This window comes from Bacillus sp. 2D03 (genome assembly GCF_003946765.1).
Taxonomy (GTDB): Bacteria; Bacillota; Bacilli; order Bacillales; family Bacillaceae_G; genus Bacillus_A; species Bacillus_A cereus.
In genome coordinates, this window is the sequence record NZ_RPSJ01000009.1 from 57,672 (window position 1) to 115,342 (window position 57,671).

Here is a 57,671-nt window from a genome sequence, read left to right on the forward strand (position 1 = left end):
AGAAGGAATTCTATGTGCAAAGAAAAAGTTTTGTTATTAACAAGGAATAACAATTAGTTCCCGATTTGATTTTGTAATAACTTCATATCCGTCTTTCGTGATAACGATATCATCTTCAATTCTACAGCCGCCCCAGTTTGGTATGTAAATACCAGGTTCAACGGTAACGACCATACCTTCTTCTAAAGTAGCTTTACTTTCTTGGGATAAGCGAAGAGGTTCATGTATTTCTAACCCAAGACCATGACCAGTAGAGTGTCCAAAATATTGACCATATCCATGCTCAGTAATGTAATCTCTCGTTATATCATCGATACTTTTCGCAGTTTCTCCAGGCTTAATCGCTTCAGTCCCACGTTTTAACGCTTCTCGTACAACATTGTATATTTTTTTGAATTCTTCCGATGGTTCCCCGATTGCTACAGTACGTGTTATATCGGAACAATATCCGTCGTAAAGTGCACCGAAGTCTAATGTAACGATATCGCCTCGTTCGATTATTTTATTTGATGCAACTCCATGGGGAAGTGAAGAACGAACGCCTGAAGCTACAATGATTTGGAAGGAAGAAGATGTAGCCCCTTTTTTTCGCATGAAAAATTCTAATTCATCTCGAACGTCAGTCTCGCTTATTCCAGGCTTTAGAAATGTAACAATATGGTGAAATGCTTGATCAGCGATCGTAGCTGCGATTTTCATTGTTTCTATTTCAGATGTGTCTTTAATAAGGCGAATATTTTCAATGATCTCACATACTGGAACCATTTCTGTATGTATATATTTTTGTAGTTTCTTAAATTGTTGCAAAGTCATATTATTGTCTTCTATACCAAGTTTTTGAATGTTTAATTTTGATACTTGATTTGCAACTTCTTCTTCTAAATTTCCTTTATGCATAATAATTTCTGCTGCTTTTATTTCCGTTTTTGCTTGATCTACGTAACGGAAATCGGTAATAAAAATAGCTTTATGCGCAGAAATTAAGACAACGCCTGCGCTACCTGTAAAGCTTGTTGCGTATTGACGGTTTTCTTTCTTTGTAATAAGTAACCCGTCGATTCCGTAATTATGTAGTTGTTTTTGGATGTTAGTTATTCTTATATTCATTTTAATTCCTCCTTTTTACATTAATAAAGCAAGAATTGTGCCAATATATTTATTTAGAATAAAAGAGAAGAGGGTAGCTGTGTGTCAAAAAAACTAGACGGATGTAAAATAAATATATATAAAATTTTTACAGTAAGTTTTTATGTGAATGAACAATAATGTAAACTTGCAAACAAAATCTTTTTAATTTAAATATTATATTTTTTGTATAAATAAATTAAAAAAATTGGTATAATAAGGGATTGTTACGTTTTTTTGTAGGTAAAGAGATGTAACGAAAAAATTGGGTTAAGGAATGTGAATGTATGAAGAAATTAAGTAAAGTAATGTCATTTTGTTTGGCCGCTAGTATGCTTGTTATAACGGGGTGTGAAACAAGTGAAAACAAAGTTCAAGTGAATAAAATGATTGACCAGCTTGATGAAGCGCCAGAAGTGACAGAAAAAGAAGCAAAAAAGATTGTAAGAAAGAATGTAGATGGAATAGCAAACGCGTTTAGTGAGATGGAAAAAGAAAATGGATGGAGCCGAAATAATCCTGGGGATTTAGAGACAGTTAAAAAAGGAGTTAAGGGATTAGTTTCAGAAAAGTTTGTAGAGAATCAGCTTCCTGAATTGCTTAATAACTTTAATAGATCGAGAGAGACTGATATGTTACCATTCCCAAATTATTTTCAATCTGAAATAAGATTTTCTTCTTCACAAGATAAAGAAAATTTAACGGTACATACATTAAGTTTAGAAGATGAAATAGGTCATGCGGCCCAAGAATGGGAATTTCATTTGGTGTATAAAGAAGGGGAATGGTTAATGGATAAATGGTCATTCGTTTTTCCTGAAGATTTAAAACTTACAAAAGAAGAAGCAAATAGAATTTTACAAATGCCAGACGATAAGAATGTGTCATTTGTAAGTGAAGAAAATAGTGGCGATAAGAAATATATATTCAAAGATAGTAACGGATTAATTACTGTAAATGCGAAAACATCTCTTATTTCATACAATGTAGATGAAAATAGGTATGAAAAAGTAACGAAAGAAAGAAATATTCAAGAAACAGAACAAGTACAGAGAAAGGATTCCAGTGCGTATACAGGCTCAAAAGACGAGAAACAATCGCAAAAAGAATCTTCTTCAAAGATAGATAGAGCAAATGTTTTAAGCGAATTAGCTGCTATAGATAAACAAGAAAAACATACGAATGCTATGTCAACCAATGATATAGTAAATGAAATAGAAGGAAATTATGAACTGTGGGATAATAAACTAAATGAAATTTACAGTACATTAAAAAGTACGATGTCAGCTGATGCGTTCCAGTCGTTAAAAACGAAACAAATTGCGTGGGTTAAAGAAAAAGAAAGTAAAGTTAAAGCAATTGGTACTGATACAAATAACGGAACGATGAGGCGTATCGAAGCCTCAGAAGAGAAATATAAGATGACAAAAGCAAGGTGTTATGAATTAGTAAATGGGTATATGAATTAGTGTGAACGAATATAAAAAAATGCGTTGCTTATAAGCAACGCATTTTTTTATTTACGCTTTTAATTTCATTACAATATCAACATCTGGTGTTACATATACGGTTTGCTGATTGTCGTACGTAACAAAACCAAGTTTTGCACCACTCGGTTTTTTGACATGGCGTATTTTGGTGAAATCAACAGGTACAGAGCTAGACTCTTTCGCTTTACTGTAATAGGCAGCAATTTTGGCAGCTTCTAGTAAAGTTTCTTCAGCAGGCTCTAAAGAACGAATGACAACGTGAGAGCCAGGTATGTCTTTCGTATGTAACCAAATTTCATCACGGCGGGCAAACTTCGTTGTTAAATAATCATTTTGTTTATTGTTTTTACCAACGAAAATCTCTGTGCCATCACTTGCTACATATTTATCTAATACTGGTTTAGTAGGCTTTTTCTTTGCGTTTTTCGTTTTACGATTGCGCACATAACCTTCTTCAGCTAATTCCTCACGAATTTCTTCAATATCTTTTGAAGAAGCAGCTTCCATTTGTTGAAGTAAGCTATCAAAATAAAGAATTTCTTCATTTGTTTTTTCGATTTGTTCTTCTACAACAACAACTGAATTTTTTGCTTTTTGATACTTTTGGAAATAGCGTTGTGCATTTTCAGATGGTGTTTTTAAAGGATCTAATGTAATTTTTACAGTTCCACCATTCTCATCGTAATAATTAACGACCTCAATATCTTTATCGCCCTTTTTTAAAGCGTACATATTGGCTGTAAGTAGCTCTCCAAATAGTTGATATTTATCTGCTTTTCCAGCATCTTGCAGTGTTTTTTCGAGTTTAATGAGTTTTTTCTCGTTTTTATTTTTTTCGTTTTGCATAAAGCGTTCTAAATCATGAGCTTGTTGTTTTACACGATCACGTTCTGCTTTGCCAAAGAAGAAACGATCTAACAATTCGCTCACTGATGAGAATGTTTTTTCCCCTCCTTGCAAGTGTGTAAGAGGGAAAAGATAAAAGAATTCTTTTCCCTTTGCAGTAATCATTGTAGGTGTATATGCATGAGATAGTAATGGTGTTTGTATAGAGAAAAATGCTTCTGATAATGCTTTCTCGTTTACCATACCGGCTTTCTTTACTACTTCTTTTGCAAATAATGGGGATATTCCCATGAAAGCACCGACGAGTTGTTTATCCATATTTCCAGATAGAAAGTCTAGCGGTCTAATAAAATCATCTGCAGTTTCAATTTGCAGAGGATTGATTTTATGTTGGGCTGGTGGCGCGACGTACTCAGCACCAGCATATACAGTTCGGTGACGGTTTACGGCTAATGAAACGTGTTTTAAGCTATCTAAAATCACGTTTGTTTTCGTATCTAATAAGATAATGTTACTATGTCGTCCCATTATTTCAATTACTAATGTTTTTAATGATTCGTCTCCGATTTCATTACGACTGCGAACTGTAATTTGAATAATGCGTTCTAAGTCGATTTGTTCAATTTTTTCAATAAATCCACCTTCTAAATGTTTGCGAAGAAGCATACAGAACATCGGCGGTATTGCTGGCGAATCGTAGTTTTGATTCGTTAAGTGCATACGCGCATATGTAGGATGAGATGAAAGAATTAGTTTTTGGTTCTTTCCATTCGCTCGAATATGTAATAAAATCTCGTATTTTGAAGGTTGATATATTTTGGAAATTCTTCCTGTGTAAAGAGAATTTTCAATTTCATGTGTAATCGCTCTTGTAAATAATCCATCGAATGCCATAAATGAACACTCCTTTCTAACTAAATGTTAATTATAGCATTTTTTTGGACGAGGCTGAATAAGCTTTCAATAGAGTATGTCTGGAATCAGGAGGTCGATAGCAGGATGAACTGGTATGGAATGCGAGCACATGAAGTGGAAGAAAGAACGAATACGAATGTAAAGGTTGGACTTACAGAGAAAGAAGCAGAAGGGCGAGTAAAGAAATTTGGTACTAATGAATTAGAAGAAGCAAAAAGGCCTTCTGCACTAATGGTATTTTTAGCACAGTTTAAAGATTTCATGGTACTCGTTTTGTTTGGAGCAACAATTGTTTCTGCGTTTTTAGGTGAATACATTGATTCTATTGCTATTGTTGCCATTGTTATTATCAATGGTATTCTCGGCTTTTTTCAAGAAAGAAAAGCTGAAAAATCATTGGAAGCTTTAAAGGAACTAGCCGCTCCGCAAGTTACTGTAATGCGGAATGGAAAGTGGGTAAAAGCACCATCTAAAGCACTTGTTTTAGGGGATATTATTAAGTTTTCCAGTGGTGATCGTATTGGGGCTGATGTGCGTCTTGTTGAGGCATCAAGTTTATATATTGAAGAGTCTGCTTTGACAGGGGAGTCCGTACCTGTACAAAAGAAGGTAGAAGCATTGCAAGGGCAAGATGTTGCAATTGGGGATCAAAAAAATATGGCTTTTATGGGGACAATGATTACGCGAGGATCTGGTACAGGAGTTGTTGTAGCAACTGGTATGAATACAGCGATGGGGCAAATTGCAAATATGTTGCAAAATGCAGAGCAAATGGAAACGCCACTGCAAAGAAGGTTAGAACAGCTCGGAAAAATATTAATTATTGTAGCTCTTATTTTGACAGCGCTCGTTGTATTGGCTGGTGTGTATCAAGGGAATGAAGTATATCATATGTTTTTAGCTGGCGTATCGCTAGCTGTTGCGGCTATTCCAGAAGGATTGCCAGCAATTGTTACAGTAGCTTTATCACTTGGTGTACAGCGTATGATAAAAAAGAGAGCAATTGTAAGGAAGTTACCGGCCGTAGAAACGTTAGGCTGCGCTTCTGTTATATGCTCTGATAAAACGGGAACAATGACGCAAAACAAAATGATGGTAACACATATGTGGTCAGGCGGAGAATTGTGGAAAGTGACAGGGCAAGGATATGAACCTAATGGCTCTTTTATGAAAGGTGAAAAAGAAGTGAATCCAGCTAAGACAAAATCACTTTATCAGCTACTTACATTTGGTTCACTATGTAACAATGCAAATATTATTCAAAAGAAAAAGGCGTACGTATTAGATGGAGATCCGACAGAGGGAGCGCTTGTAGCTGCAGCAATGAAAGCCGGGATAACACGTGAGGCATTAAAAGGGAAATTTGAAATTATTCGTGAATTCCCCTTTGATTCAACTCGAAAAATGATGAGTGTTATTGTACGAGATCGAGAGGGGAAAAAGTTTATTGTTACGAAAGGAGCACCGGATGTTCTTTTGCAACTGAGTCAAACAATCTTATGGGGGGATAAGCAGCAGCCGTTAAGTGAGCTATATAGAAAAGAAGTACAGGCGGCTATTCATAGCTTAGGTAGTCAAGCGCTTCGAACAATTGCAGTTGCGTTTAAACCTTTAAAAGTCACGGATTCTATTGAACATGAAAGAGACGTTGAAAAAGATTTTATGTTGGTTGGAATACAAGGTATGATTGACCCGCCAAGGCCAGAAGTGGCGCAGGCGGTAAAAGAGTGTAAAGAAGCTGGTATTCGAACAGTAATGATTACAGGTGATCATAAAGTGACAGCAATGGCGATTGCTGAACAATTAGGAGTTTTACCACCAGATGGACGCGTTGTTGAAGGAGTAGAACTCGCGAATATGGATGTGGAGGAATTAGAAAATGTTGTAGAAGATACGTATGTATTCGCTCGTGTATCACCTGAGCATAAATTGAAAATTGTTAAGGCACTGCAAAATCAAGGACATATAGTAGCGATGACAGGTGATGGAGTGAACGATGCTCCAGCGATAAAAACAGCGGATATTGGGATAGCGATGGGAATTACAGGGACAGATGTTGCGAAAGAAGCCTCTTCACTTGTTTTACTAGACGATAATTTTGCTACAATTAAATCAGCAATTAAAGAAGGAAGAAATATATATGAGAACATACGTAAGTTCATTCGCTACTTATTGGCGTCAAATGTTGGAGAAATTTTAGTTATGTTATTTGCGATGTTACTTGCATTACCACTGCCGATGGTTCCTATTCAAATTTTATGGGTGAACTTAGTTACTGATGGTTTACCAGCGATGGCATTAGGTTTGGATAAGGCTGAAGGAGATGTGATGAAGAGAACACCGCGTCACCCGAAAGAAGGGGTATTCGCTAGAGGGCTTGCGTGGAAAATAATAAGTCGAGGGTTTTTAATTGGGGCAGTGACGTTAGTGGCGTTTATTATTGCGTATAACCAACATCCAAATGAACTGAAATATGCACAAACTGTAGCGTTCGCGACGTTGGTACTTGCTCAGCTTATTCATGTATTTGATTGTCGTAGTGAGCATTCTGTCTTTCACCGTAATCCATTTGGGAACGTGTATTTAGTAGGGGCGGTTATTATTTCGTTACTACTCATGCTAGTGGTTATATATTATCCACCGTTACAACCAATCTTTAGCACAATGCCGATACAAGCAAGAGATTGGTTATTAATTGGAGGTTTGTCATCAATTCCGACTTTCTTACTAGTAGGTTCTTTATTAACAGGGAAAAAGGCTAAGAAGAAAAAGCCGATATTATATAAGAAGGGATTAAACTTGAAATAGTCAATGTTATGAAAATGTGATATAATTTACAGAAGGTAGTAGAGCCTTGTCTCTATTACCTTTTTCATTGAGTTATTTTATGGCTTGGATGTGATAAAAATGATTTCTAGTATGACAGGGTTTGGAAGATCGAAAGTAGAAAGTGATACTTTTCAAATTACAGTAGAAATGAAATCGGTGAACCACCGTTTTTTAGAGATGAGTATTCGACTTCCTAAGCAAATGATGGTATTTGAGGACAAAATTCGTAAAATAATTGCACAGCAAGTTCGACGTGGACGCATTGAAGTGTCTATTAGTATAGCGGGTGAAGGACTTGTTGAAAGAAAATTAAGTGTGAATTGGTCACTTCTTGAGCAGTACCAATCGATGATGGAAGATATAAAAGGGAAATTTCAATTACAAGATTCTATTACACTTCAGCAATTAATGGCAATGCCAGAAGTAACAGCAATTGAAGAAATAGAAAATGTAAATGAACATTTTGAGAACAGTTTATATGAGGCTGTTCGTCAAGCTGCTCATATGTTGAAAACGATGAGAGATGGCGAAGGAGAACGATTACATAAAGATATAGCGTATCGTTTACAAGAGATTAGCAATTGTGTAAATGCAATTATTCCACATGCACCAATTGTTACACAAAAATATCGTGAACGATTAGAAAATCGCTTAAAAGAATTACATAATCAAGATCTAGATGAACAAAGATTGCTAACAGAAGTCGCAATCTTTGCAGAGCGTTGTGATATTCATGAAGAGTTAGTTCGTTTGCAAAGTCATTTAGAGCAATTTCGTGAAACATTGCAGATTGAAGAGCCTGTTGGAAGGAAAATGGATTTCATCGTGCAAGAGATGCATAGAGAAATTAATACGATTGGTTCTAAGGCAAATGACTTAACAATTTCAAAATATGTTGTAGAAATGAAAAATAACCTTGAAAAAATTCGTGAACAAGTACAAAATATTGAGTAGCTTTCAAAAAATATATAAAGTTATACGTGGTGGAGAAATCGGATAGACTTACTAGGAGGCGCAAACTATGGCCATGCGGTTTTTAAATATTGGATACGGAAATATTGTATCTGCTCATCGAATTATTGCTATTGTAAGTCCGGAGTCAGCTCCTATTAAACGAACAGTACAAGAAGCACGCGAACATAATGCTTTGCTTGATGCTACGTATGGGAGAAAAACAAGGGCGGTTATTGTTATGGATGATGGGCATGTTGTATTAAGTCCAATTCAACCAGAGACGATTGCACATCGTTTGAATAATAAAGAAGATTTAAGTGAGGAAGGGTAGGTTTTACATATTTATGAGAAGTAGAAGAGGATTGCTCATCGTTCTTTCAGGGCCTTCTGGGGTTGGAAAAGGGACGGTTCGTAAAGAGCTGTTTAGCCATGAGGATACACGTTTTCAGTACTCTATTTCAGTAACGACACGTAAGCCGCGTGAAGGTGAAGTAGATGGTGTGGATTATTTCTTTAAAGAAAGAGAAGAATTCGAGGAAATGATTCGTAATGAAAAATTACTTGAGTGGGCTGAGTTCGTAGGTAATTATTACGGAACACCGATTGACTATGTTGAAAAAACATTACAAGAAGGAAAAGATGTATTCTTAGAAATTGAAGTGCAAGGAGCAATTCAAGTTAAGAAAGCTTTCCCAGAAGGTGTATTTATTTTCTTAGCACCTCCAAGTTTATCTGAACTAAAAAGCCGTATTGTCGGACGTGGTACAGAGACTGAAGATGTTATTGAAAATCGTTTAACTGTAGCGAAAGAAGAAATCGAGATGATGGACGCTTACGACTATGTAGTAGAAAACGATCAAGTTGAATTAGCTTGTGATAGAATTAAAGCAATTGTGGTTGGCGAACATTGCCGCCGCGAAAGGGTAGCAAAATATTATAAAGAAATGACGGAGGGTCTATAATTATGTTAAATCCATCAATTGACTCATTACTACAAAAAATCGATTCTAAGTACACATTAGTAACAGTAGCTGCAAAACGCGCGCGTGAAATGCAACTTGCTAATAACTGTGTTGTAGAAAAACCTGTTTCTCATAAATGTGTAGGTAAAGCATTAGAAGAAATCGATGCAGAAGCATTAAGCTACGTACCAAGTGAAGATAAAGTAGCTGAATAAGCCTTTGCCTTCGACAAAATAAAACATAGACTTTATAATTTTCTATGTAACGGTAACAACCTATTTACAAGTAGGTTGTTATTTTTTTACGAAAGGAATGAAATATTGGTACTGACGAGCTGAGAATTCTATTTCAGTATTATAAGTTTGAAAAAGAAAGAGGACGAGTCATATGCTAAAAGGGAAAAAGATACTTCTATGTGTAACAGGAGGCATTGCGGTTTTTAAAGCAGCTGCGTTAACGAGTAAATTGACACAATCTGGCGCGATTGTAAAAGTAATGATGAGTGAGTCGGCAATGAAGTTTGTTACGCCTCTTACATTCCAAGCGCTTTCTCGCCATGATGTATATACGGATACATTTGATGAGAAAGACTCAGCTGTTATTGCTCATATTGATGTAGCAGATTGGGCGGATGTTGTACTTGTCGCACCTGCTACTGCCAATTGTATTGGAAAGTTAGCTGGTGGTATTGCAGATGATATGATTACAACTACTTTGTTAGCTACTACAGCTCCGGTATGGATTGCGCCTGCTATGAATGTGCATATGTATGAAAATAAAATAGTTCAAAAAAATATGATGACATTGAAAACGCTAGGATATACATTTATTGAGCCTGGGGAAGGCTTTTTAGCATGTGGATATGTAGCGAAGGGACGACTAGAAGAACCTGAAGCAATTATCGCACGGTTAGAGGAAGCTTTCTCAGAACACAAACCATTGCAGGGCAAAAGAATATTAATAACTGCTGGCCCAACACGTGAAAAGGTTGATCCAGTTCGTTTTATGACAAATTTTTCTTCTGGAAAAATGGGGTATGCGATTGCGGAAGTGGCAGCGAATTTAGGCGCTGATGTTATACTCGTTTCAGGACCGACAGCATTAAATCCACCGTTACATGTAACGACAGTGCAAGTGGAATCTGCACAAGATATGTTAGAAGTGGTTCTTCAACATTATCAAAACGTAGACGTTGTCATTAAAACAGCAGCAGTTGCAGATTATCGTCCGAAATATGTTCATGAGAATAAAATGAAAAAGCAAAATGGTGATGCTGTCATTGAACTTGAAAGAACGGTGGATATTTTAAAAACGTTAGGTCAGAAAAAGGATAAACAGTTACTTATCGGTTTTGCTGCTGAAACGACAAATGTAGAGGAATATGCAACGAAAAAACTACGTGAGAAAAATGCAGATATGATTGTCGCGAATGATGTAAAAGCGCAAGGAGCTGGATTTGGCACGGATACGAATATTGTAACAATGTATAGAAAAGATGGAAAAGTTATTGAGTTGCCACTTTTAATGAAAAAAGAGGTAGCTCGTGAAATATTGAAGCAAATTGAAATGATGTTAGAAGATGATCGTTTATGAAATTTGCAAGTGTCATTGTTGATGTACCTGCCCGTCAGACAGATCGACCATTTGATTACATTATCCCTAAAAAATGGGAAGATATTGTACAGACAGGAATGCGTGTAGTAGTTCCGTTTGGCCCAAGAAAATTGCAAGGTTTTATTATTGGGATTAAAGATTCGGTGGATGTAGAAAGTAAGAAGTTAAAGACAATCCATGAAATATTAGATGTAACACCGGTTTTAAATGATGAATTATTAAAGCTTGGATATTGGCTTACAAGTGAAACGTTATGCTACATGATTTCAGCTTTTCAAGTGATGCTTCCAACTGCGATAAAAGCAACGTATAAAAAACGTCTACAACTTTGTAAACAGGAAGAAATAGCACCTGAAATACTATATTTATTTCAGGATAAAGAAGCAATTGATTTTGAAGTAATCGAGCAACAGCCACATTTATACCGAGCTATTCAACAAGAAATTAAAAATGGTACGGTTGAAGTCGTTTATCAAGTGAAAGATAAAGTACAAAAGAAGAAGCAAAGAGTGGTTCAGCCGGAGTTGCCAGAAGATAAATTGGAATTAGCGGCATTTGAACTGAAAAGTAAAAAACAACAAGATGTACTTTATTATTTTGTGGAAAATTATAAAAGTGCACCGTTGAAAGTAATTACAGAAGAGTTACAAATAACAGATGCTCCAATAAAAGCACTTGTTAAAAAGGGATTCATTTCAGAAAAGTATGTGGAAGTATACCGAAATCCGTATGACGATGATGATTTTGAACAAACAAAACCATTTCCACTTACGGAGGAACAAAAACAAGTTATTACACCGATTTTATCATCAATTACAAATGAAACTTATAATCCATTTTTACTATATGGTGTTACAGGAAGTGGAAAGACAGAAGTATATTTACAATCTATAGCAGCAGTGCTCAAGAAAGGAAAAGAAGCTATCGTTCTTGTTCCTGAAATTGCACTAACGCCCCAAATGGTGGATCGTTTTAAAGGTAGGTTTGGCTCACAAGTTGCAGTTCTTCATAGTGCGTTGTCTGTTGGAGAAAAGTATGACGAGTGGCGTAAGATTTTAAGAAAAGAAGTGAAAGTTGTAGTTGGTGCGCGTTCAGCTGTTTTTGCGCCTTTTGAGAATTTAGGGATTATTATTATTGATGAAGAGCATGAATCAAGTTACAAACAAGAAGATAATCCGAGGTATCATGCAAGAGATGTAGCTGTCTGGAGAGGACAATATCATAAATGTCCTATCGTTCTTGGTAGTGCGACACCAACACTTGAATCGTTTGCAAGGGCGAAAAAAGGTGTTTATGAACTATTAACAATGGAAAAACGTATGAATGAACAAGCTTTACCAACGGTAGAGATTGTTGACATGCGAGAAGAACTTCGTGACGGGAATCGATCAATGTTTTCTAAGGCGCTGCATGAAAAAATAGCAGATCGATTAGAAAAGAAAGAACAAATGGTACTCTTTTTAAATAGAAGAGGTCATTCTACATTTGTTATGTGCCGTGATTGTGGGTATGTTGTTCAATGTCCGCATTGTGATATTTCATTGACATATCATAAAATGAATCATCGTTTAAAATGTCATTATTGTAGTTACGAAGAGAATATGCCAACTGAGTGTCCAGCTTGTCAAAGTACATACATTCGTTTCTTTGGTACAGGTACACAAAAGGTAGAAGAAGAAATTACAAAACTATTTCCAGAGGCACGAGTCATTCGAATGGATGTAGATACGACAAGTCGAAAAGGAATGCATGAAAAATTATTAAAGGCGTTCGGGGAAGAAAAAGCAGATATATTACTCGGAACACAAATGATTGCTAAAGGATTAGATTTTCCGAAAGTAACGCTCGTTGGGGTTTTAACTGCAGATACGATGCTTCACTTACCTGATTTTCGGGCGAGTGAAAAGACATATCAGCTATTGACGCAAGTAAGTGGACGAGCAGGTAGACATGAATTGCCAGGGGAAGTTGTGATTCAAACGTATACGCCAGAACATTACAGTATAGAGTTAGCGAAGAACCAACAATATGATGTGTTTTTTGACCAAGAAATGCAAATGAGACGAACAAGACAATATCCCCCATATTACTATGTTGTACTCGTAACTGTATCTCATCCTGAATTATTAAAAGCGGTACAAGTGACGGAAAAAATTGCCTCGTATTTACGAACGCATTGCTCACAGCAAACAATGGTGCTAGGACCAGTTGTTTCAGCGATTCCAAGGATAAAAGATAGATATCGTTATCAATGCATGATAAAATACAAACGGGAACCAAACTTAAAGAACGTGCTCAAAATGGTAAATGAACATTATCAAGCAGAAATGCAAAAAGAGCTACAAATCTCAATTGATTTTAATCCAACAATGTTAATGTAGCGGAGGGAAATATGGCAGTTTTAGAAATAATAAAGCATCCAAATGAAGTGTTAGAAACACCATGCGAAAGAGTAATTAACTTTGATAAAAAGTTAGTGAAATTGTTGAAAGATATGCATGAAACAATGTTAATTGCGGACGGAGTCGGTTTAGCTGCGCCTCAAGTAGGTGTAAGCTTGCAAGTAGCGGTTGTTGATGTCGATGATGATACTGGGAAAATCGAGTTAATCAATCCATCAATATTAGAAAAACGTGGTGAACAAGTAGGTCCCGAAGGCTGTTTAAGCTTCCCGGGACTTTATGGTGAAGTAGAACGTGCCGATTATATTAAAGTAAGAGCACAAAATCGCCGTGGGAAAGTATTCTTATTAGAAGCGGAAGGATTTTTAGCGCGTGCAATTCAACATGAAATCGATCATTTACACGGTGTTTTATTTACATCGAAAGTGACAAGATATTATGAAGAAAACGAACTAGAATAGGTGTTAAAAGGAGCGGTTTTTAAATGATAAAAGTAGTGTTTATGGGAACACCGGACTTTTCAGTGCCGGTGCTTCGTCGTCTTATTGAAGATGGCTATGAGGTAGTAGGTGTTGTGACGCAACCTGATCGTCCAGTAGGTAGAAAAAAAGTATTAACACCTACACCTGTTAAAGTTGAAGCGGAAAAACATGGTATCCCTGTGTTACAGCCGTTAAAAATTCGTGAAAAAGATGAATATGAAAAAGTATTGGCATTAGAGCCAGATTTAATTGTAACAGCTGCATTTGGGCAGATTGTACCAAATGAAATTTTAGAAGCACCGAAGTATGGATGTATTAATGTTCACGCTTCTTTACTTCCTGAACTTCGTGGTGGTGCACCAATTCATTATGCAATTATGGAAGGTAAAGAAAAAACAGGTATTACAATTATGTATATGGTAGAAAAATTGGATGCTGGTGATATCTTAACGCAAGTGGAAGTTGAAATTGAAGAGCGTGAAACGACAGGCTCATTATTTGATAAATTAAGTGAAGCAGGAGCACACCTTCTATCTAAAACAGTACCTTTATTAATCCAAGGTAAGTTAGAACCGATTAAACAAAACGAAGAAGAAGTAACGTTTGCGTACAATATAAAACGTGAGCAAGAGAAAATTGATTGGACAAAAACAGGTGAAGAAGTATACAATCACATTCGCGGATTGAATCCATGGCCAGTTGCTTATACAACTTTAGCAGGACAAGTTGTTAAAGTATGGTGGGGAGAAAAAGTGCCTATAACTGAACCGGCTGAAGCAGGTACAATTGTTGCAATCGAAGAAGATGGTTTTGTTGTAGCAACGAGTAATGAAACAGGTGTTAAAATTACTGAATTGCAACCTTCTGGTAAAAAGCGTATGAGTTGTTCACAATTTTTACGTGGAACAAAACCTGAAATTGGAACGAAGTTAGGAGAAAATGCATGAGACAAAATGTTCGTGAATTAGCTCTTGATGGTTTAATTCAAGTGGAAAAAAGTGGTGCATATAGCAACTTACTTTTAAATAATCTAATTGAAAAAAGTGCAATTGATAGAAAAGATATTGGTTTATTAACTGAAATTGTATATGGAACGATTCAACGTCGTGACACATTAGATTATTATTTACAGCCTTTTCTAAAAAAGAAGGTTGAGGCGTGGGTAAGAGTATTGCTTCGCTTATCTTTATATCAAATGATTTATTTAGACCGAGTGCCAGAAAGAGCGGCTATTCATGAAGCGGTTGAGATTGCAAAGCGTCGCGGGCATAAAGGAATTGCTGGTATGGTGAACGGTGTATTACGTTCGATTCAGAGAGAAGGTGTACCTTCTGTAGATGAAATCAAGGATCCAGTAGAACGTCTTGCAATTACAACAAGTCATCCAGTTTGGCTTGTCCAAGAGTGGACTTCAGAATACGGTTTAGAAACTGCAGAAAAAATGTGCGAAGTAAACATGTTACCACCTGTACCAACAGCGCGTGTGAATGTTGATAAGGTAACGGTAGAAGAAGCGATTGAGTTGTTGGCAAGTGAAGGTATAGAAGCAAAACGTGGTGACTTATCAGATGATGCAATTCAGATTGAAAGAGGAAATGTAGCGCATACAGAAGCGTTTAAAAAAGGATTTCTTTCTATTCAAGATGAAAGTTCTATGCTTGTAGCACGCGCTTTAGAACCGAATACGGGAGATGCAGTTCTTGATAGTTGTGCTGCTCCAGGCGGAAAAACAACGCATATCGCGGAACGATTAAAGGGAACTGGTAAGGTCATGTCCCTTGATTTACATGCACACAAAGTACGTTTAATTAAACAGCAAGCAGAGCGACTTGGTCTAGAAAATGTCGAAACTAAAGCGCTAGATGCTAGAAAAGTGCAAGAACACTTTGCGAATGAAACGTTTGATAAAATATTGGTAGATGCACCGTGTTCTGGATTTGGTGTAATTAGACGTAAACCTGATATTAAGTTAGGAAAAGATAAAGGCGATAGTGAAAGATTATCGACGATTCAAATTGCAATACTAGAAAAAATAGCACCATTATTAAAACAAGGTGGTCGTCTTGTTTATAGTACGTGCACAATTGAGAAAATAGAAAATGAACAAGTAATAGAGAAATTTTTACAAGAACATCCTGAATTTGAATGGGATACTACGCTTAAAGAGCGTATGCCAGAAAAATTAACTCCGTATATTGATGAAGGTCAAGTACAAATTTTACCGCATTATTTTGCGACGGATGGCTTTTATATTGCTTGTTTAAGGAAGAAGGTGTAGCATCATGGAAACGACTGTAAGAAAACAAAAGAAAAATTTAGAAACGAAGAAACCATCAATTTACTCTTTACAACTTCATGAAATGCAAGATTGGTTAAAGGAACAAGGAGAACCGAAGTTCCGTGCTGGACAAATTTTTGATTGGTTATATAAAAAACGTGTAAAAAATTATGAGGATATGTCAAACCTTTCTAAAGGATTGCGTGATAAATTGTCGAATTCCTTTGATATTACTACTTTAAACACGTTAGTAAAACAAACGTCTTCGGATGGAACAATTAAATTCTTATTCCAATTATATGACGGATATTCTATTGAAACGGTATTAATGCGACACGAATATGGAAATTCCATTTGTGTAACAACGCAAGTTGGTTGTCGTATTGGGTGTACGTTCTGTGCTTCGACACTTGGTGGATTAAAGCGAAACCTAGAAGCTGGAGAAATCGTAGCGCAAGTAGTAGAAGTTCAGCGCGCGCTTGATGAAACAGAAGAACGTGTAAGTTCTCTTGTTGTTATGGGGATTGGAGAACCATTTGATAACTATGATAATTTAATGGGATTCTTACGCATCATTAACCATGAAAAAGGACTTCATATTGGTGCGAGACATATGACTGTTTCGACGAGTGGAATTATCCCGAAAATTTATAAGTTTGCTGAAGAAGATCTACAAATTAATTTTGCGATTTCATTGCATGCTCCAAACTCAGAATTACGTTCAAAATTAATGCCGATTAACCGTGCTTATAAATTACCAGATTTAATGGAAGCTATTAAATACTATGTAAATAGAACAGGGCGTCGTATTACTTTTGAATATGGATTATTTGGAGGAGAAAATGACCAAGTAGAGCATGCTGAAGAGCTTGCTGCGCTCTTAAAAGGTGTAAAATGTCATGTGAACTTGATTCCGGTAAACTACGTACCTGAACGTGATTATGTACGTACGCCACGTGAACAAATTTTCTTGTTCGAGAAAACGTTAAAAGATCGTGGAGTAAATGTAACGATTCGCCGTGAACAAGGTCATGATATTGATGCAGCCTGCGGTCAGTTGCGTGCGAAGGAGCGCAAAGAAGAGACGAGGTGACGAGATGAAAGCCGTATTTCTATCGGATAAAGGAAAAGTTCGTCAACATAATGAAGATAGTGCAGGAGTTTTTCACAATTTAGATGGAAATGTATTAGCGGTAGTAGCAGATGGAATGGGAGGTCATCGAGCTGGTGATGTAGCTAGCTCGATGGCCATTCAATTATTCCATGATTATTGGAAGCAAACACATAATATGAATGAGCCGAAAAAAGTAGAACAATGGTTACATACTAGTGTTGGGATTATTAATGAGCGTATATATGAATACGCTCAGCAAAATGCAGAATGTAATGGTATGGGAACAACGCTTATAATAGCTGTTTGTACACCAAGCTTTGTGACAATAGGGCATATAGGAGATAGTCGTTGCTATATGGTATCAGAAGGAGAAATGACGCTAGTAACGGAAGATCATTCGCTTGTAAATGAGCTTGTGAAACATGGTGAAATTTCAAAGGAAGACGCAGAGTATCATCCGAAAAAGAATGTGTTATTAAGAGCATTAGGAACAGAAGAAAAAGTTGGGTTAGATGTTAAAACGTTGGTGATTGAGGAAGATGATCAATTACTTCTTTGCTCTGATGGGTTATCAAACAAAGTTTCTATTGATGATATGCGACAAATTTTACAGTTAAATGAACAGCTTGAAGGTAAAGGGCAGTGTCTCATTCAATTGGCAAATGATCGCGGTGGAGAAGATAATATCACACTTGTTCTTATTGATTATGCGGGTTCGACAAACGAAAGTAGGTGAAGTGCAACGTGCTGATTGGAAAACGCTTAAATGACCGTTATAAGCTGCTGAAAATGATTGGTGGTGGCGGAATGGCCAATGTATATTTAGCTCATGATGATATACTTGGCCGAGATGTAGCGGTAAAAATATTAAGACTCGACTACTCAAATAACGAAGAGTTTATTAAACGTTTCCATCGAGAAGCGCAGTCTGTTACAACGTTGTCGCATCCAAATATTGTGAATATGTATGATGTCGGAGAAGAAGATGGTATATACTATCTTGTTATGGAATATGTACCAGGGCAAACATTGAAGCAATACATAATTGAGCGAGGGATGTTACCTATAGGAGAAGCTCTTGATATTATGGAGCAGTTAACATCCGCTATGGCACATGCCCATCATTTTGAAATTGTGCATCGTGATATAAAGCCGCACAATATTTTAATTCGAGCTGATGGAATAATAAAAGTAACAGATTTTGGAATTGCGACAGCTACAAGTGCAACAACAATTACACATACAAATTCAGTGCTCGGTTCAGTCCATTATTTATCACCAGAACAGGCACGTGGCGGGATAGCAAATAAACAATCAGATATCTATTCTCTTGGGATAGTTATGTTTGAATTGTTAACAGGAAGACAACCGTTTTCTGGCGAATCTGCTGTTGCCATAGCTTTAAAACATTTACAAAGTGAAATCCCATCACCAAAAAGATGGAATGAAAATATTCCGCAAAGTGTTGAAAATATTATATTAAAGGCAACTGCAAAAGATCCGTTTCACCGATATCAATCTGCCAATGCGATGAAGCGAGATATTGAAACTGCGCTATATCCAGAGAGGATAAATGAGCAACCATTTTACATACCGGAAGATATGGAAGCGACGAAAGCGATTCCGATTATTCAACAAGAACAATTATTTGAAAATGTAAGTGATGAAACGATTGTTTTAAAAGGGAGTAAGGTGGAAGAACCGATAAGAGCAGAAGCAGCTGAGTTAGATAAGAAGAAAAAACGGAGTAACAAGTGGCTTAAAGTTTTAATTTCAACATTTTTATTTTTAGCAATAGGAATAACATTAGCACTTACGGTTATTCCAGGATTATTTATTCCGAAAGATGTGAAAGTTCCTGATGTGGCTGGTATGAAATACACGACAGCTGTAAATACATTAGTAGAAAAGGGCTTTGAGGTGACGGAGCCTAATATTGTATATACAGATGATGTTGAAGTTGGGGATGTAATAAAAACGGACCCTGTAGCAGGAAGAGTCGTAAAAGAAAACGCTAAAATTACTATCTATCAATCAGGTGGAAAAAAGAAAAGTAAGATGGCAAATTTCACAGGTCAAAACTTTGAGAGTGTAAAAGCTGAGTTAGAAGAAAAATATAAACAAGTTACGGTAAATTATATTGAAAATGATAAGCCGAAAGGTGAAATTGTAGAACAAATTCCGACGCCTGATCAGATGGTTATAGAAGCGGAGCAAGAACTGAAAATCTGGGTAAGTAAAGGGCCTTATCAAATTAGACCAGGTGACTTTTCGGGGTGGACTGAAAATAGTGTAACTGGTTATTTGAATGAGAGAAAACTAACGTCAGATATAAAACGAGAGTATTCAGATACAGTCGAAAAAGGACTTGTAATTTCGCAATTTCCAAAACCAGGTACACCATTAAAAGAGGGAGATAAAGTAACTATTATTATCTCTGATGGTCAAAAGCCTAAAGTGACTAAAACGGTAAAAGTGGACAATATCTCTATCCCATATGAGCCTGCTGTAACAGGTGAAAAAAAGCCGCAAACAATAGAAATTTATAAAGAAGACATGCAGCAAAAAATGGATAGACCGGTTGAAACGAGAACAATTACTGAATCAGCGACTATTTCTTTAGAATTTGTAATTCAAGAAGGTTCAAAGGGACACTATAAAATTGTACGGGATGGAGTAACGATTATTGATAAAGAAGTACCATATCCAACTCAATAATAGTGAAAGTCTACTTATTATTATTATTATTGCCTGTTATGCTGTCTACAAAGTGGACGGTATAGCAGGCAAAAATATATGATTCAAAAAGCTAGTAAAGTGATGCAGCTGTAAATATTTTTTTGCATTTAATGGGAAATTCAATGTATATTAGCGAAAGTATATATGGTAGGTTTTGAAATCGTTATTTGGAAAATTTAAATCCATTCATTTTTAAATTCAGCATCACCTTATACAAAAAAGGAGAATTCTATGCCAGAAGGAAAAATTATAAAAGCTTTAAGTGGGTTTTATTACGTGCAGCATGAAGAAGGGGTTACGCAATGTCGTGGGCGAGGTGTATTTAGAAAAAATAAAATTACACCACTTGTAGGAGACCAAGTTGTTTTTCAGGCAGATAATCCAACTGAAGGTTATGTGCTTGAAGTGTTTGATCGAAAAAATGAACTTGTTAGACCTCCTATTGCTAATGTCGATCAAGCGATCCTTGTGTTCTCTGCAGTAGAACCAGATTTTAATCCTGGACTGTTAGATCGATTTTTAGTGCTGATTGAATATCATAACATTAAGCCAATTATTTGTATTAGCAAGATGGATTTAGTAGATGAAAAGATGAAAGCAACTGTTGAAGCTTATGCGAATGATTATCGTGAGATGGGTTATGATGTTTTATTTACTTCTATTAATACGTCAGAAAGTATTGATATATTAAAACCATACTTAGAAAATTGTGTTTCTGTCGTTGCGGGTCAATCTGGTGTTGGGAAATCTTCAATGCTTAATGTGCTACGTCCAGAATTAGAGCTGAAAACAAATGATATTTCCTCCCATTTAGGACGCGGGAAGCATACGACAAGACACGTAGAATTAATTGCAATTGGGAGTGGGCTAGTAGCAGATACACCGGGTTTTAGTTCACTAGATTTCATTGATATAGAAGTAGAAGATCTTACATATTGTTTTCCAGAGTTGAAAGAAGCGAGCCAATACTGTAAATTTAGAGGGTGTACACATCTTTCTGAACCGAAATGTGCGGTGAAAGCTGCGGTTGAAGAAGGGAAGATTACAGAATATCGCTATAAGAACTATAAACAATTCGTAGAAGAAATTAGAGAGAGAAAGCCGAGGTATTAGTTATGATTAAAATTGCACCATCGATTTTATCAGCAGATTTTTCAAAATTAGGGGAAGAGATTAAAGATGTAGAAAAGGGCGGAGCGCATTACATTCACGTTGACGTAATGGATGGACATTTCGTACCAAATATTACGATTGGACCGTTAATTGTAGAAGCAATCCGTCCGATTACATCATTACCATTAGATGTACATTTAATGATTGAAAATCCTGATAACTATATCCCGACTTTCGCACAAGCGGGAGCGGATATTATTACTGTTCACGTAGAGGCGTGTCCGCATCTACATCGTACAATTCAGTTAATTAAATCTCATGGTATTAAAGCGGGCGTTGTATTAAATCCACATACGCCAGTTTCAGTGATTGAGCATGTATTAGAAGATATAGATATGGTATTACTTATGACAGTAAACCCTGGATTTGGTGGACAGAAGTTTATCCATTCTGTATTACCGAAAATTAAACAAGTTGCAGACATGGTGAAAGAGCGCAATCTAGAAGTAGAAATTGAAGTTGATGGTGGTGTAAATGCTGAAACAGCAAGACTTTGTGTGGAAGCAGGAGCAAATGTACTTGTAGCTGGGTCAGCAGTATACAATCAAAAAGACCGCGGTGAAGCAATTCGCGTAATTCGTGGGTAGTGATGAACTTTTATCCTAGTAAGGTATTTATAGGATAGGATAAAAATATGTAAAAAGGCAATCTACCGAATGGCAGATTGCCTTTTTACAATGGAAGGAGAAGAAAAAATGATTATTCATATTTTGGCAGGAGGACCTTCGGAATATTGCGCAGATTTTGCTCGATACGAGAATGAGGAAGTAGTGTGGGCAGCGGTTGATAGGGGAGTATACCGTCTATTAAAGAAAGGGATTATCCCGGCTGTTGCGTTTGGAGATTACGATTCAGTTACTGAAGAAGAATTAGTATGGATGGGACAGCAAACGAACGAATTACATATTGTTCCGCGGGAAAAAGATCAAACGGATTTAGAAATTGCAATCAACTGGGCATTAGAACAGAAGCCGGCACTAATTCGTATTTTTGGTGCTACTGGTGGAAGGCTTGATCACGGTTTGGCAAATATACAGATGCTTTTAAAAGGGTTAGAAGTAGAGATAGAAATGTGTATTGTGGACAATAAAAATGAAATAACAGTTAAAAAAATGGGTACACATATAATTGAAGAAAATAAAAATTTTCCTTATGTATCTTTTGTACCAGTTACTGAAATAGTGGAAGGGATTACATTGTTTGGTTTTAAGTACCCTCTTACTAATAAAACAATAGAGTGGGGATCAACACTTTGTATTAGTAACGAACTCGTTGAGGAAAAAGGTACTTTTTCATTTACTTCTGGCATATTAATGTTGATAAGAAGCACTGATTGAAGAAACAATTTTGCTCCTTACATCATATAGTGACCAAGTGGAGTAATGGGGATTAGGAGGGAAACCATGAGATTTTATACAATTAAGTTACCTAAATTTCTTGGTGGAATAGTTCGTGCAATGTTAAATACCTTCAAAAAAGATTAAAAAAAGCACCTATCACCGGTGCTTTTTCCATTGTTATAGTAAAAAAAGAGCCTATCGGCTCTTTTTTTTATTATTAAACACGTTCGATTTTGCCAGATTTTAATGCTCTAGCAGAAACGTAAACACGTTGAACTTTTCCGTCGATGCGTACGCGAACTTTTTGAAGGTTAGCGCCCCACTTACGTTTTGTAGCGTTCATTGCGTGAGAACGAGAGTTACCAGAACGAGCTTTTCTTCCAGTAATAGCACAAACACGAGCCATTTATATTTCCCTCCCTTGATACCTTACCATACGTAATTTTTCAATGTTAGTCTTTTATGCGATGCTAAAAACACTACTATAATTTAACACAACTAAAAAGAGAATGCAACACCGTAGAAAAAAGAAATCAAGAAAATTTACTTGACACTATATGTCAATGAAGAAAAGTTGAAATCCATAAAAATTGCTTGACATATTATAGTGGTACATGTTGTATAATAACAATGGACTATTTTGCTCATCATAAAAAAGTGTAATTTAAAACATAAAATATGAGAGTGAAAAGAAAGAACGATGGAATTTTCTTTAAAAAGATTATATGATAGTAACTAAAGTAGTCTAGCTCACTTTCACCATTTATGAAGGGGGAAACGAGATGTCAATTGAAATTAAAACGAAGTACGGTCAAATTGATATTAGTACAGATGTAATTGCAACAATTGCTGGAGGTGCCGCGGTAGATTGCTACGGTATCGTAGGTATGGCATCAAAAAATCAGTTAAAAGATGGATTAACAGACATTTTACGAAAAGAAAACTTCACTAGAGGTGTTATTGTTCGTAAAGATGAAGATGAAGTACATATTGATATGTATATTATTGTGAGCTATGGTACGAAAATTTCAGAAGTGGCACATAATGTGCAGACGAAAGTGAAATATACATTAGATCAAACTGTAGGACTAGCAGTAGATTCTGTAAACATCTACGTACAAGGAGTTAAAGTAATAAACTTGTAATGTGCATTAAGGAGGAAAATCTGTGTCAATTCAAAAAATTGATGGAAAACGTTTATCACAAATGATCATGCAAGGAGCGAATAATTTAACAAACAATGTTCAGCTTGTTGATGCATTAAACGTATTTCCAGTTCCAGATGGCGATACCGGTACAAACATGAACTTATCTATGACTTCAGGTGCGCGTGAAGTGAAAGCAAACCCTTCACAGCATGCTGGTAAAGTCGGCGTAAGTTTAGCCAAAGGATTATTAATGGGAGCTCGTGGTAACTCTGGAGTTATTTTATCTCAGTTGTTCCGTGGTTTCTCTAAATCCATTGAACAAAAAGAAGAATTAACAACAGTTGATTTTGCTGCAGCACTAGAAGCTGGAGTAGAGGCGGCTTATAAAGCGGTTATGAAACCGATTGAAGGAACGATTTTAACGGTTGCAAGAGAAACGGGTAAATATGCAGTAACAGTTGCGAAAAAACAGCGCGACTTTGTTTTGTTTATGGAAGACGTTGTGAAAGAAGCAAACGCATCGTTAAATCGTACGCCAGATTTATTACCTGTATTAAAACAAGTTGGCGTTGTAGATAGCGGTGGTAAAGGTCTTGTAGTGGTATACGAAGGATTTTTAGCTGACTTAAAAGGAGAAACGATTTCTTCTGATGCACCGACGCAACCATCTATGAATGAAATGGTACGCGCAGAACATCACCGTAGTGTACAAAGCCAATTGAGTACAGAAGATATTAAGTATGGATATTGTACGGAGTTCATGGTGAAATTAGAGGCTGAAAAGGTGAAAGAGCATAATTTCTCTGAACAAAAATTCCGTGAAGATATTAGTGTATATGGTGATTCTCTACTAGTTGTGTCTGATGATGAAATTGTAAAAGTTCATATCCATGCAGAACATCCTGGAGACGCTATGAACTACGGGCAAAAATACGGTAGTTTAATTAAGATTAAAGTAGAAAATATGCGTGAACAGCATACTGCTTTATTAGATGAACCTACTATGGTTCCTGAACAACCAGCTCAATCGAAAGAAAAACAACCATATGGTATCGTAACTGTAGCTATGGGGTCTGGTATTAAAACTTTATTTGAGAGCATCGGCGCAACGAAAGTTATCGAAGGTGGTCAAACGATGAATCCAAGTACGGAGGATATCGTGAAGGCAATTGAAGAAGCAAATGCTGAAAAAATCATTATTTTACCGAATAACGGAAATATTGTAATGGCAGCAGAACAAGCGGCATCAGTTGTAGATCAAGAAGTTATTGTTGTTCGTTCGAAAACAGTTCCTCAAGGTATGGCAGCAATGTTAGCATTTAACCCAGTTGGAACGTTAGAAGAGAATGAAGAAAACATGCAAGAAGCTTTATCTCATGTGAAAACAGGTCAAATTACGTATGCTGTACGTGATACGGAAATTGATGGTGTAGCAATTCAAAAAGATGACTTCATGTGTATTGCAGATGGGAAAATTGTATCTACAAATGCTGAAAAAGTAGGAGCTGCGAAGCAATTACTAGAAGCGCTTATTGATGAAGATTCTGAAATCGTAACGATTCTACAAGGTGAGGATGCAACTGACGAAGAAGTAGCGGAGTTAGTTGAATTTGTAGAAGAGAAATTTGAAGATGCAGAAGTAGAAGTGCATGCTGGAAACCAACCAGTGTATTCTTTCATCTTCTCTGTAGAATAAGATAAGATTCGTTTTGAAAATAAATGGATTACTTACTTGCTAATGGATAAGAAGTAGTAATATGAAGTTTATTACTAGTTTTTATTCAAAAGGCTAGCATATTGAAGAGAGAAAAGAGCCTTGCTGCTAATAGTGAGGCTCTTTTTTACTTGTTTTATATAAGGGATTTGAGTAGTTTCTCTTAGAATGCCTATGATAGAATATATAAGGTGAAAGAGAGCGATTACAGATGCTAATTGGTACTCAAATAAAATGCAATAAAGAAAATAATGTGACGGGGTGTGAGAATCTTGAATGATGTTGTACAAGTTCCTGTTACGGATGTAAAGGGGATCGGAGGAGAAACATCTGAGTTACTACATGAGATGGGTATTTACACAGTTTCTCATCTATTAGAACATTTTCCATACCGTTATGAAGATTATGCGATGAAAGATCTTGCTGAAGTAAAGCATGATGAACGTGTAACGGTTGAAGGGAAGATTCATAGTGCTCCTTTGCTGCAATATTATGGTAAGAAGAAATCGCGTTTAACAGTTCGTGTTCTCGTCGGTCGTTATTTAATTACGGCGGTATGTTTTAATAGGCCTTACTATAAGCAAAAATTAAAGTTAGATGAAACGGTAACGATTACTGGTAAATGGGATCAACATCGTCAAACAATTGCTGTATCAGAACTTCATTTTGGGCCGGTTGTACGTCAACAAGAAGTGGAACCTGTTTATTCAGTAAAGGGGAAACTTACAGTAAAACAGATGCGTCGTTTTATTGCTCAAGCGTTAAAGGAATATGGAGATTCTATAGTCGAAGTGTTACCGGATGGTTTGTTAGGGCGATATAAATTATTACCAAGATATGAAGCGCTTAGGGCATTGCATTTTCCGGTAGGACAGGAAGATTTGAAGCAAGCGCGTCGCCGTTTTGTATATGAAGAATTTTTCTTATTTCAGCTGAAAATGCAAACGCTCCGGAAAATGGAGAGGGAAAATTCAAAAGGGACGAAGAAAGAGATTCCCTCAGTAGAATTACAAGAATTTATCGATGCACTGCCGTTTCCATTAACGGGTGCGCAGCGCCGAGTTGTAGATGAAATTTTGAAAGATATGACATCTCCTTATCGGATGAACCGACTATTGCAAGGTGACGTTGGTTCTGGGAAAACAGTTGTTGCTGCGATTGGCCTTTATGCATCGAAATTAGCTCATTATCAAGGTGCTTTAATGGTTCCTACAGAAATTTTAGCTGAGCAACATTATCAGTCGCTTGCTGAAACGTTTTCGCATTTTGGTATGAAGGTGGAACTGTTAACAAGTTCTGTTAAAGGTGCGAGACGTCGAGAAATTTTAGCGAAGTTAGAACAAGGAGAAATAGATATTCTTGTTGGAACGCATGCCTTAATTCAAGATGAAGTTATATTTCATAGGTTGGGTCTCGTTATTACAGATGAACAGCATCGATTTGGTGTAGCGCAGCGCCGAGTTTTACGGGAGAAAGGTGAAAGTCCAGATGTATTATTTATGACAGCGACACCAATTCCGCGTACGCTTGCAATTACTGCATTTGGAGAGATGGATGTTTCGATAATCGATGAGATGCCAGCAGGTAGAAAGGTGATTGAAACATATTGGGCAAAACATGATATGTTAGATCGCGTTCTCGGTTTTGTTGAAAAGGAGATAAAAAAAGGAAGACAGGCATACGTTATTTGTCCTCTAATTGAAGAATCTGAGAAACTTGATGTGCAAAATGCTATCGACTTACATAGTATGCTGACGCATCATTACCAAGGGAAATGCCAAGTTGGATTGATGCATGGGAGATTATCGTCTCAGGAAAAAGAAGAGATAATGGGACAGTTTAGTGAAAATAAAGTGCAAATTCTTGTATCGACAACAGTTGTTGAAGTAGGTGTGAACGTACCGAATGCGACTGTAATGGTTATTTATGATGCAGAACGTTTCGGTTTATCGCAGCTTCATCAGCTTAGAGGGCGTGTCGGCCGTGGTAGTGAACAATCATATTGTTTATTAATAGCAGACCCTAAATCAGAAACAGGGAAAGAAAGAATGCGCATAATGACTGAAACAAATGATGGATTTGTATTGTCAGAAAAAGATTTAGAATTACGAGGTCCTGGAGATTTCTTTGGGAGTAAGCAAAGTGGCTTACCAGAATTTAAGGTTGCTGACATGGTACATGATTATCGAGCGTTAGAAACAGCAAGGCAAGATGCGGCGATACTAGTAGATTCAGAAGCGTTTTGGCACAATGATCAGTACGCTGCCTTGCGTACGTATCTTGATGGGACAGGTGTGTTCCAAGGAGAGAAGCTCGATTAAAGGGAGTCAACAAAAGTTTTTGTTGCATTCTACTTTTAATGATTATATACTACTGTTAGTACCTAGTCATAAAAATGGATGGTGCGGTATGAAAAAAAGAAGAAGTAAAAAAGAAAGACAAGAGTTATTACAACAAACAATCGAATCAAATCCTTTTATTACGGATGAAGATTTAGCGGAAAAATTTCAAGTGAGTATACAAACAGTACGACTTGATCGTATGGAATTGTCTATTCCTGAATTAAGAGAGAGAATTAAACATGTAGCTACAAAGCAACATGAAGAAGATGTGAAATCTTTACCGTTAGAAGAGGTTGTTGGAGAAATTATTGATATTGAATTAGATAGACATGCAATTTCTATCTTTGAAGTAAAGGTAGAACATGTATTTAAAAGAAATCAAATTGCCCGTGGGCATCATCTGTTTGCACAAGCAAACTCACTAGCTGTTGCGGTTATTGATGAAGAATTAGCTTTAACTGCAAAGTCTACCATTCGATACATTCGCCCTGTAAAATTAGGAGAGCGTGTTGTTGCAAAAGCGCGCGTTGAAGATGTAGAGAATGATAAGGGACGGACGGTTGTCAAAGTGCGTAGCTTCGTTGGAGAAGAACTTGTTTTTACAGGCACTTTTGAAATGTATCGATCTAGTAATTATAGTGAGGAAGGTAACAACTTATGAAAATCGCAATAGATGCAATGGGCGGAGATCACGCTCCAAAGGCTGTAGTATTAGGGGCAATGAAAGCTATTAAGGAATATTCTGATTTACATATTACGTTAGTAGGGAAAGAAGAGGAAATTCGTCAATACTTAACGAGTGATGAACGAATTACTATTCTTCATACAGACGAAAAAATAGAATCAACGGAGGAACCAGTAAGAGCGGTTCGTCGAAAAAAACAAGCTTCAATGGTGCTTGCGGCACAACAAGTAAAGGATGGAGAAGCAGACGCTTGTATATCCGCAGGTAGTACAGGAGCTTTAATGGCAGCTGGATTATTTGTTGTCGGTCGTATGGAAGGAATTGAGCGACCAGCTTTATCGCCTACAATGCCGACTGTAGATGGAAAAGGTTTTGTTATGTTAGATGTTGGAGCAAATGTTGATGCAAAACCAATTCATTTATATCAATATGCAGTAATGGGATCTGTTTATGCTGAGAAGGTAAGAGGAATTGAAAATCCTCGCGTTGGACTATTAAACGTTGGAACAGAGGATGGAAAAGGAAACGAGCTTTCAAAGCAAGTATTTGCAATGCTTAAAGATGCGCCAATTAATTTCGTTGGGAACGTTGAATCAAGAGATTTATTGCAAGGTGTAGCAGATGTTGTTGTATGTGATGGTTTTACAGGGAATGTAGCGTTGAAATCATTAGAGGGAACAGCACTTGCGCTATTCTCTATGTTGAAAGAACAATTAATGAGTTCATTTACGAGCAAATTAGCAGCGGCGGTATTAAAGCCAAAACTTATGGTATTAAAAGATAAAATGGATTATTCGGAGTATGGCGGAGCTGCATTATTTGGATTGAAAGCACCTGTCATTAAGGCTCACGGTTCTTCTAATGACCAGTCGGTATTTAGTGCGATTCGTCAAACGAGAGAAATGGTAGCGAAAGAAGTAATTCCTACGATTTCAAGCGTAATGGAGAAAGAGTCACTCCAATAAGAGGAGGATTTGAAATGGGAAAAATAGCATTTCTTTTTCCGGGCCAAGGTTCACAGGCAGTTGGAATGGGTAAACAATTAGCAGAGAATAATAAAGAGGTTGCAAAAGTGTTTGTAAAAGCAGATGAGTTGTTGCAAGATTCACTTTCAGAAGTGATTTTTGAAGGACCGCAGGAAAAGCTTACATTAACAACAAATGCGCAGCCTGCATTATTAACAACGAGTTTTGCTATTTTGACAGCTTTGAAAGAGTATGACATTACACCTGACTTTGTCGCTGGTCATAGTTTAGGTGAATATAGCGCTCTTGTAGCAGCTGGTGCATTAACTTTTGAAGATGCTGTATATGCTGTAAGGAAACGCGGGGAATATATGGAAGAAGCTGTTCCGGGCGGGGAAGGCGCAATGGCAGCTATATTAGGTGCTGACCCACATATGCTGAAACAAGTTACAGAAGAAGTAACAAGTGAAGGATATGCAGTGCAAATCGCTAATATGAATAGTACGAAGCAAATTGTAATTTCTGGAACGAAGCAAGGCGTAGAGGTTGCCTCTCAAAGAGCGAAAGAAAATGGTGCAAAGAGAGCGATTCCACTAAAAGTAAGTGGGCCATTCCATTCTTCACTTATGAAGCCGGCAGCTGAGAAGTTCCAAAGTGTTTTAAATGAAATTACAATTCATGACACGAATATTCCTGTTATTGCAAATGTTACGGCGGAAGTTATTACACGTGGTGCAGACATTCAAGAAAAGTTAATCGAACAGCTTTATTCGCCTGTATTATGGTACCCGTCTATTGAATATATGGTGAAGCAGGGAGTAGATACATTTATTGAAATTGGACCTGGAAAAGTACTTGCTGGACTTATGAAGTCAATTGATTCATCAGTAAAAGCATATGCGATATACGATGAAGAGACATTAAAAGATACCATTTCAAATTTGAGAGGAGAAAACTGATGTTAAAAGGGAAGGTAGCATTAGTAACTGGCGCTTCACGTGGAATTGGTCGCGCGATTGCGATCGATTTAGCGAAACAAGGGGCAAATGTAGTAGTAAATTATGCTGGCAATGAACAAAAAGCAAATGAAGTAGTAGATGAAATTAAAAAATTAGGTTCTGATGCAATTGCGGTAAGAGCAGATGTTGCAAATGCTGATGATGTTACAAATATGGTGAAACAAACAGTAGATACATTTGGACAAGTTGATATTCTTGTAAATAATGCTGGTGTAACGAAAGATAATTTATTAATGCGTATGAAAGAAGAAGAATGGGATACAGTTATTAATACAAACTTAAAAGGTGTATTCTTATGTACAAAAGCAGTATCTCGTTATATGATGCGTCAACGTCACGGTAGAATTATAAATATCGCTTCTGTTGTTGGTGTCATAGGAAACCCAGGACAAGCTAATTATGTTGCTGCTAAAGCGGGTGTTATTGGATTAACAAAAACATCTGCAAAAGAGTTAGCAAGTCGAAATATTACAGTGAATGCAATTGCGCCAGGCTTTATTGCGACTGATATGACGGATGTACTAGATGAGAATATTAAAGCTGAAATGTTAAAAGTTATTCCAGCTGCTCAATTTGGTGAAGCGCAAGATATCGCGAATGCTGTAACGTTTTTTGCTTCTGATCAAAGCAAATATGTTACAGGTCAAACGTTAAATGTTGATGGCGGTATGGTAATGTAATAAAAGAATCGATTTCACCTAGTTTTTTTGGTCAATATTTAATATAATATTTGAGGGGAGGTGAATGGAATGGCAGATGTTTTAGAGCGCGTAACAAAAATCATCGTTGATCGTTTAGGAGTAGAAGAGACTGAGGTAGTACCAGCTGCAAGCTTCAAGGAAGATTTAGGAGCAGACTCCCTAGATGTAGTAGAACTTGTAATGCAATTAGAAGATGAATTCGAAATGGAAATTTCTGATGAAGATGCTGAAAAGATTGCTACTGTTGGCGATGCTGTGACTTACATAGAGAGTCATCTATAATGCTTAAGTGAAGTCCCGTTTTTTAGCGGGGCTTTCTGGCTTATATCTGGAGGGACCTATGCCGTACCGAAAATATAGAGAAAAAAAATACGAAACAAAATATCGTGAAGCATTTAAAGTGTTTCAAGAAAAGATAGGTATTACGTTTACAGATGAAAAATTATTGATTCAAGCATTTACGCATTCATCGTATGTGAATGAGCATCGAAAAAAACCGCATGAAGATAATGAGCGTCTTGAATTTCTTGGAGATGCAGTATTGGAACTGACTGTATCACAGTATCTGTTTCAAAAATATCCGACAATGAGCGAAGGAGAGTTAACAAAACTACGTGCAGCTATTGTATGTGAGCCATCTCTTGTTCGTTTTGCGAACGAATTGTCATTTGGCAGCCTTGTTTTATTAGGAAAAGGTGAAGAAATGACAGGTGGACGTGAACGACCAGCTTTATTAGCGGATGTCTTTGAAGCGTTTATTGGTGCCCTTTATCTTGATCAAGGGCTAGAAACAGTTTGGGAATTCTTAAAAGAAATTGTATATCCGAAAATTAATGAGGGTGCTTTTTCTCATGTGATGGATTATAAGAGTCAGTTGCAAGAATTGATTCAGCGTGATGGCAGTGGCAATGTTGAGTATCAAATTTTGCAAGAAAAAGGACCAGCTCACAATCGAGAATTTGTGTCACGTGTTACGTTAAATAACGTAGCTTTAGGTCTTGGTAGTGGTAAGTCGAAAAAAGAAGCAGAGCAACAAGCTGCTGCAGAAGCATTGAAAAAATTAAAAGAACAACTATAAGGAATCCCCCTTTGAATGAGGGGGATTCCTTATGCATAGAATGAAACTTTCTTTTTGTTTATAAAGAAAAAGAAGGTAAATCCGTATAATACTTGTTTTTATATAGAGAACATTTATAACGACGGAGAATAGGAGGAAGGCCTTTCGTGTTTTTAAAAAGATTAGAAATAGCAGGGTTTAAGTCTTTTGCTGAGCATGTATCTGTTGATTTTGTCCCAGGTGTAACTTCTGTAGTAGGACCTAATGGAAGCGGGAAAAGTAATATTACTGATGCAATTCGCTGGGTACTTGGTGAACAATCTGCAAAATCATTACGTGGTGCAAAGATGGAGGATATTATTTTTGCAGGCAGTGATACGAGGAGAGCGGTTAATGTTGCTGAAGTAACAATAACTTTAAATAATGAAGATCAACGTTTACCAATTGAATACAATGAGGTGTGTGTAACACGTCGTGTATCTCGTTCAGGTGATAGTGATTTTTATATTAATAAACAATCATGTAGATTGAAAGATATTATCGATTTATTTATGGACTCTGGTATGGGAAGAGAAGCTTTTTCAATTATTAGCCAGGGGAAAGTGGAAGAGATTTTAAGTAGTAAGTCAGAAGAGCGTCGAGGTGTATTTGAAGAAGCGGCAGGCGTATTAAAATACAAACTTCGCAAAAAGAAAGCTGAAGGAAAATTAGCAGAAACACAAGAAAACTTAAATCGTGTACAAGATATAATTCATGAATTAAGTAGTCAAGTAGAACCTTTAGAAAGACAAGCTTCTATTGCGAAAGATTATCTTGAGAATAAAGAAGAATTAGAGAAAGTAGAAGCTGCGCTTATTGTCCATGAAATTGAAGAACTGCATGAGAAATGGGAAGCGCTTCGAAATCAGTTTGGGCATAATAAAAACGAAGAAGCTAAAATGTCAACGAATTTACAAAAAAGTGAAGAAGAGCTTGAGGAATTACGAGGACAATTACAGGCGGTAGATGAGTCTGTAGATTCGTTACAAGAAGTACTTCTTCTTTCTAGTAAAGAGCTAGAAAAACTAGAAGGGCAGCGAGAGTTGTTAAAAGAGAGAAAGCAAAATGCTACGACGCATTGTGCGCAACTTGAGCAGTTAATTGTTGAATTAACAGAGAAAGCTAAAAGTTACGATGGTGAGATTGAGTCAAGTACAGAAGCTTTAATGCAATTTGTGAATGAAGTAAAAGAGTTGGAGCAAAAATTGCATGATAATGAGCAACTGCTTGCTACTTTTGCTGACAATTTAGAGGAACAGATTGAGAATTTAAAAGGTGACTATATTGAGCTTTTAAATCAACAAGCTAGTCATCGTAATGAATTATCTATGATTGAAGAACAATCGAAACAGCAAACGTCTAAAAACGAGCGTCTAGATGAAGAGAATGCGAAATATGTAGAAATGCGTATGGAAATTACAGCGAAAAAGACGAAACTTGTAGAAAGTTACGAACAAGCGAAAGAAAAAGTAGCTGGCATTCTCTCAAACATACAGAAGACAGAGGCGGCGCTTGGGAAATGTAAGACGCAGTATAGTGAAAATGAAACAAAACTGTATCAAGCATATCAATTTGTGCAACAGGCACGTTCTCGAAAAGAAATGCTTGAAGAGATGCAAGAAGATTATTCTGGATTCTATCAAGGTGTACGTGAAGTATTGAAAGCTAGAGAAAATAGGTTGCAAGGTATCGAGGGTGCTGTTGCGGAACTGTTAACGGTACCGAAAGAATACGAAGTTGCAATGGAAATCGCTCTAGGTGCAGCGATGCAGCATATTGTTGTACAAACAGAGGAACATGCTCGTAATGCGATTGCATTTTTAAAGCAAAATAAACAGGGACGTGCAACGTTTTTACCGCAAGCTGTTATTAAAAGCAGATCGTTATCATTTGAGCAATTACGCATTGCAAATCAACACCCATCGTTTGTAGGTGTGGCGGCAGAACTTGTGCAGTACAACAATAAATATGAAAATGTAGTTTCAAATTTATTAGGTACTGTTATTGTTGCGAAAGATTTACGTGGAGCAAATGAGTTGGCGAAACAACTGCAATACCGTTATCGTATTGTAACAATCGAAGGTGACGTAGTGAATCCTGGCGGTTCTATGACTGGTGGGGCGGTAAAGCAAGCGAAATCTTCTTTATTAGGACGCCAACGTGAACTGGAAGAGTGGACTCGCAAGTTAACTGATATGGAAGAAAAAACAACGAAGTTAGAAAACTTTGTTAAAGCAGTAAAACAAGAGATTCAAGAAAAAGAAGTGAAAATACGCGAACTAAGGCAAACTGTAGAAGCAGATCGTGTAGATGAGCAGAAATTAAGAGAAGAGATTAATCGTTTAGAATTAGAAGAACATCGTATTAATGATCGGTTGTCTATTTATGATTTAGAGATTGAAGGTTTTTTACAAGATCGAGTAAAAATGCAAGGGCGTAAAGAGGAGTTAGAAGGGGTTTTAACGAATCTTCAAGCTGAAATCACTAAGTTAGATAGTAAAATTGTAGCTTTAACAAAACAAAAAAGTGAGCAACATTCTTCGAAAGAAAAAGTTCAAAAAGAAATGACTGAGTTAAAAGTGCTGGCAGCTGAAAAGCAACAACGCTTATCTAATCAAAAAGAAAAAGTTGAACGATTGACGAAGGAAAAAGAAGAAACGGATGCGACACTTGTAAAAACGAAAGAGGATTTAGCGTTCTTAAAACAAGAAATGACATCTAATTCAAGTGGTGAAGAGCAAATTACGAATATGATTGAGAAGAAAGCATATGATCGTAATCAAACTTCAGAATTAATTCGCTCTCGTCGTGAACAACGTGTATCGTTGCAAGAGAGAGTAGAACATTTAGAGCACCATTTGAAAGAAACGACAGGTAAACATAAATATATTCTTGAAATGTTGAAAGATCAAGAAGTGAGAATAAATCGACTTGATGTAGAGTTGGAAAATAGATTACAACATTTACGTGAAACATATACGATTTCATTTGAAGCGGCAAAACTAAAATATACAATGACAATGCCTGCAGAAGATGCGCGTAAGAAAGTAAAATTAATCAAATTATCCATAGAAGAGTTAGGTACAGTGAACCTAGGGGCAATTGATGAATATGAACGTGTAGCGGAGCGTCATACATTCTTACTAGAGCAGAGAGACGACCTAGAAGAAGCGAAAGCGACATTGCACCAGCTTATTACCGAAATGGATGAAGAAATGAAAAAACGCTTTTCTACTACGTTTGAAGGCATTAGAATGGAGTTTCAATCGGTATTCTCTGAATTATTTGGAGGCGGTAGAGCAGATTTAGTAATGACTAATCCAGAGGATTTACTAAATACGGGTATTGATATTGTAGCACAACCGCCAGGGAAGAAACTGCAGAACTTAGGTTTACTTTCAGGTGGAGAGCGTGCTTTAACAGCAATTGCGCTTTTATTTGGTATTTTAAAAGTACGCCCAGTACCGTTCTGTGTACTAGATGAGGTAGAGGCAGCCCTTGATGAGGCGAATGTAGCTCGTTTTGCACAGTATTTAAAGAAATTCAGTGATGAGACGCAGTTTATTGTAATTACACATAGAAAAGGTACAATGGAAGAGTCTGATGTGTTGTACGGTGTAACAATGCAAGAATCAGGGGTATCTAAACTTGTTTCGGTTCGTTTAGACGCCGGAGAAGAACTTATTGCAAGTGAATAGGAAGGATGGGAAAGTATGAGTTTTTTTAAAAAACTAAAAGAAAAAATTTCAAAACAAACGGATACAGTTACAGAGAAATTTAAACAAGGATTAGAAAAAACGAGAAATTCATTTGCGGATAAAGTGAATGATTTAGTGTATCGTTACCGTAAAGTGGACGAAGATTTCTTCGAAGAGTTAGAAGAAATTTTAATCGGTGCAGACGTTGGCGTTGCGACGGTAATGGAATTAATTGACCAATTGAAAGAAGAAGTACAACGTCGTAACATTCAAGATCCAAAAGAAGTACAAGCTGTTATTTCAGAAAAACTAGTAGGAATTTACAAAGGTGACAGCGATTTTAGTAACGAAATTAATATGCAAGAGGACCAATTAACGGTCGTTTTATTTGTTGGTGTTAATGGTGTAGGAAAAACGACGACAATTGGTAAACTGGCGCATAAGTTTAAATCAGAAGGTAAGTCAGTCCTATTGGCGGCAGGAGATACATTCCGTGCTGGAGCGATTGAACAATTAGAAGTATGGGGCGATCGCGTTGGTGTAGAAGTGATTAAACAAGGATCTGGATCTGATCCAGCGGCGGTTATGTATGACGCTGTACAAGCAGCGAAAGCACGTAAGGTAGATGTATTACTATGTGACACAGCAGGACGCTTGCAAAATAAAGTGAACTTAATGAAAGAGTTAGAGAAGGTGAAGCGTGTAATTGAGCGTGAAGTACCAGGTGCTCCTCATGAAGTATTGCTTGTTATTGATGCAACAACGGGACAAAACGGTTTAAGCCAAGCGAAAACATTCCGTGAAGCAACGAATGTAACTGGTATTGTTTTAACGAAGTTAGATGGAACTGCTAAAGGTGGTATTGTATTAGCGATTCGTAACGAAATGGATGTACCGGTGAAGTTTGTTGGATTAGGAGAGCAAATGGATGACTTGCAGCAGTTTGATCCAGAACAATATGTGTATGGTTTATTTGCGAACTTAGTAGAAACAGAAGAAGTATAAGCGAAAGAAGCGGTATTTCCGCTTCTTTTTCTATAAAAAATATATGATGTTAAGAAAAAAACTTGACACTCTTTTGGACTACATGTAAACTAATTCATGTAAAGGGAAATCACTTAACAAAGGATGATCCAACATGCTCGAAAAAACAACGAGAATGAACTATTTATTTGATTTTTATCAATCGTTGTTAACGCAAAAACAAAGAAGTTATATGTCGCTTTATTATCTAGATGATTTATCTCTTGGTGAAATTGCGGAAGAATTTGATGTAAGTCGCCAAGCCGTGTATGATAACATTAAACGGACTGAAGCGATGCTTGAAGAATATGAAGAAAAATTAGTATTACTTCAAAAGTTTCAAGAGCGACAGCGACTTGTTGCAAAGCTAAAACAGCTAATCAGCGAAGAAGAGCATGTGAATGAAGAAATGAAACAAGTTGTTGAAGCTATCGAAAAATTAGATTAGGAGGGCGGCAATATGGCATTTGAAGGATTAGCCGACCGACTTCAACAGACAATGCAAAAAATCCGCGGCAAAGGAAAAGTTTCTGAAGCCGATGTGAAAGAAATGATGAGAGAAGTTCGTCTAGCTCTTTTAGAAGCGGATGTTAACTTTAAAGTAGTAAAAGATTTTGTGAAGCGTGTGTCTGAACGTGCTGTCGGACAAGATGTAATGAAAAGTTTGACACCTGGACAACAAGTAATTAAAGTTGTACAGGAAGAACTTACAGAACTTATGGGCGGAGAGCAAAGCAAAATTGCTGTTGCTAATAAGCCACCGACTGTTATTATGATGGTTGGTCTGCAAGGTGCGGGTAAAACAACGACGACAGGTAAGCTTGCGAATTTGCTTCGTAAAAAGCATAATCGTAAACCGATGCTTGTTGCAGCGGATATTTACCGTCCAGCAGCGATTAAACAGCTTGAAACATTAGGGAAGCAATTGGACATGCCTGTATTTTCTTTAGGAGATCAAGTAAGTCCTGTTGAAATTGCGAAACAAGCGATTGCAAAAGCAAAAGAAGATCATCACGATTATGTTTTAATCGATACAGCGGGTCGCCTGCATATTGATGAAGAATTAATGGATGAATTAGCGAAAGTGAAAGAAGTTGCGAAACCGGATGAAATTTTCCTTGTTGTCGATGCGATGACGGGGCAAGACGCGGTAAATGTTGCACAAAGTTTCCATGAACAGTTAGGTTTAACAGGTGTTGTATTAACGAAATTAGATGGTGATACGCGCGGTGGTGCTGCATTATCTATTAAGGCTGTAACAAACACGCCGATTAAATTTGCTGGTATGGGTGAAAAACTAGATGCAATTGAAGCGTTCCATCCAGAGCGTATGGCATCCCGTATTTTAGGGATGGGCGATGTCTTAACATTGATTGAAAAAGCGCAAGCTACAGTTGATGAAGAGAAAGCAAAAGAACTTGAGCAAAAAATGCGTACGCTTTCGTTTACGCTTGACGATTTCCTAGAACAACTTGGACAAGTGCGCCAACTTGGGCCGCTTGATGAATTGTTAGGAATGCTTCCTGGTGCAAATAAAATTAAAGGGCTGAAAAATGCGCAAGTTGATGAAAAACAAATTGGGCATATTGAGGCAATTATTCGTTCTATGACTAAATTAGAACGAGAACAACCGGAAATAATCAATGCTAGTCGCAAAAAGCGCATTGCCAAAGGTAGCGGTACAACTGTACAAGAAATCAATCGTCTAATTAAGCAATTCGATGACATGAAAAAAATGATGAAGACGATGACGGGAATGCAAAAAGGTAAGAAAAAAGGACTAGGTGGATTGAAGTTTCCATTCATGTAAGGAAAAAAAGATGGCTCTGTTAAGAAAAAATACTTTACAAAGCAATAGTCTTTTTGCTAATATAATTATCTGTGTGAAATAAATTCGGAGGTGCTTTATAAATGGCAGTTAAAATTCGTTTAAAACGTATGGGAGCTAAAAAAACTCCTTTCTATCGTGTAGTTGTTGCAGATTCTCGTTCTCCTCGTGATGGACGTTTCATTGAGGAAATCGGAACTTACAATCCAGTTGCTCAACCAGCTGAAGTTAAGATCAACGAAGAAGCAGCATTAAAATGGTTAGGAAATGGTGCTAAACCATCTGATACAGTTCGTAACTTATTCTCTAACCAAGGTATCATGGAGAAATTCCACTTATCTAAACAAGGTAAGTAATTGAGGCAATGACTATGAAGAAGTTAGTCGAGACGATTGTCAAGCCTCTTGTCGATTATCCTGAAGATGTAAAAGTTACACAGGAACTTTGCAACGGAGAGATAAAGTATCGATTAACTGTACATCCTGAGGATGTTGGAAAAGTCATTGGAAAGCAAGGGAGAGTTGCGAAAGCGATTCGAATGCTCTTGTATTCAGTGGGACATCATAATGATGAAAAAGTAACACTGGAAATTCAATAAACGTAAAAAGGGCGAGGAGTTATTCCTCTCCCTTTTTTAACATTTAAATAGAGATTGCATGTTCCATCTGTGAAATGGAGATGCTTAATTTATATAGAAACCAGGGGTGACATACTATTTATGACAAAATGGTTTAATGTAGGGAAAATTGTAAATACTCATGGCGTAAGAGGAGAAATCCGTGTTATTTCTCGTACTGATTTTCCAGAAGAGCGATATAAAGTAGGAAACACGCTATACATATCGAATGAGAAAGGCACAGACTATCTTCCGGTAAAGGTAACTTCTCATCGCCAACATAAGACATTCGATTTATTAACATTTGAAGGATATAACAATGTAGATGAAGTAGAGAAGTTTAAAGGTTCTTTAATAAAAGTACCAGAAGAGCAGTTAGGTGAACTTGCTGAAGGTGAATACTACTATCATGAAATTATTGGTTGCAGTGTTGTAACGGAAGAAGGAGAAGCGCTAGGGACAATCAAAGAGATTCTATCTCCTGGTGCAAATGATGTTTGGGTAATTAAACGCCCGAAGGGTCAAGATCTCTTAATTCCTTATATCGATGACGTTGTACTTCAAGTTAATATTGAAAATAAATTAGTAACCATTCATGTAATGGAAGGGCTGCTATAATGAAAATTGATATTTTAACGTTGTTCCCAGACATGTTTACCGGTGTATTTGGATCTTCTATATTAAAGAAGGCGCAAGAAAAAGAAGCGGTAAACCTTCGTGTTGTTAACTTTCGTGATTATACAACAAGTAAGCATAATAGCGTAGACGATTATCCTTACGGCGGAGGAGCTGGTATGGTGCTTACTCCTCAGCCTATTTTTGATGCTGTAGAAGATTTGACGAAAGAGACAGAGCGTAAGCCGAGAGTTGTCTTAATGTGTCCGCAGGGCGAAAGATTTACGCAGAAGAAAGCGGAAGAGCTTGCAGGGGAAGAACATTTAATCTTCGTATGTGGGCATTATGAAGGATATGACGAACGAATTCGTGAGCATCTCGTAACGGATGAGATTTCTATTGGTGACTATGTATTAACGGGCGGAGAATTAGCCTCTATGGTTATTACTGATAGTGTGGTACGTCTCTTGCCAGGGGTGCTAGGAAATCATGCTTCACAAGTAGAGGATTCGTTTAGTACAGGTTTATTAGAGCATCCTCATTATACACGTCCAGCTGATTTTCGTGGTATGAAGGTACCGGATGTATTAATGTCAGGGAATCATAAAAACATTGATGAATGGCGACATAAGGAATCTTTGCGCCGAACGTATACGCGTAGACCTGATTTATTAGATGAGAGAGAGTTATCTAAACAAGAGAAAAAATGGCTTGAGGAAATAAAGCGAGAGCAGTAATAACTTCATATATTTGCTATTGCAACAGGCCTAGTAATATGCTATTATAACATTTGTGCTACTGAAATCAGTAGCCGTATTAACGATGTTCCGCTGTAATTTATTAAGACTTTATAAGAGCATCTGTTTAAAGGAGAGAATTTAATATGCAACAATTAATCGCAGAAATTACAAAAGGCCAATTAAAAACTGACCTTCCTTCATTCCGTCCTGGTGACACTTTACGTGTACACGTAAAAGTTGTTGAGGGAACTCGTGAAAGAATTCAGCTTTTCGAAGGTGTTGTAATTAAACGTCGTGGTGGCGGAATCAGTGAAACATTCACAGTTCGTAAGATTTCTTACGGTGTAGGTGTTGAGCGTACATTCCCAGTTCACACGCCAAGAATCGCGAAAATCGAAGTACTTCGCCGTGGTAAAGTACGTCGTGCTAAGTTATACTACTTACGTAACCTTCGCGGTAAAAAAGCACGTATTAAAGAAATTCGATAAGACATGTATGGGAGCTTGTAAATGCACAAGCTCCCTTTTTCCAATCTATATGAAATTTTGGTATAATACGAGCAGTTTACATAACCGTGGAGGGGAAATGCATGAAAAAAGAGAAGAGTTCACTTTGGGAATGGATTAAAGCAATTTTGATTGCTGTTGTATTAGCTGGTGTTATTAGACAGTTTTTCTTTGCGCCAATTCTCGTAGACGGGGTATCGATGGCACCTACTTTACATGATCGTGATCGAATGATTGTGAATAAAATTGGTTATCACATTGGAGATCCAAAACGCTTTGATATTATCGTATTTCGAGCAACAGAAGATAAAGATTACATTAAGCGCATTATAGGCCTGCCAGGCGATGAAATAGAGTATCGTAATGATAAACTGTATGTTAACGGAAAGGCTTATGAGGAGCCGTATTTAGACAAGCAGAAAAAGCAAATTGCTGACGGACCGCTTACATATGATTTTAATCTTGAAGAAATGACAGGCAAGAAAACCGTTCCAAAAGATCAATTATTTGTTTTAGGTGATAATCGTCGTTTTAGTAAAGATAGCCGTTCAATCGGTACGATTTCAATGGATCAAGTAATTGGTAAAGCTAATATGTTATATTGGCCGTTAGAAGACGCACGTATTGTGAAATAAATGAAAAAGAAGGTGGCAACATGGTAATTCAATGGTTTCCAGGGCATATGGCGAAGGCTAGACGCCAAGTAACGGAGAAATTAAAATTAATTGATGTTGTAATTGAACTTGTAGATGCTCGATTACCATTATCATCTCGAAACCCAATGATTGATGAAATCATTACACATAAGCCAAGGCTTGTTGTTTTAAATAAAGCGGATATGGCGGATGATCGTTTAACAAAACAATGGATCGCATATTTTAAAGAAAAAGGCCATATGGCAATTTCGATTAACGCGCAAGCTGGACAAGGTATGAAGGAAATTGCAGCAGCTTGTAAAGTGCTTGTTAAAGAAAAATTTGATAAAATGGTTGCAAAAGGTATTAGACCGAGAGCGATTCGTGCATTAATTGTAGGCATACCAAATGTTGGTAAATCTACATTGATTAATAAATTGGCAAAGAAAAATATTGCTAAAACAGGAGATCGTCCAGGTGTGACAACAGCTCAACAATGGATTAAAGTTGGGAAGGAAATGGAATTGTTAGATACACCAGGTATTCTGTGGCCTAAATTTGAAGATCAATTAGTGGGTCTTCGCTTAGCGACAACGGGTGCAATTAAAGATTCAATTTTAAATTTACAAGATGTAGCTGTTTACGCATTACGTTTTATGGAGAAACATTATCCAGAACGCTTGAAAGAACGCTATAATTTAAATGAGATTCCAGAAGATATTGTGGAATTATTCGATGCAATTGGAAAAAATAGAGGCTGCTTAATGGGCGGCGGAATGATTGATTATGATAAGACATCTGAGCTTATACTTCGTGAGCTTCGTGGTGGCAAACTTGGAAAAATGACGTTTGAAACACCGGAAGAGTTTGCAGAGCAAGTAGAAGATGTGGAAAAAATAGAAGAAGTATAAGACGTGCGTTTGTGCGTCTTTTCTTTTTGGATACGTTTAAAAAGGAGCTTGTATAAATGCAAACTATGACGATAAAAGAAGCGGAAAATGTATTGAAAGAAATTATGAATGAAGAAGATGATCGCTTTCAACTGTTAATGAAAGATGATCGAAAAGGTGTTCAAAAGCTCGTTTTGAAGTGGTATAAACAAAAAGAGTTAGAACAGAAAGAAAAAGAGAAGTTTTTTGAAATGTCCAAGTATGAAAATGCTTTGCGTGAAAAAGGGGTCACATATATCGCGGGTATTGATGAAGTAGGGCGCGGGCCATTGGCTGGGCCTGTTGTGACGGCAGCTGTCGTTCTTCCTGAGGATTTTTATATTCCAGGGTTAAATGATTCGAAAAAGTTGAGTGAAGCGAAACGTGAGCGTTTTTATGATGAAATAAAAGTACAAGCAATTGCAATTGGAGTAGGAATTGTATCACCAGAAGTTATTGATGACATTAATATTTACCAAGCAACGAAACAAGCGATGTTAGATGCAGTTGCGAATTTATCTTGTACACCCCAACATTTATTAATTGATGCGATGAAACTTCCTACACCAATTCCGCAAACATCAATTATTAAAGGTGATGCGAAAAGTGTTTCGATTTCAGCCGCATCCATTATCGCAAAAGTAACGAGAGATCGTATGATGAAAGAACTGGGAGAGAAGTATCCTCAATATGGATTTGAGCAACATATGGGATATGGCACAAAGCAACATTTAGAGGCAATTCAAGTGCATGGAGTATTAGATGAACACCGAAAGTCATTCGCGCCAATTAAAGATATGATTCAAAAATAAGCTGTAAATATACAGCTTATTTTTTTATTTTGGTATATAAACATTACTATTTCCGAAAAAGAATAAAGCGATTTCAGTTTTCTGACACTTTATTGTAGACAGCGTGCCAATCATCTTATACAATGGCAATGTAATGTTTTTTAAACATTAAAAAACTTTTCGAGTAAAACAGGAAAACAGGGGAGGATGGGACCATGAATATCCATGAGTACCAAGGTAAGGCAGTCCTTAGAAGCTATGGGGTTAGCGTTCCGAACGGGAAGGTTGCATTTACAGTAGAAGAAGCTGTAGAAGCGGCGAAAGAATTAGGAACAGATGTATGTGTAGTGAAAGCACAAATTCACGCTGGTGGACGCGGCAAAGCTGGCGGAGTAAAAGTTGCAAAAAATTTAGATGAAGTTCGTACATATGCAGAAAGCATTTTAGGAACTACACTTGTGACACATCAAACAGGTCCTGAAGGTAAGGAAGTAAAACGCTTACTTATCGAAGAAGGTTGCGATATTAAAAAAGAATATTATGTAGGTCTAGTTTTAGATCGTGCAACTTCTCAAGTTGTTTTAATGGCGTCTGAAGAAGGCGGAACAGAAATTGAAGAAGTAGCAGAAAAAACACCTGAAAAAATCTTTAAAGAATATATTGATCCAGCAGTAGGCTTACAAGGTTTCCAAGCGCGCCGAATCGCATTTAACATCAATATTCCAAAAGAGCTTGTAGGACAAGCTGTGAAGTTTATGATGGGCTTATACCGTGCGTTTATCGAAAAAGATTGCTCTATCGCTGAGATTAACCCACTTGTTACAACAGGTGAAGGTAAAGTTATGGCATTAGATGCAAAATTAAACTTTGATTCTAATGCATTATATCGCCATAAAGACATTTTAGAGCTTCGTGATCTTGATGAAGAGGATTCAAAAGAAATTGAAGCTTCAAAATACGACTTAAACTACATTCCTTTAGATGGAAATATCGGTTGTATGGTTAATGGTGCAGGTTTAGCGATGGCTACAATGGATATCATTAAACATTACCACGGTGACCCAGCTAACTTCTTAGATGTTGGTGGCGGTGCAACTGCAGAAAAAGTTACAGAAGCATTCAAAATTATCCTTTCTGACAAAAATGTAAAAGGTATCTTCGTTAACATTTTTGGTGGCATTATGAAGTGTGATGTTATTGCAGAAGGTGTTATTGAAGCAACGAAACAAGTAGGTCTTGAGTTACCTTTAGTTGTACGTCTTGAAGGTACAAACGTAGAACTAGGTAAGAAAATTTTAAATGAGTCTGGCTTAAATATTGTTGCAGCAGAATCTATGGCAGACGGTGCACAAAAAATTGTTTCACTAGTGGGCTAATAGAAAGCGGGGGAGAAAAATGAGCGTATTAGTTAATAAAGATACAAAAGTTATTGTTCAAGGTATTACAGGTTCTCAAGGTTTATTCCATACAAAACAAATGATTGAATACGGTACGAAAATTGTCGGTGGTGTAACACCAGGTAAGGGCGGCACTGATATTGAAGGTGTACCAGTATTTGATACAGTAGAAGATGCAGTGAAAGCAACAGGGGCAAACGCTTCAGTTGTATACGTTCCACCCGCTTTTGCGGCAGATGCAATTATGGAAGCTGTTGATGCAGAAATTGATTTAGTAGTATGTATTACTGAAGGGATTCCTGTATTAGATATGGTAAACGTAAAGAGATATATGGCGGGTAAACATACACGTTTACTTGGACCAAACTGCCCAGGTGTAATCACACCGGATGAATGTAAGATTGGTATTATGCCAGGATATATTCATAAAAAAGGTCATGTTGGTATCGTATCTCGCTCTGGTACATTAACGTATGAAGCTGTACATCAGTTAACACAAGAAGGTATTGGCCAATCTACTGCTGTAGGTATCGGCGGAGACCCTGTTAACGGTACAGACTTTATTGATGCTTTAAAAGCATTTAATGAAGATGAAGAAACACATGCTGTAATTATGATTGGTGAAATCGGCGGTACAGCAGAAGAAGAGGCAGCTGAATGGGTAAAAGCTAATATGACAAAACCTGTTGTAGGCTTCATTGGTGGTCAAACAGCGCCTGCTGGCAAACGTATGGGCCATGCTGGTGCAATCATTTCTGGCGGTAAAGGAACTGCTGCTGAAAAGATTAAAACAATGGAAGCTTGTGGCATTAAAGTAGCTGAAACTCCAGCAGTTATGGGAGAAACGCTAATCTCTGTTTTAAAAGAAAAAGGTTTATTTGAGACTTGTAAAAACTATTAATCTGTTGAAAGACACCTTCTTACTTGAGGGTGTCTTTTTAGACTTTTTCTGTTTACATAATAAAAATTATGGGTAAGGAGAATCAAGATGAAAAGAGAGAGATTATTACATCTTCATTACTTGCTAGCAGATTATTGGAAAGCGATGGAGAGGCTACTATATGTCGATCCAGAATTAGAGAACATATATAATTTTAACGAAAAACAAATGGAACACTACACTGGAATATCCTCGAAAAAATCTTCAGAACTAGTAAAATTTCTTCAAAGTTCAAATCTTCCGCAATATATATCTTATTTAGAGAAAAATCGTATTTTTTATATAACGATATGGGATGAAAATTATCCGCAATTATTACGTGAAATACAAGATCCTCCCTTCGTTTTATATGGAAAAGGAGAGAAAGATTTCCTGAATAAAGTAAATAAATTAGCAGTTGTTGGAACGAGAGAACCATCATTATATGGTCATGAGAGTTTGAAGTTTATTTTACACCCTTTATTAGAAAGAGAGTGGCTTATTGTCAGTGGGTTTGCAAAAGGGATAGATACAATGTCTCATGAGATTACAGTAAGGCATCATTGCCCGACTATTGCGATATTAGGGCATGGATTGTCTTTTATGTATCCGAAAGAAAATAGACCTTTATATGAAATGTGGAAGGAATATATATTGTTATTGACAGAGTATCCGCCGCACTATGCACCGAAAAAATGGTATTTTCCAAAAAGAAACCGGATTATTAGTGGTATAAGTAAAGGTGTTTTAGTTGTAGAAGCGAAATCGAGAAGTGGAACACTTATTACTGCGGACCTTGCGTTAGAGCAAAGTAGAGAGGTATTTGCGCTTCCTGGACCTATATTTATAGAGGGGGCATCGGGAACGAATCATCTTATTCAGCAAGGAGCAAAACTAGTAAGAAATGCAGAAGATATCTTGGAAGAGATTTTAAATTAACCATATATTTTTATGTTTTTATTAAACAATTATTGACAAATGGTAGATTGGCACTGTATGGTATATTCATTCTTGATTGACAAAAACAAGAGAAATCAATAAGATTAATGAAGACTTGAATCCACCTCTTAAGGAGGCACTAGCATGTCAGATTACCTCGTAATCGTGGAGTCGCCTTCTAAGGCGAAGACCATTGAGAAATATTTAGGGAAAAAATACAAAGTTGTCGCGTCTATGGGACATGTTCGCGATTTGCCAAAAAGTCAAATGGGGATAGAAGTAAAGAACAACTTCACCCCGAAGTATATTACCATTCGTGGTAAAGGTCCCGTCTTAAAAGATTTAAAATCAGCGGCCAAAAAAGCAAAGAAAGTCTATCTTGCGGCCGATCCAGACCGTGAAGGGGAAGCGATTGCTTGGCATTTAGCGAATACGTTAAATGTGGACGTTGAATCAGATTGTCGGGTTGTGTTTAATGAGATTACGAAAGATGCAATCAAAGAATCATTTAAACATCCTCGTGCAATCAATATGGATTTAGTGGATGCACAACAAGCAAGACGTATACTTGATCGTCTTGTTGGTTACAATATTAGTCCTTTATTATGGAAGAAAGTAAAAAAAGGATTAAGTGCAGGACGTGTACAATCTGTAGCAGTTCGTTTAATCATCGAGCGTGAAAGGGAAATTCAAAACTTTGAACCTGAAGAATTCTGGACAATTAAAACAGAATTTGTAAAAGGAAAAGACACATTTGAAGCAAGCTTTTACGGTGTAGATGGTGAAAAAGTTCAATTAACAAATGAAACGCAAGTGAATGAAATAATTGAACAGATGAAAGAGAATGCGTTTTCAGTTGAAAATGTAACGCGCAAAGAGCGAAAACGTAACCCTGCATTACCGTTTACAACATCTTCCTTGCAACAAGAAGCAGCCCGTAAGTTAAACATGCGAGCAAAGAAAACAATGATGCTTGCACAGCAATTGTATGAAGGGATAGATCTTGGAAAACAAGGAACTGTAGGTCTTATTACGTATATGAGAACTGATTCAACACGTATCTCAGAAACAGCTCAAACAGAGGCTCGTACTTACATCACTGAAGCGTATGGTACGGAATACATAGGAACAGAAAAGAAGAAAGAAACGAAAAAGTCAAATGCACAAGATGCGCATGAGGCAATTCGTCCTACTTCGGTAATGAGAAAGCCAGAGGAACTAAAAAGTTTCTTAGGTCGTGATCAACTTCGATTATATAAATTGATTTGGGAGCGATTTGTTGCAAGTCAAATGGCGTCTGCTATAATGGATACTGTGACAGCGAGACTCATTAATAACAATGTTCAGTTCCGTGCAAGTGGATCGGTTGTAAAGTTCCCAGGATTTATGAAAGTGTATGTAGAGTCAAAAGATGATGGTGCTGAAGAAAAGGATAAGATGTTGCCGCCTTTAGAAGTAGGGGAAACTGTATTTTCAAAGGATTTAGAACCAAAGCAACATTTTACACAACCTCCTCCGCGCTATACAGAGGCTCGCCTAGTAAGAACACTTGAAGAACTTGGAATTGGAAGACCGTCGACATATGTACCTACACTTGAAACGATTCAAAAGCGTGGGTATGTAGGCTTGGATAATAAACGCTTCGTTCCGACTGAACTTGGTGAAATAGTAATTGAACTTATTTTAGAGTTTTTCCCAGAAATTATTAACATTGAATTTACTGCCAATATGGAGCAAAGCCTTGATGAAGTAGAAGAAGGAAATGCGAATTGGGTAAAAATTGTTGATGATTTCTACGTAGGTTTTGAACCGCGTTTAGAAAAAGCGGAAAAAGAAATGCGTGAAGTGGAAATTAAAGATGAACCAGCTGGGGAAGATTGTGAACTATGTAATCACCCAATGGTCTTTAAAATGGGTAAATACGGGAAATTTATGGCTTGCTCGAATTTCCCAGATTGTCGTAATACAAAGCCGATTGTGAAAGAAATCGGTGTTACTTGTCCAAAGTGTGATAAGGGTCAAATTATTGAACGCCGTAGTAATAAAAAGAAACGTCTTTTCTATGGGTGCGGTACGTATCCGGAATGCGACTTTGTATCTTGGGATAAGCCAATTGGTCGTAAGTGTCCGAAGTGCGAAGGCATGCTTGTAGAGAAAAAGTTGAAAAAAGGCGTGCAAGTACAATGTATTTCGTGCGATTATGAAGAAGAACAACAAATGTGAGCGTAACTGCTCACATTTTTTTCGGGAAGAAAAGGAAAGGTGATATAAATGACAACACAAGTAGTAAACGTCATTGGCGCAGGTCTTGCAGGAAGTGAAGCAGCTTACCAAATTGCAAAACGTGGTGTCCAAGTTAGATTATATGAAATGAGACCGGTAAGGCAAACGCCAGCTCATCACACAGATAAATTCGCTGAATTAGTATGTAGTAACTCACTTCGTGCAAACACTTTAACAAATGCGGTTGGAGTTATTAAAGAGGAAATGCGCTTAATGGATTCTGTAATTATTCGTGCGGCGGATGAGTGCTCTGTACCAGCTGGAGGCGCTTTAGCTGTAGACCGTCATGAGTTCGCAGCTAAAGTAACAGAATACGTAAAGAACCATCCAAATGTAACTGTAATGAATGAAGAAATTACAGATATTCCAGAGGGACCGACAATTATTGCTACAGGTCCATTAACATCTCCTGATCTTTCTGCAAAATTGAAAGAATTAACAGGAGAAGATTATTTCTACTTCTATGATGCTGCAGCCCCAATCGTAGAAAAAGACAGCATTGACATGAATAAAGTATATTTAAAATCGCGTTATGACAAAGGTGAAGCTGCATATTTAAATTGCCCAATGACAGAAGAAGAGTTTGATCGTTTTTATGAGGCTCTAATTGCTGCTGAGACAGTGCCTTTAAAAGAGTTTGAAAAAGAAATTTTCTTTGAAGGTTGTATGCCAGTAGAGGTTATGGCAAGTAGAGGGAGACAGACGTTAGTATTTGGACCTATGAAACCTGTTGGATTGGAAGATCCAAAAACAGGGAAAACGCCATATGCTGTTGTTCAGTTACGTCAAGATGATGCAGCGGGAACTTTATACAATATCGTAGGTTTCCAAACACATTTAAAGTGGGGACCGCAAAAAGAAGTGCTACAGTTAATTCCAGGATTGGAAAATGCAGAGATTGTACGTTATGGTGTAATGCATCGTAATACGTTTATTAATTCACCTAATTTGCTTCGTCCAACATATCAATATAAACAACGGGATGATTTATTCTTCGCTGGTCAAATGACTGGAGTAGAGGGATATGTTGAATCAGCAGCATCAGGATTATTAGCAGGAATTAATGCTGCGCGTCTTGTGCAAGGTGAAGAGCCAGTTGTATTACCGCCAGTAACTGCGATGGGTAGCATGGCAAATTACATTACGGCAACGAACGCTAAAAACTTCCAACCGATGAATGCGAACTTCGGTCTATTTGCACCGTTAGAGAAGAAGATTAAAAAGAAAGCAGAACGAAATGAAGCGTACGCAGCACGCGCTTTAGAAACGATTCGAAATTTTGTAAATATTTAGTTAAATTTCTTGCAAAGGCTACTAAGTTGTGATACGATTTAGTAGCCTTTATTGAGGTGAGTTGTGTGAATGTGAAGAAATTGTTACAATTATTCGTTGGATATTTACAAATTGAAAGAAATTATTCAAAATATACAATTGCAAGTTATCAAAATGATTTAGAACATTTTGTGCAATTTATGGAACGAGAAGGCATATCCTCTTTTTTAGACGTTACATACGCGGATGTTCGTTTGTACTTAACGACGTTGCACGATGAGAAGTTAGCCCGTAAATCTGTCGCAAGAAAAGTATCAAGCTTACGAAGTTTATATCGTTTTTTGATGCGTGAAGGTTATCGAAAGGATAATCCGTTTGCACTTGCGTCACTCCCCAAAAAAGAATTGTCAATCCCAAAGTTTTTATATGCTGAAGAGTTAGAGGAATTATTTGAAGTTTCTGACACGGAAACACCATTAGGTCAAAGGAATCAAGCTTTGTTAGAGTTGATGTATGCGACTGGGATCCGTGTGAGTGAATGTGTCAATTTACAACTTACCGATATTGACTTTGCGGTGGGAACAATTTTAGTAATGGGAAAAGGAAAAAAACAAAGGTATATTCCGTTCGGAAGCTATGCGCAAGATTCTTTAATTACTTATATAGAGAATGGGAGAAAACAGTTAGTTAATAAGACTGACGAAGACTCTCATATGGTATTTTTAAATGCGAAAGGTAAACCGCTAACAAGTCGTGGAGTTCGTTATGTTTTAAATGAACTCATTAAAAAGGCTTCGCTGACAATGCGGATAAGTCCCCATATGTTAAGGCATACATTTGCTACACATATGCTAGATGAAGGGGCGGATTTACGTACTGTACAGGAGTTATTAGGCCATGAAAATTTGTCGACGACACAAATTTATACGCATGTCTCTAAAGAAAGATTGCGTTCTGTTTACATGAAGCATCACCCGCGGGCATAAATTGCTTTAAAAGCTATAAAAACAAATAAAGGAGTTTTTTCTATGGGAAATTTCCACGCTACAACGATATTTGCAGTTCATCATAATGGAGAATGTGCAATGGCTGGAGATGGCCAAGTGACAATGGGAAATGCTGTTGTAATGAAACATACAGCTCGTAAAGTTCGTAAACTTTTCCAAGGTAAAGTTTTAGCTGGTTTCGCAGGATCAGTTGCTGACGCATTTACTCTTTTTGAAATGTTTGAAGGGAAATTAGAAGAGTATAATGGCAACTTGCAGCGTGCTGCTGTTGAAATGGCTAAACAATGGCGTGGCGATAAAATGTTACGTCAGCTAGAAGCAATGCTCATTGTCATGGATAAAACAACTATGCTCCTTGTTTCAGGTACAGGAGAAGTGATTGAACCGGATGATGGTATTTTAGCAATTGGATCTGGTGGGAATTATGCACTTTCTGCAGGTCGTGCTTTAAAGCAATATGCAAGTGAACACTTAACAGCGAAGCAAATTGCGAAAGCGAGTTTAGAGATTGCTGGCGATATTTGTGTTTATACGAATCACAACATAATTGTTGAAGAATTGTAGAATCGTAAGGGAGGCATTTTATATGCATTTACATTTTACTCCGCGCCAAATTGTGGAAAAATTAGATCAATACATCATCGGTCAAAAAGACGCAAAGAAAGCGGTTGCTGTAGCGTTGAGAAATCGATATCGTCGCAGTAAATTAGCTGAAAATTTACGTGACGAAATTGCACCTAAAAATATCTTAATGATTGGACCGACAGGTGTTGGGAAAACAGAGGTAGCACGACGAATGGCGAAACTCGTTGGAGCACCTTTTATTAAGGTTGAGGCTACAAAATTCACAGAAGTTGGATATGTGGGTAGAGATGTAGAGTCAATGGTACGTGACCTGGTGGAAACATCGGTTCGTATCGTAAAAGAAGAAATGGTAGTGAAAGTTCAAGATAAAGCCGAAGAGCAAGCGAATCAACGTCTTGTTGAAATTTTAGTACCGAGTCCAGAGAAACAATCTGGATTCAAAAATCCATTAGAGATGCTTTTTGGAGGTACTCAAAATTCGAATCAAACGTCTGATACACAAGAAGATGTTGAAATCGAAAAGAAGCGTCAAGATGTGGAGAGAAAGCTTGCTGCAGGGCTTCTTGAAGACGAAATTGTATCGATTGAAGTGACTGAACAACAGTCTTCCATGTTTGATATGTTACAAGGAACTGGCATGGAGCAAATGGGAATGAATTTCCAAGATGCGCTAGGAAGTTTTATGCCGAAAAAAACGAAAAAACGTAAACTTTCTGTAAAAGAAGCAAGAAAACTCTTGACAAATGAAGAGGCACAGCGCTTAATTGATATGGATGAAGTTACACAAGAGGCTGTTTATCGTGCTGAACAGCTCGGGATTATTTTTATCGATGAAATTGACAAAATTGCTGGTAAGCAGTCGAATAGCGTAGATGTATCACGTGAAGGTGTGCAACGTGACATTTTGCCGATTGTAGAAGGGTCGAATGTTGCGACAAAATACGGATCAGTAAAAACGGATTATATTTTATTCGTTGCAGCTGGAGCGTTCCATATGTCTAAACCGTCGGATTTAATTCCGGAATTGCAAGGGAGATTTCCGATTCGAGTAGAATTAACAAAATTATCGACAGACGATTTTGTTAAAATACTAATCGAGCCTGACAATGCGTTAATTAAACAATATATGGCATTATTAGCGACTGAAGGTATAGAAATTGAATTTTCAGACGAAGCTATTCGTAAGATTGCTGAGATTGCTTATCAAGTTAATCAGGATACAGATAATATTGGAGCAAGAAGACTTCATACAATTATGGAGAAGCTCCTTGAAGATTTATCGTTTGAAGCATCTGAAATTACGTTAGAGAAAATAACGATAACACCTCAATACGTTGAGGAGAAATTAGCAACAATTGCTAAAAATAAAGATGTGAGCCAGTTTATTTTGTAATAGTGTCATCAGGTGACTCGCCCTAGTTTCCAAGTGATGAAAAAATATGTGAGTAACATGTAGGAGGAACTTTTGAAATGGAATTATTAGCAAAAACGAGAAAATTAAATGCGTTATTACAGAGCGCAGCAGGGAAGCCTGTAAACTTTAGAGAAATGTCTGACACAATGTGTGAAGTAATCGAAGCAAACGTATTCGTAGTTAGCCGTCGTGGTAAATTACTAGGTTATGCAATTCACCAACAAATCGAAAACGAACGCATGAAGCAAATGCTTGCAGAACGTCAATTCCCAGAAGAATATACACAAAGCTTATTCAACATTACAGAAACATCTTCAAACTTAGATGTGAACAGTGCTTACACAGCATTCCCAGTAGAAAACAGAGAATTATTTGGTCAAGGTTTAACTACAATCGTACCAATCGTTGGTGGCGGTGAGCGTCTAGGGACATTAGTATTAGCTCGTCTTGGTCAAGAGTTCTTAGATGATGATTTAATCCTTGCTGAGTACAGCTCAACTGTTGTAGGTATGGAAATCTTACGTGAAAAAGCAGAAGAAATCGAAGAGGAAGCACGTAGTAAAGCTGTTGTTCAAATGGCGATCAGCTCATTATCTTACAGTGAGTTAGAAGCGATTGAGCACATCTTCGAAGAATTAAATGGAACAGAAGGTTTACTTGTTGCAAGTAAAATTGCTGATCGCGTAGGAATTACTCGTTCTGTAATCGTAAATGCACTACGTAAATTAGAAAGTGCTGGTGTTATTGAGTCTCGTTCTTTAGGTATGAAAGGAACATACATTAAAGTGCTAAACGACAAGTTTCTACAGGAACTTGCTAAATTAAAAACAAACTAATTTGTAAAAAACTCTCCTCAATCGAGGAGAGTTTTTTATGTGCAATGGATAGATGGTGCTTGTGAAAAGTGTCATAAGCGTGTTTTCTGAGAAAACTATTAATTGTATTTATTTTTTTGCTTAAAAGAAATGAAGGTTGGTAATACTAGAATTCGAGTATGAACAAAGAAAGTTTTACATTGTTCGCATTTTCGACTTGATTGTAATATTTCAGTATGATATAGTAAGCAGTGGTGTCAGTACAAAGTACACACGTTTACTGATTTAAGTGTTGGTGCTACGTTTGTAGTTTCGCTTAGAGATGAAGTAAACGGAGGATATCAAAAACCATTTAGGAGGAACTATATTATGTCAGTAATTTCTATGAAGCAATTGCTTGAAGCTGGTGTTCATTTCGGACATCAAACTCGTCGTTGGAACCCAAAAATGAAGCGTTACATTTTCACAGAGCGTAACGGTATCTACATCATCGACTTACAAAAAACTGTGAAAAAAGTTGAGGAAGCTTACAGAACGATGCGCGACATCGCTGCTGAAGGCGGAGACATCTTATTCGTAGGTACTAAAAAACAAGCACAAGAAGCTATTAAAGAAGAAGCAACTCGTGCTGGTATGTACTTCGTTAACCAACGTTGGTTAGGCGGAACTTTAACAAACTTCCAAACAATCCAAAAGCGTATCAAGCGTCTTAAAGACATCGAAAGAATGCAAGAAGATGGTACTTTCGAAGTACTTCCTAAGAAAGAAGTTGTTCAACTTAAAAAAGAGTTAGAGCGTCTTGAGAAATTCTTAGGCGGTATTAAAGATATGAAAGGTCTTCCAAGTGCATTATTCGTAGTAGACCCTCGTAAAGAGCGTATTGCAGTTGCTGAAGCACGCAAATTACACATTCCAATCATCGGTATCGTTGATACAAACTGTGATCCAGACGAAATCGATCACGTTATCCCAGCAAACGATGATGCAATTCGTGCTGTAAAACTTCTTACATCTAAAATGGCAGACGCGATCCTTGAAGCAAAACAAGGTGAAGAAACTGTTACTGCGTAACAAAGTTGGAAAGGTGATAAGGGGTTCGGCCTTTTATCACCTTTTTTAAGGTATAAACACCTTTATAAAAGGTATAAATACATATTTTAGGAGGATGAAAAGTATGGCAATCACTGCTCAAATGGTAAAAGAATTACGTGAAAAAACTGGCGCAGGTATGATGGACTGCAAAAAAGCTTTAACAGAAACTAACGGCGACATGGAGAAGGCAATTGACTTCTTACGTGAAAAAGGTATTGCGAAAGCTGCTAAAAAAGCTGACCGCATTGCTGCTGAAGGTTTAACTTTCATCGAAACAAACGGTAACGACGCTTTAATCTTAGAATTAAACTCTGAAACTGATTTCGTTGCGAAAAACGAAGGTTTCCAAACACTAATTAAAGAATTAGCTGCTCACTTATTAACTAACAAACCAGCTAACGTTGAAGAAGCTATGGCTCAAACAATGGAAAACGGTAAAAAAGTTGAAGAGCACATCAACGAAGCAATCGCTAAAATTGGTGAAAAACTTACACTTCGTCGTTTCGAAATCGTATCAAAAACTGATGCAGATGCATTCGGCGCTTACCTACACATGGGTGGACGCATTGGTGTATTAACAGTTCTTGAAGGTTCTACTGATGAAGCTGCTGCTAAAGATGTTGCAATGCACATCGCTGCAGTTAACCCTAAATACATCGACCGCGATGCTGTAACAGCTGAAGAAGTTGAGCATGAGCGTCAAGTATTAACACAACAAGCATTAAACGAAGGCAAGCCTGAGAAAATCGTTGCAAAAATGGTTGAAGGCCGTTTAGGCAAATTCTTCGAAGAGATTTGCTTACTTGACCAAGCATTCGTTAAAAACCCTGATATGAAAGTTCGTCAGTTCGTTGAGTCTAAAGGCGGAACATTAAAAGGATTCGTTCGCTACGCTGTTGGTGAAGGTATCGAAAAACGCGAAGACAACTTTGCTGAAGAAGTAATGAACCAAGTAAAAGGTAGCAACTAATACAGATTAGGGAACACATTGTGTTCCCTTTTTTAAAATAAAGATGTAAGCAATTGGAGGTTCATTATGAGTAAACCGAAATATAATCGTGTCGTTTTAAAGCTAAGTGGAGAAGCTTTAGCTGGAGAGCAAGGATTTGGAATTAACCCAACTGTTATTAAGTCAGTTGCGGAACAAGTAAAAGAAATTGCAGAACTTGATGTAGAGGTTGCTGTTGTTGTTGGTGGCGGTAACATTTGGCGTGGGAAAATTGGAAGTGAAATGGGCATGGATCGTGCAGGGGCAGATTACATGGGCATGTTAGCGACAGTTATGAATTCATTAGCTCTTCAAGATAGCTTGGAGAATATCGGAATTCAAACTCGTGTACAAACTTCAATTGAGATGCGTCAAGTTGCAGAACCTTACATTCGTCGTAAAGCAGTTCGTCACTTAGAGAAAAAACGTGTTGTTATCTTTGCAGCAGGTACAGGTAACCCATATTTCTCTACAGATACAACAGCAGCATTACGTGCGGCAGAAATTGAAGCAGATGTAATTTTAATGGCGAAAAACAATGTAGATGGTGTATATAATGCGGATCCATCTATTGATCCAACAGCTACGAAATATGAAACGCTTACTTACTTAGACGTATTAAAAGAAGGTTTAGGTGTAATGGATTCTACAGCTTCTTCTCTATGTATGGATAATGATATTCCATTAATTGTATTCTCAGTTATGGAAAAAGGTAATATTAAACGTGCCGTTTTAGGCGAAAATATCGGAACAGTGGTAAGGGGGAAATAAATATGGGACAACAAGTATTGAAGTCTTCAAATGAAAAAATGGAAAAAGCAGTTGCTGCTTATTCTCGTGAATTAGCAACAGTTCGTGCTGGCCGTGCAAACGCGTCTGTATTAGATAAGGTACAAGTTGATTACTATGGTGCACCAACACCAGTTGTGCAATTAGCGAACATTACAGTTCCAGAAGCGCGTTTACTAGTAATTCAACCTTATGATAAAACTTCTATCGGTGATATTGAAAAAGCAATTTTAAAAGCAGATTTAGGCTTAAATCCTTCTAATGATGGAACTGTAATTCGTATTGCGTTCCCTGCATTAACAGAAGAACGTCGTCGTGATCTTGTAAAAGTTGTGAAAAAATATGCTGAAGAAGCTAAAGTTGCTGTTCGTAACGTACGTCGTGACGGAAATGATGATCTTAAGAAGCTTGAAAAAGCTGGCGAGATTACAGAAGATGATTTAAGAGGATATACTGAAGATATCCAAAAAGAAACAGATAAATATATTGCAAAAGTTGACGAAATCGCAAAAAACAAAGAAAAAGAAATCATGGAAGTGTAATAGCGATAACTTCGCAATTATGACCCTCTTCTTAAGGGGGTCTTTTTACACTTTTAGGCATACGTCTGCTTGCTGGAGGGTATGAATGATGTTTAAAAACTTTCCTTTTTTTAAAGGTAAAAAGGACACATCGTTTGATCATCTCGTTGAAGAAGTGAAAAAAGGATATATCCCAGAACATATTGCCATCATTATGGATGGGAATGGAAGATGGGCAAAGAGGAGAGCAATGCCTCGTATTGCGGGACATCATGAAGGTATGCAAGTTGTAAAGAAAATTACAAAATTTGCAAGTAAACTTAATGTGAAAGTGTT

The 57,671-nt window shown here is 37.1% G+C and carries 56 protein-coding genes (1 of these 56 only partly in view); 53 read left to right on the forward strand and 3 right to left on the reverse strand.

All coding sequences use genetic code 11. The features are described 5' to 3' along the window. Window positions 1-36 precede the first annotated feature (36 nt). On the reverse strand, window positions 37-1,107 hold the full coding sequence (locus tag EBQ15_RS20090) for a M24 family metallopeptidase (protein ID WP_001026211.1): 1,071 nt from the start codon (window positions 1,105-1,107) through the stop codon (window positions 37-39). A 305-nt stretch (window positions 1,108-1,412) separates the two neighbouring features. Here EBQ15_RS20090 and EBQ15_RS20095 point away from each other — a divergent pair, with 305 nt between their 5' ends. Then, the gene (locus tag EBQ15_RS20095; RefSeq protein WP_000736523.1) at window positions 1,413-2,594 is read left to right on the forward strand and encodes a lysozyme inhibitor LprI family protein; all 1,182 of its coding nucleotides are present in this window, start codon (window positions 1,413-1,415) and stop codon (window positions 2,592-2,594) included. Window positions 2,595-2,645: 51 nt separating this feature from the next. On the opposite strand, the gene EBQ15_RS20100 is transcribed toward EBQ15_RS20095, so the two are convergent. Next, window positions 2,646-4,355: an Rqc2 family fibronectin-binding protein gene (locus EBQ15_RS20100; protein WP_000863283.1), complete on the reverse strand. Its 1,710-nt coding sequence runs from the start codon at window positions 4,353-4,355 to the stop codon at window positions 2,646-2,648. Window positions 4,356-4,460: 105 nt separating this feature from the next. Here EBQ15_RS20100 and EBQ15_RS20105 point away from each other — a divergent pair, with 105 nt between their 5' ends. The 17 genes from EBQ15_RS20105 (at window position 4,461) to spoVM (ending at window position 22,407) form a co-directional block, all read left to right on the forward strand. Beyond that, a complete protein-coding gene (locus EBQ15_RS20105; RefSeq protein ID WP_001104775.1) occupies window positions 4,461-7,184 on the forward strand; it encodes a calcium-translocating P-type ATPase, SERCA-type in 2,724 nt (907 codons plus the stop codon). A 99-nt stretch (window positions 7,185-7,283) separates the two neighbouring features. Next, the gene (locus tag EBQ15_RS20110) at window positions 7,284-8,159 is read left to right on the forward strand and encodes a YicC/YloC family endoribonuclease (RefSeq protein WP_000625869.1); all 876 of its coding nucleotides are present in this window, start codon (window positions 7,284-7,286) and stop codon (window positions 8,157-8,159) included. A 67-nt stretch (window positions 8,160-8,226) separates the two neighbouring features. Next, window positions 8,227-8,490 (forward strand): extracellular matrix/biofilm regulator RemA, encoded by a 264-nt coding sequence (remA, locus tag EBQ15_RS20115; RefSeq protein WP_001251456.1) that lies wholly within the window; start codon window positions 8,227-8,229, stop codon window positions 8,488-8,490. Between the two features lie 13 nt (window positions 8,491-8,503). Beyond that, a complete protein-coding gene (gmk, locus tag EBQ15_RS20120; RefSeq protein WP_001257741.1) occupies window positions 8,504-9,121 on the forward strand; it encodes a guanylate kinase in 618 nt (205 codons plus the stop codon). Between the two features lie 2 nt (window positions 9,122-9,123). Continuing rightward, window positions 9,124-9,336, forward strand: a complete 213-nt coding sequence (gene rpoZ, locus EBQ15_RS20125; RefSeq protein ID WP_000933960.1) for a DNA-directed RNA polymerase subunit omega — start codon at window positions 9,124-9,126, stop codon at window positions 9,334-9,336. 172 nt (window positions 9,337-9,508) lie between these two features. Then, window positions 9,509-10,714, forward strand: coding sequence for a bifunctional phosphopantothenoylcysteine decarboxylase/phosphopantothenate--cysteine ligase CoaBC (coaBC, locus tag EBQ15_RS20130; RefSeq protein WP_000911761.1), 1,206 nt, complete (start codon window positions 9,509-9,511; stop codon window positions 10,712-10,714). After that, window positions 10,711-13,116 (forward strand): primosomal protein N', encoded by a 2,406-nt coding sequence (priA, locus tag EBQ15_RS20135; protein ID WP_000666713.1) that lies wholly within the window; start codon window positions 10,711-10,713, stop codon window positions 13,114-13,116. Before coaBC ends, priA begins: the two co-directional genes overlap by 4 nt. An 11-nt stretch (window positions 13,117-13,127) precedes the next feature. Further along, window positions 13,128-13,598 carry a peptide deformylase gene (gene def / locus EBQ15_RS20140; protein ID WP_000279455.1) on the forward strand — a complete coding sequence of 157 codons (471 nt, stop codon included), beginning with the start codon at window positions 13,128-13,130 and terminating at the stop codon, window positions 13,596-13,598. Between the two features lie 23 nt (window positions 13,599-13,621). Further along, window positions 13,622-14,566: a methionyl-tRNA formyltransferase gene (fmt, locus tag EBQ15_RS20145; protein WP_000598804.1), complete on the forward strand. Its 945-nt coding sequence runs from the start codon at window positions 13,622-13,624 to the stop codon at window positions 14,564-14,566. Continuing rightward, entirely contained in the window at window positions 14,563-15,897 is a 1,335-nt protein-coding gene (gene rsmB / locus EBQ15_RS20150) for a 16S rRNA (cytosine(967)-C(5))-methyltransferase RsmB (protein ID WP_001249666.1), read from the forward strand. The genes fmt and rsmB overlap by 4 nt, the downstream gene beginning before the upstream one ends. Before the next feature lie 4 nt (window positions 15,898-15,901). Next, window positions 15,902-16,990 (forward strand): dual-specificity RNA methyltransferase RlmN, encoded by a 1,089-nt coding sequence (gene rlmN / locus EBQ15_RS20155; protein WP_000450541.1) that lies wholly within the window; start codon window positions 15,902-15,904, stop codon window positions 16,988-16,990. A gap of 4 nt (window positions 16,991-16,994) precedes the next feature. Further along, on the forward strand, window positions 16,995-17,747 hold the full coding sequence (locus EBQ15_RS20160; RefSeq protein WP_000648703.1) for a Stp1/IreP family PP2C-type Ser/Thr phosphatase: 753 nt from the start codon (window positions 16,995-16,997) through the stop codon (window positions 17,745-17,747). Window positions 17,748-17,755: 8 nt separating this feature from the next. Then, window positions 17,756-19,729: a Stk1 family PASTA domain-containing Ser/Thr kinase gene (pknB, locus tag EBQ15_RS20165; protein WP_000904748.1), complete on the forward strand. Its 1,974-nt coding sequence runs from the start codon at window positions 17,756-17,758 to the stop codon at window positions 19,727-19,729. Between the two features lie 252 nt (window positions 19,730-19,981). Further along, complete coding sequence (rsgA, locus tag EBQ15_RS20170) at window positions 19,982-20,863, forward strand: ribosome small subunit-dependent GTPase A (protein ID WP_001113932.1); 882 nt, start codon at window positions 19,982-19,984, stop codon at window positions 20,861-20,863. A 2-nt stretch (window positions 20,864-20,865) separates the two neighbouring features. Beyond that, window positions 20,866-21,510 (forward strand): ribulose-phosphate 3-epimerase, encoded by a 645-nt coding sequence (gene rpe, locus EBQ15_RS20175; RefSeq protein ID WP_000589977.1) that lies wholly within the window; start codon window positions 20,866-20,868, stop codon window positions 21,508-21,510. A gap of 69 nt (window positions 21,511-21,579) precedes the next feature. Beyond that, complete coding sequence (locus EBQ15_RS20180) at window positions 21,580-22,260, forward strand: thiamine diphosphokinase (RefSeq protein ID WP_033683160.1); 681 nt, start codon at window positions 21,580-21,582, stop codon at window positions 22,258-22,260. Window positions 22,261-22,326: 66 nt separating this feature from the next. Beyond that, window positions 22,327-22,407: a stage V sporulation protein SpoVM gene (gene spoVM, locus EBQ15_RS20185; protein WP_001213599.1), complete on the forward strand. Its 81-nt coding sequence runs from the start codon at window positions 22,327-22,329 to the stop codon at window positions 22,405-22,407. A 73-nt stretch (window positions 22,408-22,480) separates the two neighbouring features. Here the strand turns inward: spoVM and rpmB are convergent, their stop codons facing one another. Beyond that, entirely contained in the window at window positions 22,481-22,669 is a 189-nt protein-coding gene (gene rpmB, locus EBQ15_RS20190; RefSeq protein ID WP_000124776.1) for a 50S ribosomal protein L28, read from the reverse strand. Between the two features lie 376 nt (window positions 22,670-23,045). On the opposite strand from rpmB, the gene EBQ15_RS20195 reads away from it, so the two are divergent. The 35 genes from EBQ15_RS20195 to uppS form a co-directional block, all read left to right on the forward strand. Continuing rightward, window positions 23,046-23,408 carry an Asp23/Gls24 family envelope stress response protein gene (locus tag EBQ15_RS20195; protein WP_000021109.1) on the forward strand — a complete coding sequence of 121 codons (363 nt, stop codon included), beginning with the start codon at window positions 23,046-23,048 and terminating at the stop codon, window positions 23,406-23,408. A 22-nt stretch (window positions 23,409-23,430) separates the two neighbouring features. After that, window positions 23,431-25,107, forward strand: coding sequence for a DAK2 domain-containing protein (locus tag EBQ15_RS20200; RefSeq protein ID WP_000027129.1), 1,677 nt, complete (start codon window positions 23,431-23,433; stop codon window positions 25,105-25,107). 290 nt (window positions 25,108-25,397) lie between these two features. Next, entirely contained in the window at window positions 25,398-27,446 is a 2,049-nt protein-coding gene (gene recG / locus EBQ15_RS20205) for an ATP-dependent DNA helicase RecG (protein WP_001000813.1), read from the forward strand. Window positions 27,447-27,534: 88 nt separating this feature from the next. Further along, window positions 27,535-28,128: a transcription factor FapR gene (fapR, locus tag EBQ15_RS20210; protein ID WP_000747349.1), complete on the forward strand. Its 594-nt coding sequence runs from the start codon at window positions 27,535-27,537 to the stop codon at window positions 28,126-28,128. After that, complete coding sequence (gene plsX / locus EBQ15_RS20215) at window positions 28,125-29,117, forward strand: phosphate acyltransferase PlsX (protein ID WP_000684101.1); 993 nt, start codon at window positions 28,125-28,127, stop codon at window positions 29,115-29,117. The genes fapR and plsX overlap by 4 nt, the downstream gene beginning before the upstream one ends. A gap of 14 nt (window positions 29,118-29,131) precedes the next feature. After that, window positions 29,132-30,076, forward strand: a complete 945-nt coding sequence (gene fabD / locus EBQ15_RS20220) for an ACP S-malonyltransferase (RefSeq protein ID WP_000515912.1) — start codon at window positions 29,132-29,134, stop codon at window positions 30,074-30,076. Next, entirely contained in the window at window positions 30,076-30,816 is a 741-nt protein-coding gene (gene fabG / locus EBQ15_RS20225; RefSeq protein ID WP_000911774.1) for a 3-oxoacyl-[acyl-carrier-protein] reductase, read from the forward strand. The genes fabD and fabG overlap by 1 nt, the downstream gene beginning before the upstream one ends. Window positions 30,817-30,885: 69 nt before the next feature. Further along, window positions 30,886-31,119 carry an acyl carrier protein gene (gene acpP, locus EBQ15_RS20230; protein ID WP_000786062.1) on the forward strand — a complete coding sequence of 78 codons (234 nt, stop codon included), beginning with the start codon at window positions 30,886-30,888 and terminating at the stop codon, window positions 31,117-31,119. A gap of 58 nt (window positions 31,120-31,177) precedes the next feature. After that, complete coding sequence (gene rncS, locus EBQ15_RS20235; protein ID WP_001146875.1) at window positions 31,178-31,915, forward strand: ribonuclease III; 738 nt, start codon at window positions 31,178-31,180, stop codon at window positions 31,913-31,915. A gap of 146 nt (window positions 31,916-32,061) precedes the next feature. After that, window positions 32,062-35,631, forward strand: a complete 3,570-nt coding sequence (gene smc, locus EBQ15_RS20240; RefSeq protein WP_000478955.1) for a chromosome segregation protein SMC — start codon at window positions 32,062-32,064, stop codon at window positions 35,629-35,631. Between the two features lie 15 nt (window positions 35,632-35,646). Continuing rightward, a complete protein-coding gene (gene ftsY, locus EBQ15_RS20245) occupies window positions 35,647-36,636 on the forward strand; it encodes a signal recognition particle-docking protein FtsY (RefSeq protein WP_000007655.1) in 990 nt (329 codons plus the stop codon). 133 nt (window positions 36,637-36,769) lie between these two features. Next, window positions 36,770-37,102, forward strand: a complete 333-nt coding sequence (locus EBQ15_RS20250) for a putative DNA-binding protein (protein WP_000891062.1) — start codon at window positions 36,770-36,772, stop codon at window positions 37,100-37,102. A 12-nt stretch (window positions 37,103-37,114) separates the two neighbouring features. Beyond that, complete coding sequence (gene ffh, locus EBQ15_RS20255) at window positions 37,115-38,464, forward strand: signal recognition particle protein (protein ID WP_000863460.1); 1,350 nt, start codon at window positions 37,115-37,117, stop codon at window positions 38,462-38,464. Between the two features lie 101 nt (window positions 38,465-38,565). Beyond that, window positions 38,566-38,838 (forward strand): 30S ribosomal protein S16, encoded by a 273-nt coding sequence (rpsP, locus tag EBQ15_RS20260; protein ID WP_000268750.1) that lies wholly within the window; start codon window positions 38,566-38,568, stop codon window positions 38,836-38,838. Between the two features lie 14 nt (window positions 38,839-38,852). After that, window positions 38,853-39,080 (forward strand): KH domain-containing protein, encoded by a 228-nt coding sequence (locus EBQ15_RS20265; protein ID WP_000737401.1) that lies wholly within the window; start codon window positions 38,853-38,855, stop codon window positions 39,078-39,080. Window positions 39,081-39,200: 120 nt separating this feature from the next. Then, complete coding sequence (gene rimM, locus EBQ15_RS20270; RefSeq protein WP_000170278.1) at window positions 39,201-39,716, forward strand: ribosome maturation factor RimM; 516 nt, start codon at window positions 39,201-39,203, stop codon at window positions 39,714-39,716. Then, the gene (gene trmD, locus EBQ15_RS20275) at window positions 39,716-40,450 is read left to right on the forward strand and encodes a tRNA (guanosine(37)-N1)-methyltransferase TrmD (RefSeq protein WP_000686903.1); all 735 of its coding nucleotides are present in this window, start codon (window positions 39,716-39,718) and stop codon (window positions 40,448-40,450) included. The genes rimM and trmD overlap by 1 nt, the downstream gene beginning before the upstream one ends. Window positions 40,451-40,596: 146 nt before the next feature. Then, window positions 40,597-40,941 (forward strand): 50S ribosomal protein L19, encoded by a 345-nt coding sequence (rplS, locus tag EBQ15_RS20280; RefSeq protein ID WP_001186516.1) that lies wholly within the window; start codon window positions 40,597-40,599, stop codon window positions 40,939-40,941. A 101-nt stretch (window positions 40,942-41,042) separates the two neighbouring features. Further along, window positions 41,043-41,594, forward strand: coding sequence for a signal peptidase I (gene lepB, locus EBQ15_RS20285; protein WP_000711853.1), 552 nt, complete (start codon window positions 41,043-41,045; stop codon window positions 41,592-41,594). Window positions 41,595-41,614: 20 nt separating this feature from the next. Beyond that, the gene (gene ylqF, locus EBQ15_RS20290) at window positions 41,615-42,505 is read left to right on the forward strand and encodes a ribosome biogenesis GTPase YlqF (RefSeq protein WP_000236701.1); all 891 of its coding nucleotides are present in this window, start codon (window positions 41,615-41,617) and stop codon (window positions 42,503-42,505) included. 56 nt (window positions 42,506-42,561) lie between these two features. Next, window positions 42,562-43,335 carry a ribonuclease HII gene (locus EBQ15_RS20295; RefSeq protein WP_001194262.1) on the forward strand — a complete coding sequence of 258 codons (774 nt, stop codon included), beginning with the start codon at window positions 42,562-42,564 and terminating at the stop codon, window positions 43,333-43,335. A gap of 194 nt (window positions 43,336-43,529) precedes the next feature. Continuing rightward, window positions 43,530-44,690, forward strand: a complete 1,161-nt coding sequence (sucC, locus tag EBQ15_RS20300; protein ID WP_001020791.1) for an ADP-forming succinate--CoA ligase subunit beta — start codon at window positions 43,530-43,532, stop codon at window positions 44,688-44,690. 19 nt (window positions 44,691-44,709) lie between these two features. Then, window positions 44,710-45,612: a succinate--CoA ligase subunit alpha gene (sucD, locus tag EBQ15_RS20305; protein ID WP_000115178.1), complete on the forward strand. Its 903-nt coding sequence runs from the start codon at window positions 44,710-44,712 to the stop codon at window positions 45,610-45,612. 87 nt (window positions 45,613-45,699) lie between these two features. Continuing rightward, window positions 45,700-46,569: a DNA-processing protein DprA gene (gene dprA, locus EBQ15_RS20310; protein ID WP_000818039.1), complete on the forward strand. Its 870-nt coding sequence runs from the start codon at window positions 45,700-45,702 to the stop codon at window positions 46,567-46,569. A gap of 144 nt (window positions 46,570-46,713) precedes the next feature. Next, window positions 46,714-48,792 (forward strand): type I DNA topoisomerase, encoded by a 2,079-nt coding sequence (gene topA, locus EBQ15_RS20315; RefSeq protein WP_001286964.1) that lies wholly within the window; start codon window positions 46,714-46,716, stop codon window positions 48,790-48,792. A gap of 48 nt (window positions 48,793-48,840) precedes the next feature. After that, window positions 48,841-50,145: an FADH(2)-oxidizing methylenetetrahydrofolate--tRNA-(uracil(54)-C(5))-methyltransferase TrmFO gene (gene trmFO / locus EBQ15_RS20320; protein WP_000213002.1), complete on the forward strand. Its 1,305-nt coding sequence runs from the start codon at window positions 48,841-48,843 to the stop codon at window positions 50,143-50,145. Between the two features lie 65 nt (window positions 50,146-50,210). Further along, window positions 50,211-51,110 carry a tyrosine recombinase XerC gene (gene xerC, locus EBQ15_RS20325; protein ID WP_001101241.1) on the forward strand — a complete coding sequence of 300 codons (900 nt, stop codon included), beginning with the start codon at window positions 50,211-50,213 and terminating at the stop codon, window positions 51,108-51,110. Between the two features lie 42 nt (window positions 51,111-51,152). Next, complete coding sequence (hslV, locus tag EBQ15_RS20330; protein WP_000526272.1) at window positions 51,153-51,695, forward strand: ATP-dependent protease proteolytic subunit HslV; 543 nt, start codon at window positions 51,153-51,155, stop codon at window positions 51,693-51,695. 22 nt (window positions 51,696-51,717) lie between these two features. Further along, a complete protein-coding gene (hslU, locus tag EBQ15_RS20335) occupies window positions 51,718-53,109 on the forward strand; it encodes an ATP-dependent protease ATPase subunit HslU (RefSeq protein WP_000550087.1) in 1,392 nt (463 codons plus the stop codon). A 77-nt stretch (window positions 53,110-53,186) separates the two neighbouring features. Then, window positions 53,187-53,966, forward strand: coding sequence for a GTP-sensing pleiotropic transcriptional regulator CodY (gene codY / locus EBQ15_RS20340; protein ID WP_000421290.1), 780 nt, complete (start codon window positions 53,187-53,189; stop codon window positions 53,964-53,966). A gap of 348 nt (window positions 53,967-54,314) precedes the next feature. Beyond that, entirely contained in the window at window positions 54,315-55,016 is a 702-nt protein-coding gene (gene rpsB, locus EBQ15_RS20345; protein ID WP_000111485.1) for a 30S ribosomal protein S2, read from the forward strand. A gap of 103 nt (window positions 55,017-55,119) precedes the next feature. Beyond that, window positions 55,120-56,007, forward strand: a complete 888-nt coding sequence (gene tsf / locus EBQ15_RS20350) for a translation elongation factor Ts (protein ID WP_001018578.1) — start codon at window positions 55,120-55,122, stop codon at window positions 56,005-56,007. Between the two features lie 66 nt (window positions 56,008-56,073). Next, window positions 56,074-56,796 (forward strand): UMP kinase, encoded by a 723-nt coding sequence (gene pyrH / locus EBQ15_RS20355; protein ID WP_000042668.1) that lies wholly within the window; start codon window positions 56,074-56,076, stop codon window positions 56,794-56,796. A 2-nt stretch (window positions 56,797-56,798) separates the two neighbouring features. Continuing rightward, complete coding sequence (gene frr / locus EBQ15_RS20360) at window positions 56,799-57,356, forward strand: ribosome recycling factor (protein WP_000531501.1); 558 nt, start codon at window positions 56,799-56,801, stop codon at window positions 57,354-57,356. Between the two features lie 85 nt (window positions 57,357-57,441). Then, window positions 57,442-57,671, forward strand: the 5' end (the start) of a protein-coding gene (uppS, locus tag EBQ15_RS20365) for an isoprenyl transferase (protein WP_000971295.1). It continues 547 nt past the right edge of the window; 230 of the gene's 777 nt are visible here — the first part of the coding sequence; it begins with the start codon at window positions 57,442-57,444; its stop codon lies beyond the right edge, outside the window.

What these genes read in the sequence shown, in the direction of transcription:
- EBQ15_RS20295 (WP_001194262.1), top strand. Translation starts at nt 42,562, where the DNA reads ATGCAAACTATGACGATAAAAGAAGCGGAAAATGTATTGAAAGAAATT.
- coaBC (WP_000911761.1), top strand. Translation starts at nt 9,509, where the DNA reads ATGCTAAAAGGGAAAAAGATACTTCTATGTGTAACAGGAGGCATTGCG.
- dprA (WP_000818039.1), top strand. Translation starts at nt 45,700, where the DNA reads ATGAAAAGAGAGAGATTATTACATCTTCATTACTTGCTAGCAGATTAT.
- acpP (WP_000786062.1), top strand. Translation starts at nt 30,886, where the DNA reads ATGGCAGATGTTTTAGAGCGCGTAACAAAAATCATCGTTGATCGTTTA.
- frr (WP_000531501.1), top strand. Translation starts at nt 56,799, where the DNA reads ATGGGACAACAAGTATTGAAGTCTTCAAATGAAAAAATGGAAAAAGCA.
- sucC (WP_001020791.1), top strand. Translation starts at nt 43,530, where the DNA reads ATGAATATCCATGAGTACCAAGGTAAGGCAGTCCTTAGAAGCTATGGG.
- hslV (WP_000526272.1), top strand. Translation starts at nt 51,153, where the DNA reads ATGGGAAATTTCCACGCTACAACGATATTTGCAGTTCATCATAATGGA.
- fabG (WP_000911774.1), top strand. Translation starts at nt 30,076, where the DNA reads ATGTTAAAAGGGAAGGTAGCATTAGTAACTGGCGCTTCACGTGGAATT.
- EBQ15_RS20195 (WP_000021109.1), top strand. Translation starts at nt 23,046, where the DNA reads ATGTCAATTGAAATTAAAACGAAGTACGGTCAAATTGATATTAGTACA.
- tsf (WP_001018578.1), top strand. Translation starts at nt 55,120, where the DNA reads ATGGCAATCACTGCTCAAATGGTAAAAGAATTACGTGAAAAAACTGGC.
- ylqF (WP_000236701.1), top strand. Translation starts at nt 41,615, where the DNA reads ATGGTAATTCAATGGTTTCCAGGGCATATGGCGAAGGCTAGACGCCAA.
- def (WP_000279455.1), top strand. Translation starts at nt 13,128, where the DNA reads ATGGCAGTTTTAGAAATAATAAAGCATCCAAATGAAGTGTTAGAAACA.
- lepB (WP_000711853.1), top strand. Translation starts at nt 41,043, where the DNA reads ATGAAAAAAGAGAAGAGTTCACTTTGGGAATGGATTAAAGCAATTTTG.
- pyrH (WP_000042668.1), top strand. Translation starts at nt 56,074, where the DNA reads ATGAGTAAACCGAAATATAATCGTGTCGTTTTAAAGCTAAGTGGAGAA.
- rncS (WP_001146875.1), top strand. Translation starts at nt 31,178, where the DNA reads ATGCCGTACCGAAAATATAGAGAAAAAAAATACGAAACAAAATATCGT.
- rpsP (WP_000268750.1), top strand. Translation starts at nt 38,566, where the DNA reads ATGGCAGTTAAAATTCGTTTAAAACGTATGGGAGCTAAAAAAACTCCT.
- rimM (WP_000170278.1), top strand. Translation starts at nt 39,201, where the DNA reads ATGACAAAATGGTTTAATGTAGGGAAAATTGTAAATACTCATGGCGTA.
- trmFO (WP_000213002.1), top strand. Translation starts at nt 48,841, where the DNA reads ATGACAACACAAGTAGTAAACGTCATTGGCGCAGGTCTTGCAGGAAGT.
- spoVM (WP_001213599.1), top strand. Translation starts at nt 22,327, where the DNA reads ATGAGATTTTATACAATTAAGTTACCTAAATTTCTTGGTGGAATAGTT.
- hslU (WP_000550087.1), top strand. Translation starts at nt 51,718, where the DNA reads ATGCATTTACATTTTACTCCGCGCCAAATTGTGGAAAAATTAGATCAA.
- rpsB (WP_000111485.1), top strand. Translation starts at nt 54,315, where the DNA reads ATGTCAGTAATTTCTATGAAGCAATTGCTTGAAGCTGGTGTTCATTTC.
- codY (WP_000421290.1), top strand. Translation starts at nt 53,187, where the DNA reads ATGGAATTATTAGCAAAAACGAGAAAATTAAATGCGTTATTACAGAGC.
- trmD (WP_000686903.1), top strand. Translation starts at nt 39,716, where the DNA reads ATGAAAATTGATATTTTAACGTTGTTCCCAGACATGTTTACCGGTGTA.
- fmt (WP_000598804.1), top strand. Translation starts at nt 13,622, where the DNA reads ATGATAAAAGTAGTGTTTATGGGAACACCGGACTTTTCAGTGCCGGTG.
- EBQ15_RS20105 (WP_001104775.1), top strand. Translation starts at nt 4,461, where the DNA reads ATGAACTGGTATGGAATGCGAGCACATGAAGTGGAAGAAAGAACGAAT.
- rsmB (WP_001249666.1), top strand. Translation starts at nt 14,563, where the DNA reads ATGAGACAAAATGTTCGTGAATTAGCTCTTGATGGTTTAATTCAAGTG.
- rpe (WP_000589977.1), top strand. Translation starts at nt 20,866, where the DNA reads ATGATTAAAATTGCACCATCGATTTTATCAGCAGATTTTTCAAAATTA.
- rplS (WP_001186516.1), top strand. Translation starts at nt 40,597, where the DNA reads ATGCAACAATTAATCGCAGAAATTACAAAAGGCCAATTAAAAACTGAC.
- ftsY (WP_000007655.1), top strand. Translation starts at nt 35,647, where the DNA reads ATGAGTTTTTTTAAAAAACTAAAAGAAAAAATTTCAAAACAAACGGAT.
- EBQ15_RS20265 (WP_000737401.1), top strand. Translation starts at nt 38,853, where the DNA reads ATGAAGAAGTTAGTCGAGACGATTGTCAAGCCTCTTGTCGATTATCCT.
- EBQ15_RS20110 (WP_000625869.1), top strand. Translation starts at nt 7,284, where the DNA reads ATGATTTCTAGTATGACAGGGTTTGGAAGATCGAAAGTAGAAAGTGAT.
- ffh (WP_000863460.1), top strand. Translation starts at nt 37,115, where the DNA reads ATGGCATTTGAAGGATTAGCCGACCGACTTCAACAGACAATGCAAAAA.
- rlmN (WP_000450541.1), top strand. Translation starts at nt 15,902, where the DNA reads ATGGAAACGACTGTAAGAAAACAAAAGAAAAATTTAGAAACGAAGAAA.
- plsX (WP_000684101.1), top strand. Translation starts at nt 28,125, where the DNA reads ATGAAAATCGCAATAGATGCAATGGGCGGAGATCACGCTCCAAAGGCT.
- fabD (WP_000515912.1), top strand. Translation starts at nt 29,132, where the DNA reads ATGGGAAAAATAGCATTTCTTTTTCCGGGCCAAGGTTCACAGGCAGTT.
- EBQ15_RS20250 (WP_000891062.1), top strand. Translation starts at nt 36,770, where the DNA reads ATGCTCGAAAAAACAACGAGAATGAACTATTTATTTGATTTTTATCAA.
- topA (WP_001286964.1), top strand. Translation starts at nt 46,714, where the DNA reads ATGTCAGATTACCTCGTAATCGTGGAGTCGCCTTCTAAGGCGAAGACC.
- EBQ15_RS20180 (WP_033683160.1), top strand. Translation starts at nt 21,580, where the DNA reads ATGGCAGATTGCCTTTTTACAATGGAAGGAGAAGAAAAAATGATTATT.
- gmk (WP_001257741.1), top strand. Translation starts at nt 8,504, where the DNA reads ATGAGAAGTAGAAGAGGATTGCTCATCGTTCTTTCAGGGCCTTCTGGG.
- EBQ15_RS20100 (WP_000863283.1), bottom strand. Translation starts at nt 4,355, where the DNA reads ATGGCATTCGATGGATTATTTACAAGAGCGATTACACATGAAATTGAA.
- EBQ15_RS20095 (WP_000736523.1), top strand. Translation starts at nt 1,413, where the DNA reads ATGAAGAAATTAAGTAAAGTAATGTCATTTTGTTTGGCCGCTAGTATG.
- rsgA (WP_001113932.1), top strand. Translation starts at nt 19,982, where the DNA reads ATGCCAGAAGGAAAAATTATAAAAGCTTTAAGTGGGTTTTATTACGTG.
- EBQ15_RS20090 (WP_001026211.1), bottom strand. Translation starts at nt 1,107, where the DNA reads ATGAATATAAGAATAACTAACATCCAAAAACAACTACATAATTACGGA.
- remA (WP_001251456.1), top strand. Translation starts at nt 8,227, where the DNA reads ATGGCCATGCGGTTTTTAAATATTGGATACGGAAATATTGTATCTGCT.
- fapR (WP_000747349.1), top strand. Translation starts at nt 27,535, where the DNA reads ATGAAAAAAAGAAGAAGTAAAAAAGAAAGACAAGAGTTATTACAACAA.
- rpoZ (WP_000933960.1), top strand. Translation starts at nt 9,124, where the DNA reads ATGTTAAATCCATCAATTGACTCATTACTACAAAAAATCGATTCTAAG.
- rpmB (WP_000124776.1), bottom strand. Translation starts at nt 22,669, where the DNA reads ATGGCTCGTGTTTGTGCTATTACTGGAAGAAAAGCTCGTTCTGGTAAC.
- priA (WP_000666713.1), top strand. Translation starts at nt 10,711, where the DNA reads ATGAAATTTGCAAGTGTCATTGTTGATGTACCTGCCCGTCAGACAGAT.
- EBQ15_RS20160 (WP_000648703.1), top strand. Translation starts at nt 16,995, where the DNA reads ATGAAAGCCGTATTTCTATCGGATAAAGGAAAAGTTCGTCAACATAAT.
- sucD (WP_000115178.1), top strand. Translation starts at nt 44,710, where the DNA reads ATGAGCGTATTAGTTAATAAAGATACAAAAGTTATTGTTCAAGGTATT.